Source organism: Pseudomonas sp. R43(2017), from assembly GCF_002112345.1.
Classification (GTDB): Bacteria; Pseudomonadota; Gammaproteobacteria; order Pseudomonadales; family Pseudomonadaceae; genus Aquipseudomonas; species Aquipseudomonas kribbensis.
The window spans coordinates 514,077-555,304 of record NZ_NEHJ01000001.1; the positions used below are offsets into that span (position 1 = coordinate 514,077).

At 58.4% G+C, this 41,228-nt stretch carries 34 protein-coding genes and 1 pseudogene (1 of these 35 only partly in view); 27 read left to right on the forward strand and 8 right to left on the reverse strand.

Annotated features, from left to right (window positions below):
* Nucleotides 1-3,305, reverse strand: the 5' portion of a protein-coding gene (locus CAG02_RS02215) for a response regulator (RefSeq protein ID WP_085709781.1). The gene continues 181 nt to the left of window position 1, outside the view; only the first 3,305 of its 3,486 coding nucleotides appear in the window; it begins with the start codon at nt 3,303-3,305; its stop codon lies beyond the left edge, outside the window.
* A gap of 263 nt (nt 3,306-3,568) precedes the next feature.
* Here CAG02_RS02215 and CAG02_RS02220 point away from each other — a divergent pair, with 263 nt between their 5' ends.
* The 13 genes from CAG02_RS02220 (at nt 3,569) to CAG02_RS02280 (ending at nt 20,566) form a co-directional block, all read left to right on the forward strand.
* A complete protein-coding gene (locus tag CAG02_RS02220; protein WP_085709780.1) occupies nt 3,569-3,934 on the forward strand; it encodes a response regulator in 366 nt (121 codons plus the stop codon).
* A 202-nt stretch (nt 3,935-4,136) separates the two neighbouring features.
* On the forward strand, nt 4,137-8,006 hold the full coding sequence (locus CAG02_RS02225) for a hypothetical protein (protein WP_085709779.1): 3,870 nt from the start codon (nt 4,137-4,139) through the stop codon (nt 8,004-8,006).
* Nucleotides 8,007-8,088: 82 nt separating this feature from the next.
* Nucleotides 8,089-9,378, forward strand: a complete 1,290-nt coding sequence (locus CAG02_RS02230) for a glycosyltransferase (RefSeq protein ID WP_085709778.1) — start codon at nt 8,089-8,091, stop codon at nt 9,376-9,378.
* Between the two features lie 149 nt (nt 9,379-9,527).
* Nucleotides 9,528-10,406 (forward strand): phospholipase, encoded by an 879-nt coding sequence (locus CAG02_RS02235; RefSeq protein ID WP_085709777.1) that lies wholly within the window; start codon nt 9,528-9,530, stop codon nt 10,404-10,406.
* A 52-nt stretch (nt 10,407-10,458) separates the two neighbouring features.
* A complete protein-coding gene (locus tag CAG02_RS02240) occupies nt 10,459-11,364 on the forward strand; it encodes an AraC family transcriptional regulator (RefSeq protein WP_085709776.1) in 906 nt (301 codons plus the stop codon).
* 227 nt (nt 11,365-11,591) lie between these two features.
* Nucleotides 11,592-12,902, forward strand: coding sequence for a sugar ABC transporter substrate-binding protein (locus CAG02_RS02245; RefSeq protein ID WP_085709775.1), 1,311 nt, complete (start codon nt 11,592-11,594; stop codon nt 12,900-12,902).
* A gap of 154 nt (nt 12,903-13,056) precedes the next feature.
* On the forward strand, nt 13,057-13,983 hold the full coding sequence (locus CAG02_RS02250; protein ID WP_085709774.1) for a carbohydrate ABC transporter permease: 927 nt from the start codon (nt 13,057-13,059) through the stop codon (nt 13,981-13,983).
* Between the two features lie 8 nt (nt 13,984-13,991).
* On the forward strand, nt 13,992-14,822 hold the full coding sequence (locus CAG02_RS02255) for a carbohydrate ABC transporter permease (RefSeq protein ID WP_085709773.1): 831 nt from the start codon (nt 13,992-13,994) through the stop codon (nt 14,820-14,822).
* A gap of 23 nt (nt 14,823-14,845) precedes the next feature.
* The gene (locus CAG02_RS02260; protein WP_085709772.1) at nt 14,846-15,949 is read left to right on the forward strand and encodes an ABC transporter ATP-binding protein; all 1,104 of its coding nucleotides are present in this window, start codon (nt 14,846-14,848) and stop codon (nt 15,947-15,949) included.
* A gap of 16 nt (nt 15,950-15,965) precedes the next feature.
* Complete coding sequence (locus CAG02_RS02265) at nt 15,966-17,438, forward strand: mannitol dehydrogenase family protein (protein WP_085709771.1); 1,473 nt, start codon at nt 15,966-15,968, stop codon at nt 17,436-17,438.
* A 14-nt stretch (nt 17,439-17,452) separates the two neighbouring features.
* Nucleotides 17,453-18,949, forward strand: a complete 1,497-nt coding sequence (gene xylB, locus CAG02_RS02270; RefSeq protein ID WP_085709770.1) for a xylulokinase — start codon at nt 17,453-17,455, stop codon at nt 18,947-18,949.
* A gap of 13 nt (nt 18,950-18,962) precedes the next feature.
* Entirely contained in the window at nt 18,963-19,901 is a 939-nt protein-coding gene (locus tag CAG02_RS02275) for a carbohydrate kinase (protein ID WP_085709769.1), read from the forward strand.
* Between the two features lie 44 nt (nt 19,902-19,945).
* Nucleotides 19,946-20,566 (forward strand): hypothetical protein, encoded by a 621-nt coding sequence (locus CAG02_RS02280; RefSeq protein ID WP_085709768.1) that lies wholly within the window; start codon nt 19,946-19,948, stop codon nt 20,564-20,566.
* Between the two features lie 144 nt (nt 20,567-20,710).
* Here CAG02_RS02280 and CAG02_RS02285 read toward each other — a convergent pair whose 3' ends face one another.
* Nucleotides 20,711-22,012 (reverse strand): OprD family porin, encoded by a 1,302-nt coding sequence (locus CAG02_RS02285; RefSeq protein ID WP_085709767.1) that lies wholly within the window; start codon nt 22,010-22,012, stop codon nt 20,711-20,713.
* A gap of 267 nt (nt 22,013-22,279) precedes the next feature.
* Here CAG02_RS02285 and tssI point away from each other — a divergent pair, with 267 nt between their 5' ends.
* The 8 genes from tssI to CAG02_RS02325 all read left to right on the forward strand — a co-directional run bounded on the left by tssI (nt 22,280) and on the right by CAG02_RS02325 (nt 31,621).
* Nucleotides 22,280-24,475, forward strand: a complete 2,196-nt coding sequence (gene tssI, locus CAG02_RS02290; RefSeq protein WP_085709766.1) for a type VI secretion system tip protein VgrG — start codon at nt 22,280-22,282, stop codon at nt 24,473-24,475.
* Nucleotide 24,476: 1 nt separating this feature from the next.
* Complete coding sequence (locus tag CAG02_RS02295) at nt 24,477-25,040, forward strand: transglycosylase SLT domain-containing protein (RefSeq protein WP_085709765.1); 564 nt, start codon at nt 24,477-24,479, stop codon at nt 25,038-25,040.
* Nucleotides 25,037-25,570, forward strand: coding sequence for a hypothetical protein (locus CAG02_RS02300; RefSeq protein ID WP_085709764.1), 534 nt, complete (start codon nt 25,037-25,039; stop codon nt 25,568-25,570). The genes CAG02_RS02295 and CAG02_RS02300 overlap by 4 nt, the downstream gene beginning before the upstream one ends.
* Nucleotides 25,571-25,720: 150 nt before the next feature.
* Nucleotides 25,721-27,814, forward strand: a complete 2,094-nt coding sequence (locus CAG02_RS02305; protein ID WP_085709763.1) for a type VI secretion system tip protein VgrG — start codon at nt 25,721-25,723, stop codon at nt 27,812-27,814.
* A complete protein-coding gene (locus CAG02_RS02310) occupies nt 27,814-28,653 on the forward strand; it encodes a DUF4123 domain-containing protein (protein ID WP_170931556.1) in 840 nt (279 codons plus the stop codon). The genes CAG02_RS02305 and CAG02_RS02310 overlap by 1 nt, the downstream gene beginning before the upstream one ends.
* Before the next feature lie 91 nt (nt 28,654-28,744).
* A complete protein-coding gene (locus tag CAG02_RS02315) occupies nt 28,745-29,236 on the forward strand; it encodes a DUF3304 domain-containing protein (RefSeq protein WP_256576874.1) in 492 nt (163 codons plus the stop codon).
* Nucleotides 29,233-31,056, forward strand: a complete 1,824-nt coding sequence (locus CAG02_RS02320; RefSeq protein WP_085709761.1) for a phospholipase effector Tle1 domain-containing protein — start codon at nt 29,233-29,235, stop codon at nt 31,054-31,056. The genes CAG02_RS02315 and CAG02_RS02320 overlap by 4 nt, the downstream gene beginning before the upstream one ends.
* A gap of 52 nt (nt 31,057-31,108) precedes the next feature.
* A complete protein-coding gene (locus CAG02_RS02325; protein ID WP_256576875.1) occupies nt 31,109-31,621 on the forward strand; it encodes a DUF3304 domain-containing protein in 513 nt (170 codons plus the stop codon).
* A 38-nt stretch (nt 31,622-31,659) separates the two neighbouring features.
* On the opposite strand, the gene CAG02_RS02330 is transcribed toward CAG02_RS02325, so the two are convergent.
* Nucleotides 31,660-31,956, reverse strand: coding sequence for a hypothetical protein (locus tag CAG02_RS02330; protein WP_065257928.1), 297 nt, complete (start codon nt 31,954-31,956; stop codon nt 31,660-31,662).
* Between the two features lie 486 nt (nt 31,957-32,442).
* Here CAG02_RS02330 and CAG02_RS02340 point away from each other — a divergent pair, with 486 nt between their 5' ends.
* Together CAG02_RS02340 and CAG02_RS02345 are read left to right on the forward strand one after the other, a co-directional pair.
* Nucleotides 32,443-32,712: a DUF2790 domain-containing protein gene (locus tag CAG02_RS02340; protein ID WP_085709760.1), complete on the forward strand. Its 270-nt coding sequence runs from the start codon at nt 32,443-32,445 to the stop codon at nt 32,710-32,712.
* Between the two features lie 91 nt (nt 32,713-32,803).
* On the forward strand, nt 32,804-33,202 hold the full coding sequence (locus tag CAG02_RS02345) for a hypothetical protein (RefSeq protein ID WP_085709759.1): 399 nt from the start codon (nt 32,804-32,806) through the stop codon (nt 33,200-33,202).
* Here the strand turns inward: CAG02_RS02345 and CAG02_RS02350 are convergent.
* The gene (locus CAG02_RS02350; protein WP_085709758.1) at nt 33,199-33,468 is read right to left on the reverse strand and encodes a DUF1652 domain-containing protein; all 270 of its coding nucleotides are present in this window, start codon (nt 33,466-33,468) and stop codon (nt 33,199-33,201) included. The genes CAG02_RS02345 and CAG02_RS02350 overlap by 4 nt on opposite strands.
* Before the next feature lie 371 nt (nt 33,469-33,839).
* On the opposite strand from CAG02_RS02350, the gene eco reads away from it, so the two are divergent.
* On the forward strand, nt 33,840-34,325 hold the full coding sequence (gene eco, locus CAG02_RS02355) for a serine protease inhibitor ecotin (RefSeq protein ID WP_085709757.1): 486 nt from the start codon (nt 33,840-33,842) through the stop codon (nt 34,323-34,325).
* A 20-nt stretch (nt 34,326-34,345) separates the two neighbouring features.
* Nucleotides 34,346-34,651, forward strand: a complete 306-nt coding sequence (locus CAG02_RS02360; protein ID WP_085709756.1) for an NIPSNAP family protein — start codon at nt 34,346-34,348, stop codon at nt 34,649-34,651.
* Nucleotides 34,652-34,666: 15 nt separating this feature from the next.
* On the opposite strand, the pseudogene ilvA reads toward CAG02_RS02360, so the two are convergent.
* A pseudogene (gene ilvA / locus CAG02_RS02365) lies at nt 34,667-35,637 on the reverse strand (threonine ammonia-lyase, biosynthetic); the annotation flags it as partial.
* Nucleotides 35,638-35,919: 282 nt separating this feature from the next.
* On the opposite strand from ilvA, the gene CAG02_RS02370 reads away from it, so the two are divergent.
* Nucleotides 35,920-36,258, forward strand: a complete 339-nt coding sequence (locus CAG02_RS02370) for a DUF2834 domain-containing protein (RefSeq protein ID WP_085709754.1) — start codon at nt 35,920-35,922, stop codon at nt 36,256-36,258.
* On the opposite strand, the gene CAG02_RS02375 is transcribed toward CAG02_RS02370, so the two are convergent.
* Nucleotides 36,239-37,162 (reverse strand): magnesium transporter CorA family protein, encoded by a 924-nt coding sequence (locus CAG02_RS02375; RefSeq protein ID WP_085709753.1) that lies wholly within the window; start codon nt 37,160-37,162, stop codon nt 36,239-36,241. The genes CAG02_RS02370 and CAG02_RS02375 overlap by 20 nt on opposite strands.
* A gap of 7 nt (nt 37,163-37,169) precedes the next feature.
* Nucleotides 37,170-38,744 carry a RimK family protein gene (locus CAG02_RS02380; RefSeq protein WP_085709752.1) on the reverse strand — a complete coding sequence of 525 codons (1,575 nt, stop codon included), beginning with the start codon at nt 38,742-38,744 and terminating at the stop codon, nt 37,170-37,172.
* A gap of 92 nt (nt 38,745-38,836) precedes the next feature.
* Between CAG02_RS02380 and rimI the strand changes: the two genes are divergently transcribed.
* The gene (gene rimI, locus CAG02_RS02385) at nt 38,837-39,940 is read left to right on the forward strand and encodes a ribosomal protein S18-alanine N-acetyltransferase (protein WP_085709751.1); all 1,104 of its coding nucleotides are present in this window, start codon (nt 38,837-38,839) and stop codon (nt 39,938-39,940) included.
* Nucleotides 39,941-39,945: 5 nt separating this feature from the next.
* Here rimI and CAG02_RS02390 read toward each other — a convergent pair whose 3' ends face one another.
* On the reverse strand, nt 39,946-41,091 hold the full coding sequence (locus CAG02_RS02390) for a PQQ-dependent sugar dehydrogenase (protein ID WP_085709750.1): 1,146 nt from the start codon (nt 41,089-41,091) through the stop codon (nt 39,946-39,948).
* Nucleotides 41,092-41,228 lie beyond the last annotated feature (137 nt).

Here is a 41,228-nt window from a genome sequence, read left to right on the forward strand (position 1 = left end):
TCCATGGTGGCTTCAAAACCATCCATTTCCGGCATCATCACGTCCATCAGCACCAGATCGATGTCCTCGACTTCTTTCAGTTTTTCAATCGCTTCACGGCCGTTCCGGCCGATCACCACAACTGCACCCTTGGTTTCCAGCGCGCTGGTCAGGGCGAAGATGTTACGCACATCGTCGTCCACCAGCAGCACTTTGCGGCCTTCGAAGACCTTGTCGCGGCTGCGCGCGGTTTTAAGCATCTTCTGCCGTTCATGGGACAACTGCGATTCGACTTTGTGCAGAAAGAGTGTGACCTCGTCCAGCAGGCGTTCCGGCGAGCGTGCGCCCTTGATGATGATCGAGCGCGAATACTTGCGCAGATCGGCCTCTTCATCGCGGGTCAGGTTGCGCCCGGTGTAGACGATGACCGGCGGGAACGAGCAGATGTCTTCGGTGGACATGCGCTTGAGCAGATCGTTGCCGAGCATGTCCGGCAGCTTCAGGTCGATGACCATGCAATCGAAGATCGTCGTGCGCAGCAGCTCCAGCGCATCCTGCGCCAGGCCGACGGCGGTGATTTCAATGTCGTCGTCACCGATCAGGCGGGCGATGCTTTCCCGTTGCAGATCGTCGTCTTCGACCAGCAGCACGCGTTTGACCTTCTGGGTCAGCTTGGCTTCAAGGCGCGCGAACACGTCCTTGAGCTCTTCCCGGGTGGTCGGCTTGACCGCGTATCCGATGGCGCCCATGTGCATGGCGGCCTCGACGCGATCTTCGACCGAAATCACGTGCACCGGGATGTGCCGGGTTTCAGCGTGTTCTTTCAGGCGTTGCAGAACGGTCAGGCCCGAGTGATCCGGCAGGCGCATGTCCAGCAGGATCGCATCCGGAACGAACTCTTTCGCCAGGTCATAACCTTCGTCGGCTCCGTGGGCGACCAGACACTGATAGCCCAGTTCATGGGCCAGGTCGTAGAGGATATGGGCAAAGTTCGGCTCGTCTTCCACCACCAGAATGCAGCGGGTGTCGAACGGGGCCTTGTTGCGGTCGTCGTTGAAGCGCGGGATATCCGCGGAGGCCACCGGCGAAACCGCCACCACCGGCGCGGCAACTGGTGCGGGCGGGGTAAACGTCAGCGGTGCGAACGCCGTTTCACCCTCTTCGCTGTATTGCTGCGGCAATACCAGGGTAAACACACTGCCCTGCCCCGGTGCGCTGCTGACGCTGATCGAACCGCCCAGCAACATCGCCAGATCCCGGGAAATCGAAAGCCCCAGACCGGTGCCGCCGTACTTGCGGTTGGTGGTGCCGTCGGCCTGGCGGAAAGCCTCGAAAATGCTTTCCTGCTGGTCCTGCGCAATCCCGATCCCCGAGTCGCGCACGATAAAGGCAATGCGATCGTCCGGCTGGCCCGCGATGGTCAGGCTGACCGTGCCGTGCTCGGTGAATTTCACGGCGTTGGACAGCAGGTTCTTGATCACCTGCTCCAGACGCTGGCGGTCGGTGAACAGGGTAATCGGCGCATCCGGTTGCAACTCGACGCTGAACGTCAGTTTCTTGTCTGCGGCCAGTGGTTCGAACACGCTGCGCAGACCATCGGCCAGACGCGCCACGCTGGTGTTTTCCGGAACCACTTCAAGTTTGCCGGCTTCCACCTTGGAAATGTCGAGAATGTCGTTGATCAGGTTGAGCAGGTCGTTGCCGGCGGAATAGATCGATTCGGCAAACTTCACCTGCTCGGCGCTGAGATTTTCCTGCGGGTTTTCCGCCAGCAATTTGGCCAGGATCAGCGAACTGTTCAGCGGCGTGCGCAGTTCGTGGGACATGTTGGCGAGGAATTCGGACTTGTACTTGCTCGAACGCTGCAGCTCTTCGGCGCGCTCTTCCAGTTGCACCTGAGCCTGATTCAGTTCGGTGTTCTTCTGGTCCATGGCGTCGCGTTGCTCGGCCAGGGTCTGGGCCTGTTCGGCCAGTTGCTCGTTGGTCTGTTCCAGCTCGACTTGCTGGGTTTCCAGGTGCGCTTGGGATTCCTTGAGAATCCGCGACTGCTCTTCCAGTTCTTCGTTGGCGGTTTTCAGTTCTTCCTGCTGCACCTGCAACTCTTCGTTGAGCTGTTGGGTTTCGGCCAGGACTTCCTGCAGACGCTGACGATAACGCGCCGCTTCGATGGAGGTGCCGATGTTGCCGGCAATCAGCTCCAGCAGCGCCACATCGCGCTCGGTCAGCGGACGCAGGAAACCCAGCTCAATCACACCGTTGACCCGGTCGTCATCGCTGGTCGGCACCACCAGCACACTGTGCGGCAGGCCTTCGCCCAGACCGGAGCTGACCTTGAAGTAATCGGCCGGCACCGAATCGAGGCGAATCAGCCGCGCCTGCTGCGCGGCCTGGCCGACGATGCCTTCGTCGCTATAGAGAGATTGTTCCTGTTGTTCCTGCTCGCGAGAGAAACCGTAAGTCGCCACGCGCTTCAGGCCGCCATGTTCTTCACGCACGTACAACGCCGCGACGGCAGTGCCCAGGTATTGCGCACAAAATTGCAGGATGTTGCGCCCCAACAGATTGAGCGTCAGTTGCCCCAGCACCTGCTCGGCCAGTTCGGTCTGGCCCGTGCGCAGCCAGGCTTGCTGCGAGAGACGTTCAGCACTGGCCAGTTGCGCGGCAAGGTTGGCGCTATAACTGTTGGACAGGCTGACCAGATCGCGCCGGCCAATGTAGGCCAGCAAACCGCTGATGCCGGCGATGAACAACAGATAGAGGCTGATGCTCCAGATCGTGGTCCGGCGCACTTCTTCGTTGCGCGTGGTGCGCAATGTCTGCTCGGTGTCGATCACGTCATCGAATTGCTTGCGGATCTCATCGGTCAGGCGCTTGCCGCGCCCGGCCTTGACCGCAGCCTTGTAGTCGCCGCTGGCGCGCTGCAAGTCGATCATCGATTGCGCGTAGGTCGCCCACTCGGTCTGCAGCGCCTGCAAGCGGCGCAAGCGATCGGTCTGCACCGGGTTGTCGGCAGTCAGTTCAAGCAAGGTATTGAGCGCCACGGCGATGCGAGGCTTGGCCGTTTCATAGGGATCGAGGAAGTGCTCGTCGCCGCTGAGCAGGTAGCCGCGCATGCCGGTTTCCAGATCGACCGTGAGCTTTACCGCTTCGTTGGCGTTATTGATCACCCGGTCGGTGTGCTCCACCCACTGGATGACCGACAGCAAATAAGTGATCAGCGACACGAAGAACACGGCACTGATCGCACCGACGCCCAGTGGCAGCGCGATGTTGCGGGTCAGCAGTTTGCGAAACCGTGATTCATCAACCGAAGACGGAGAGGACATGTGGCAGCCTTGTCGAACTGTTGAAAACCAGGGAGTTTGCCCCAAAACGGCGGCATGGATCCATTTTTCTCACAGTCTTAGCACTGTTTTCCCACATTTGCCTGCGCCGGATCGCCAGCCAACGGTTATCCTTGCCCGCCCGTTTGCGCCTATTCTTTTTTGTATCCATCCGGGAACTTGTGGCCATGCGCCACTTACTCATGCAAGAGCCCGGCAATTTTGATCGACCGGCGCCCCGTCCCCCATTCTTGAGAGCCGCCACTATGTCCACCACCGCGTCCACCATCCTTGTAGTAGAAGACGACACCATCGTGCGCATGCTGATCGTCGACGTGCTGGAGGAACTGGACTTCAAGGTGCTGGAGGCGGACGGCAGCGAACAGGCCCTGGCGATCATCAAGGACGAGAATCAGCACATCGATCTGATGATGACCGACGTCGGGCTGCCGATCATGGATGGCCGTCAACTGGCCACCGAGGCCCGCAACATTCGCCCTTCACTGCCGATTCTGTTTGCCAGCGGATATGCCGAAACCATTGAAGTGCCGGCGGACATGCATGTGATTGGCAAACCGTTCTCGATCGATCAACTGCGTGACAAGGTCAAAGCGGTTATCGGGCAATCCTGAAGCCGGAACTTCAAATCCGGAAATAAGCATGGGCAGACTTTCAATCTGCCCAGACTAACTTTGAAACGACCCACAACTTCCCGGCAGCCACAGAAGCCAATTATTCTGAGGCCGGCCCGAAGTTATCGGTTTATTGAAATATAAACTTTCATTCCAACTTCGAGGAGCCTCGCCCTGCCCACAACTCAAGGAAGACTTGCTCATGCAACCTGCACAGAGCGGAAGCCTGCTGGATATCGATAATGTTGCACTTGATTCCGCGCATTTAACTGAACGCCGAATCGCTGATCAGACAGAACAGTCCAATATTGTTTCAACACTTTCCGACATTGCAGCGAAACGCGAAGATGCCGCCCCTGTAGACCTGCACTTCATCACTGTCTCGCGGGTATCGGACAGTGCCTTTGATAACGCTGTGGAGTTTGCCCGCGTTGCTTTGGCGAAGATGCTGGAGACCGATGATTTTCTGTTTCTTGCGGAAAAACATGCACTACCCGCTGGTGCACCAGTGTGCATCGACAAAAACGCCAGGCTCAACGTACAGATCAATGACGCCTGGCTCGATATCACCCATGACGCGGTGATTACTGCCGACCTGCAAGAAGACATCTTTACATTGGGTGAATGTGCGGAGAAAACCGGTGGCCAAGTGTTCTCCTCAAAGGTGTTCGGCCTTGAACAGTGGCTGAACTTCCATCATTACGCACTGCCCGCCACTGTTGCTGAAGTACGTGAATTGATTGCCTGGCTGGCGTTTCAAATGCCGGACAGCCCGGCGACCGGCGATTATCACGAGCTGTTGATGGCGCCTGCGGACTCGGCATACCACTTGAGCGAGACCGATCGAGCAACGATCAGGCAAATCGCCAGGGACACGACCCGAAACCGCATCAGCCTCCTGCAACATATCGCCACTGCGGAATTCGCCTCGCTCCCGGCCGCGACTCGGCGCGAACAGGCGGCCACTTATCTGGACCACTTTTTGCAGACCCCCGAGGCCGGAGCACTGGGCATTCACCTGCATGACCGCCTCGGATGGCATCTGGAGCAAGACGATCACGACATCGCGGCACGACAGAACAAGTGCCTGGTGGCCACCGCACTGATTCTCGATCTGGGATTCGAGGTCGAGCGGCACGCCAACGTCATTGCCGGTTTTCATCTGTATCACCCTGATAACGCCTCGAAAACTGCCCCTCAGGTGGTTGAAGCACTGGAATGGCAACTGACTCGTGAAGCGCAATTGCCATCGGCTTATGCGCCCCTGGCTGCCCATTTGCTGCTGGCCTGCGCTGCGCCACAACTGCTGATTCAGCAGACGCCCGCCGAGTTGACGATCGGCAAGCCTGGCTGGGTGATCGTGTCCCAGGCGGTCGCACTGGTCGAGCTCACGGCGCCAGGGGCATCGCGCCTGATGACCTACGACCGGATCAAGGCGTTTTCCGAACTGGCGCCTGTCAGTCCCGTCCAGCGAACGCTGCAGGAGTTGGCGACCATCACGCCCATTCTCCAGTGGGCGAGGCTCAACGGGGTCTTGCCCGAGACAAACGGCAGTGATGATGACGTGCACGCATTTACCACCGCCGCCAGCCGTTTCAGCCAGTACGTGGAAGCGTTGAACGAAGTCGAAACAGGCATCGCGATTGTTCCGCCTGATCGACGGCAACTGGCGCTGCAAGAGTTGAAACGGGTCATGCCGGACGGCCGTTACCTTGAACAACAGGTATTCCGGGCCAACTACGATGTTGCGCTTGGCGAGCGCAGTGCACTGGAATGGCTGACTCTTTTTTTCCCCTCCAGCGAGGGAAATGTGAAAGACACTTCTGCAGCAGGCAGATTGCGTGTCTCGATTCTCGACCTTTACATGTCGGGTGATCTGGTCATCAACGGCAAACTCACCGACAAGTTTGTCAGCACCGCAAACTTCAACCCGCCGCAGAATGCTTTTTCTCGACTCGGCGAACTGAAACCGATCGACGCCTTATTTGAAAAATCATTCGACCAATATCATCTGACGCTCAAGAAAATCCAGGCCTCGATTCTCAAAATGGCAGTGTCCAACTTGCCGGAAGCTGACAGGACGATGATCGCCAATGGCTTTATTACGTTATACACCGTCAGGGAATCGGTTAATCCCCTCAACCCGTTTGAAGAAACCCAGCGCCAGCGAAACGCAGCCAAGGGGCGCTACGGCCTTATTATCGGATGCCAGCATGAAAAGGCGTTTCGCTGTTATGAGCTGTTTACTCTCAGAGGATTGTGTCTTGAGCGCCCGGAACTGGCCGACATGTTGCGGTCCAGCGGCACAATGTTCGAAGACGCTTCGCTGGAGTATGACGGCAAGGACACGGACTTCCAGCCAAAGAAACCTGCACAACAATGGCCACTCGACGTTGATGCCTACCTGAAGGGCGATGCACCGAAACCTGGAGCGTCGTCCCGTGTGGTCGTGGAAAAGCTCTGGCGTTTCTTCCTCGTCTCGGATGAAGTTCAGCCAATCCCGCTGTTCTTTTCCCGGGCATACGAGGCCCTGGCCGACGGCGTTCTGGGCAATCACCCGGTAGCGACTCGCGACGAACTCTACTCATCGCTGTACGCACCGACCGAACTGCAAAAAATTCGCGCTAACAACAATCAGATCAATGAGGCCGTTATCAATGTGATCGTGCCGTTCAAGAAATGCATTGAAGACATCCGCTCAGGCGATGCGGAGCGGGTATCCGAAGGCATTGGCGGCTGCATTCTTGATGGCCTGGCTTTGCTGGGGCTGGTGGTCGGCTTTGGTGCCACGGTCGTGGGCATCGTCGGCAAGACAACGTCGACCACCGCCAAGGCATTGAGCATCGCCAAGGCGGGCGTCCACTTGTCGGTATCGCTCTTCAATCCCCTGGATGGTTTACCGGCGCTGGCAGTGCAAGGTGGGCGTCTGGCCAAGCGTGGCGTTCTGCTTTTGAGCAAACACGGGCTCAGTGTGGTGGAAACCGCCACCGGGCAACTGCGCAAACTGACCGGCAGCGCCCAGTCCTACGATTTGATCAAGGCCGCGCAAAAAACCGATTTGTTTCAGGGCACCTGGAAAGCGGCGGACAATCTGGGCGATCCGGTCAACCTTCTGGCGCTGCAGCGAAACAGTGACTGGTATGCGCTGAACCTGAGGGTCGGAGGCGCGTGGGGGCCGAAGTTGAGAAATCTGAAGGTGTCGCCCTTGGCGCCACTTCGGCGGCTTTTCGGTCGTGCGAAGCCTTTCAGTTACACCCAGGGTTATGTGAAAAAAGCGCTGCCGGCTGCCAAATCGAAACTCGCCAACGCAACGTTGATGCTACTGGATAACGACAACGCTGACATGCGAGCCATCCTCAAGCATGTTTTCGGCAATGATTCGGATGAGGTTCTCAGGCATGTGAAGAACAACCTGCAGAACATGCGCAAAGATCTGGACTTCATCACACAGGCAAACATCACTTACGAAAAAGGTTCAGAAGCCCTCGCGGGGTTGCGCCCGGAGGCTTACCGACGCTGGAAGGCCAGCATTCTCGACGGCTCGTACCTGAAGAATCCGCCCGAGCAGTTTCTGGTGATCTATCCCGAAGGGCTGGACGAATTTTACCGTATGACGAAGTACGACGATGGCCGGATCGGCGATGCACTGATTCATGAACTGGCTCACGGCGCGCCGGATACCCTGGACCTTTATTACGGCAAAGTGAAAGGGGGCCACACTGCCCCTTCCGAGTTTGATGTGGCTGGCCTGCTCCAACTGGGCAGCGCCAAGGACACCAAATCGGTCAGCCCCAATAACCTTGCGAACCTGCAGCATACGAGTGCATATGGCGAAGGGCTTGCGTATTTCGATGCCATTTCCGACACCTTGCCTGATCTGGTGCGACGGCATCCGGCACTGCATAACGCGGATTCTTACTCACTGGCCGTTTCCCTGCTCAATCAGGCACGCAATCATCCGGCGGGTTTTTTGCTCAATCTCGACAAAATTCGTCGCGGGGTGAAAAACACCTCGAACCTAGGCTTTATCAAGGGTTCTCTGCGAGTCAATCTGAGCAGCGCATCCTTCTGATAAAAACGCATCACTTGGCGCGCGGGTTATGCTCTAATTCGCGCGTTTTTTATTCCCCTCTTGCCGCCCGGAATCGTTTCTCATGAGTCAGCCCGCAACCAAAGTCCTCGTCATTGGTTACGTGTGGCCGGAACCCCGCTCCTCCGCGGCAAGCGGGCATGTGATGCAGATTCTCGAGACCTTCCTGCAACAAGGCTGGCAAATCACCTTTGCCAGCCCTGCCGGCACTGGTGAGCATCGCGCCGATCTGACTGCATTGGGCATCCGCGAAGTCCCTATCGAACTGAACAACAGCAGTTTCGACACCTTCATCAGCGAACTCGCCCCTGATATCGTGCTGTTCGACCAGTTCATGATCGAAGAGCAATTCGGCTGGCGCGTGGAAAAACACTGCCCTGATGCATTGCGTGTTCTGGAAACTTCGGATCTGCAAAGCCTGCGACATGCCCGGCACCAGCGGTTGAAGGATCGACTCAAGCTCAGTGATGACGCCAACGATTTTGATCAGCTGTTTGCCCCGGCGCTGGTCGAAGAGTTCGAGCTGATGGCTGACACCGACCTGGCCAAACGCGAGATCGCCGCGCTCTACCGCTGCGATCTGAACCTGATGATTTCGCAGGTGGAAATCGAGTTGCTGGTAAAGCAGTTCAAGCTGCCACCCGAGTTGTTGCACTGGTGTCCCTTGATGATCGCCCCCCCGAGCGCACCAGCGAAACCCTTTGAAGAGCGCGTGCATTTCCTCAGTATCGGCAACTTCCGTCACGCGCCGAACTGGGACGCGGTCTTGTGGATGAAAACGACCGTCTGGCCGCTGATCCGCGAACAACTGCCAAAAGCACAATTGCACATCTACGGCGCCTACACGCCGCCCAAGGCTGCAGCCTTGCACAATGCCGCGCAGGGCTTTCACATCATGAACTGGGCGGAAGATGCATTGCAGGTCATGTCCGATGCACGCATCTGCCTGGCGCCTTTGCGTTTCGGCGCCGGCATCAAGGGCAAGTTGATCGACGCCATGCTCTGCGGAACCCCAAGTGTCACCACGCCGATTGGTGCTGAAGGCATGCACACCGATCAGCCATGGCCAGGCGCTGTCTGCCGTACGGCGCAGGATCTGGCCAATGCTGCTGTCGAACTCTACCGCGACGAGGTCCGTTGGCACGCCGCGCAATCTCAAGGGTACACGCTACTCAAGGACATTTATCAGCAGGCCTTACATGGACCGGCGCTGATCAACAAACTGCTGGACTGTCGCGAAAACATTGCCGAGCTAAGAAGGAACAACTTTACCGGCAGCATGTTGCGACATCACTCGCACAAGAGCACGCAATACATGGCGCAGTGGATTGAAGCCAAAAACTCGAACAAATAACTCATCTTTTAAATGTATAAACACAACAACCAACAACTTGCATCAATCGATACATAGTCACACCAAAGCTAAAACACTATAAACATCCTGCCCGCGCCATTCTCGTTATTAAAGAGTGGCGCCACAATCAACTTATGCAGGATGCATGCATGACCGACATCAATAACTACGCCCCCCATAACTGGATGGCGTCGACACCGTCCATTGACTCACTTTCGATATCCGAACTGACGCTGCCGGGAACCCACAACGCCGGCAGCGACTGGCGCGCCAGTTATCCCGTGTTCGGCCCGCCCCGTCATTGGCTGGCCTGTCAGCATGATTCGTTTCACGCCCAACTGCACCATGGTGCGCGGGTGCTGGACATTCGCCTGGTCTACGAAGCAAAAGCAGAGGGCGTCGGCAGATTCCGTGCTCACCATGGCGGGCACCGCAACTCCCGAACCCTGGGCAACCTGATCACCGATGTAGAAAACTTTCTGAAGCAAAACCCGGACGAGTTCATTGTTCTGGACTTTCACAGTCTCGACGGCAACGACTTCGACTATGAATACTTCAATAAAATGTTGACTCATCTGTTCGGTCACCGTTTGATTCCGAGCAGAAACCTGAGCGCCAGTCTCGGGCAACTTAAACACATCAGCAAAGAGCAACGTGTTTTCGTCGCCGCACGCTCACATTGGCAACTTGATCACCATGTGTTCATCGATCAAATCAACCATCAATGGTCGGGCAGCGATCTGACCGGCTCGGCGGAGTTGAAACAGTTCATCGGCAATGTCCTGAAATCCCCACCTGGGTCGTGGAAACCCTGGTCGCTGTCGGCCACCAGTTTCACCGCACTGGGTGGCCCGGTTGATATTCATAGGGAACTGAACGAGTGGTTTGATCCGAACAACAGTGATTGGGCAATGAAGTGCAACGTCATCAACGTCGACTTCATCGAAGAGAGCAGCATCGTGTCGTTCTGCCGTGCCGTGAATCAAACCAAGGCCCACCAGCGCCCTGCTGATCGCCTGCTGGCGTAACGGGCGCACAAAGAGGCATGATCGCCAGGCGATAACAAAAAAGCGCCCGACCATGACCCGAACCGCCCGCGTGACCGACCCCTCTTACGAGCTGATGGATGACCACAACGGGTTGTCCATCATCTATCGCCAGCACGGCTTCCCCTGCCCGCTGGTGCGCTGGCATTTTCACAAGGAATACGAACTGCATTTGATCGTGGCCAGTTCGGGCAAGGTGTTCATCGGCGACTACATCGGCAACTTCTACCCCCAGACGCTGTTCCTCACAGGCCCGAATCTGCCGCACAACTGGATCAGCCAGGTGGCCGAGGACGAAGTGGTCGAGAAGCGCGACATGCTGGTCAACTTCACCGATGAACTGTTCGAAAGCGGTCATCAGGTGTTCGCCGAACTCAAGACCCTGGCGCCGCTGCTTGAGCGTGCGCAGTACGGCATCGAATTCCGCTCACCGCAGACGATTCGTCAGGCCATGACCCTGATGCAACGCATTGCCGATTCAAGCGGCATCACCCGTCTCGGGCACTTTTTCATCCTGATGGAATTGCTGGCGGCCACCGATGACTACCAACTGCTGTCCGGCGCAACCACCCCGCAACTGGCAGACGAACACAACATCGACCGCACCAACCGTGCGGTGGATTACATCTTCGCCCACTACGCCCGCGAACTGCCGCTGGAGGAAGTCGCCGAGCACCTGGGGATGAAGCCGACCTATTTCAGCCGCGTGTTCAAGCAAGCCACGGGGCGCAATTTCATCGAGTTCGTCAATCGCCTGCGCATCAGCAAATCCTGCGAACTGCTGGCGGACGGTGACAAACCGGTGACCGAGGTGTGTTTCGAGTCGGGCTTCAACAACATCTCCAATTTCAATCGACGCTTTCAACAGCTCAAAGGCATGACGCCTTCGCATTACCGGCGGCTGGTGGTGCAGCGCCTGACCGAACAGAACCACGGCTGACTTCCGAAAACCTGTACGGTTTCATCAACCCTGACCTGCTGAAATCCCCTTCCCTGCGTTAATCACTCCAATCCCGAGTGCAAAAAAGTATCGATTCAAGTGCTAGGGATGATTTGTCAGCCCTGCGATTGAAGGCTGTAATCAGTGCACATTCTTCCTGCAGCCGGAAGACACAAAAACAATAACCGTCCTTCTGTCCCCCTCCGGGTGCAGAAAAGGAGTGCACGATGCAACCCACTGCAAAAGCTCTGCTTGCCCTCACCTGCATGACCCTCAGCAGCGTCAGCCTTGGCGCCCAGACCCTGACCATTGCCACCGTCAACAACAGCGACATGATCCGCATGCAAAAGCTCTCGAAAACCTTCGAGACCGAGCACCCGGACATCAAGTTGAACTGGGTCGTGCTGGAAGAAAACGTCCTGCGTCAGCGCCTGACCACCGACATCGCCACCCAGGGCGGGCAGTTCGACGTGTTGACCATCGGCATGTACGAAGCCGCACTCTGGGGCGCCAAAGGCTGGCTGGAGCCGATGAAGGATCTGCCGGCCAGCTACGCCCTCGACGATGTGTTCCCGTCGGTGCGTGAAGGCCTGTCGGTCAAGGGTTCGCTGTACGCCCTGCCGTTCTACGCCGAAAGCTCCATCACCTATTACCGCACCGACCTGTTCAAGGACGCCGGCCTGACCATGCCCGAGCGTCCGACCTGGGAGCAGATCGCCGGCTTCGCCGAAAAGCTCACCAACAAGGACAAGGAACAATACGGCATCTGCTTGCGTGGCAAAGCTGGCTGGGGCGAGAACATGGCGCTGATCACCACCGTGGCCAACGCCTACGGCGCACGCTGGTTCGATGAGCAGTGGAAACCCGAATTCAGTGGCCCGGAATGGAAGAACGCGCTGAACTTCTACGTCGACACCATGAAAAAATCCGGCCCACCGGGCGCATCGAGCAACGGTTTCAACGAGAACCTCGCGCTGTTCAACAGCGGCAAATGCGCGATCTGGGTCGATGCCAGCGTCGCCGGCTCGTTCGTCACCGACAAGACCCAGAGCAAGGTCGCCGATCACGTCGGCTTCACCTACGCGCCACATCAGGTCACCGACAAGGGTTCTGCGTGGCTGTACTCGTGGGCGCTGGCGATTCCGACCAGCTCCAAGGCCAAGGACGCCGCCAAGGAGTTCAGCGCCTGGGCCACCTCCAAGGAGTACGGCGAACTGGTCGCCAAGACCGACGGCATCGCCAACGTACCGCCGGGCACTCGCGCCTCGACCTACAGCGAGGCTTACATGAGCGCAGCGCCGTTTGCCAAGGTGACGCTTGAATCGCTGAAAGCGGCCGACCCGAGCAAACCGACCCTCAAGCCCGTGCCTTACATCGGCATTCAACTGGTGACCATTCCCGAGTTCCAGGGCATCGGCACCCAGGTCGGCAAGCTGTTTTCGGCCGCGCTGATCGGCCAGACCACGGTCGACCAGGCCCTGGCCGCCGCGCAGCAAACCACCGAACGCGAGATGAAGCGCGCGGGTTATCCGAAGTAATCCGCAAAGCTCGCTCCTGCCTCCTGTGGGAGCGGGCTTGCTCGCGAAAGCAATCTGACATTCAACATTGATGTCGACTGAAAGTCCGCTTTCGCGAGCAAGCCCGCTCCCACAGGGGATCTTCATAGGTCTGTATGACTCGGTTGTGATCCTCATGAATACTTCAACTGCCAAAGCCCACATCGACCTGTCGCAACCCCGGCGCAAAAACCGCGTGGCCAATCCCGGCTGGTTTCTGGTCAGCCCTTCGGTAGCCCTGTTGCTGCTGTGGATGATCGTGCCGCTGGGCATGACCGTCTATTTCTCGACGATCCGCTACAACCTGCTCGACCCGGGTATCAACGAGTTCGTCGGGCTGGATAACTTCACCTACTTTCTGACCGATTCGGGCTTCCTGCCCGGCGCCACCAACACCTTGCTGCTGGTGGGCAGTGTGTTGCTGATCAGCGTGGTGTTCGGCGTGTTGATCAGTGCGTTGCTGGAAGCCAGCGAGTTCTTCGGTCGCGGCATCGTGCGGGTGATGCTGATTTCGCCGTTCTTCATCATGCCCACAGTCGGTGCGCTGATCTGGAAAAACCTGATCTTTCACCCGGTCTCCGGGATCCTCGCCTACCTCTGGAAGCTGTTCGGCGCGCAACCGGTGGACTGGCTGGCGCACTACCCGCTGCTGTCGATCATCATCATTGTGTCGTGGCAATGGCTGCCCTTCGCCATCCTGATCCTGATGACCGCCATGCAATCCCTCGACCAGGAACAGAAAGAAGCCGCCCGCCTCGACGGCGCCGGTCCCGTCGCGATCTTCTGGCACCTGACCCTGCCGCATCTGGCGCGACCGATTGCCGTGGTGGTGATGATTGAAACCATCTTCCTGCTGTCGGTGTTCGCCGAAATCTTCACCACCACCAACGGCGGCCCCGGCTACGCGTCGACCAACCTCGCCTACCTGATCTACAACCAGGCGCTGGTGCAGTTCGACGTCGGCATGGCCTCGGCCGGCGGCCTGATCGCCGTGGTCATCGCCAACATCGCCGCGATCATTCTGGTGCGGATGATCGGCAAAAACCTGACTGACAAAGCCTGAGGCCTGCCATGACTCTTCAACAATCCCGCCGGCTGCAAAGCCTGCTGCTCGGCACGCTGGCCTGGGCCATCGCGATCATCATTTTCTTCCCGATCTTCTGGATGGTGCTGACCAGTTTCAAGACCGAAATCGACGCCTTCGCCACGCCGCCGCAGTTGTTCTTCACGCCGACGCTGGAGAACTACCTGCACATCAACGAGCGCAGCGATTACTTCAGTTTCGCCTGGAACTCGGTGGTGATCTCCTTCAGCGCTACCGCCCTGTGCCTGCTGATCGCGGTGCCTGCGGCCTACTCGATGGCGTTCTACGAAACTCAGCGCACCAAGGGCACGCTGCTGTGGATGCTCTCCACCAAAATGCTGCCGCCGGTGGGCGTGCTGATGCCGATCTACCTGCTGGCCAAGAGTTTCGGCCTGCTCGACACGCGCATCGCGCTGATCGTGATCTACACGCTTATCAACCTGCCGATCGTGGTCTGGATGGTTTACACCTATTTCAAGGACATTCCCAAAGACATCCTCGAAGCCGCCCGCCTCGACGGCGCCACCCTCGCTCAGGAAATGCTCCGCGTGCTGCTGCCGATCGCCAAGGGCGGCCTCGCCTCGACGGTGCTGCTGTCGCTGATCCTGTGCTGGAACGAAGCGTTCTGGTCACTGAACCTGACCTCGTCCAAAGCCGCGCCACTGACCGCGCTGATCGCCTCCTACTCAAGCCCCGAAGGCTTGTTCTGGGCCAAGTTGTCGGCCGTCTCGACGCTGGCCTGCGCGCCAATCCTGATCTTCGGCTGGATCAGCCAGAAACAACTGGTGCGCGGCCTGTCGTTCGGCGCCGTCAAATAAGAATTCGCATGAGGAGCGCCACCATGGCCAACCTGAAAATCAAGAATCTGCAAAAAGGCTTCGAAGGTTTTTCCATCATCAAGGGCATCGACCTTGAGGTGAACGACAAGGAATTCGTGGTGTTCGTCGGCCCGTCGGGCTGCGGCAAATCCACCCTGCTGCGACTGATCGCCGGCCTTGAAGAAGTCAGCGGCGGCACCATCGAACTGGACGGGCGCGACATCACCGAAGTCAGCCCGGCCAAGCGTGACCTGGCGATGGTGTTCCAGACCTACGCGCTGTACCCGCACATGACCGTGAAGAAAAACATGTCGTTCGCCCTCGATCTGGCCGGCGTACCGAAAGCCGAAGTCGAGAAGAAAGTCGGCGAAGCGGCGCGCATTCTCGAACTGGGCCCGATGCTGGAGCGTAAGCCAAAGCAGTTGTCCGGCGGCCAGCGTCAGCGCGTGGCCATCGGTCGGGCAATCGTGCGCAACCCGAAAATCTTTCTGTTCGACGAACCACTGTCCAACCTCGACGCCGCCCTGCGGGTGCAAATGCGCCTGGAACTGCTGCGCCTGCACAAGGACCTCAAAGCGACCATGATTTATGTGACCCACGATCAGGTCGAAGCCATGACCATGGCCGACAAGGTGGTGGTGCTCAATGGCGGCAAGATCGAGCAGGTCGGCTCGCCGCTGGAGCTGTATCACAACCCCGCCAACCTGTTCGTCGCCGGGTTCCTCGGCACACCGAAAATGGGCTTCCTCAAGGGCAAGATCGCCCGGATCGACGGCCCGAGCTGCGAAGTCTCGCTGGACGCCGGCACTCGCATCACCCTGCCGTTCAACGCGTCGAACCTGAGCGTCGGCAGCGCCGTGACCCTGGGCATTCGCCCGGAACATCTGGAACTGGCGCAACCGGGCGACTGCACCTTGCAAGTCACCGCCGACGTCAGCGAACGACTGGGCAGCGACACCTTCTGCCACGTCAAGACCAACGCCGGCGAAGCCCTGACCATGCGCGTGCGCGGTGATCTGGCGAGCCGTTATGGCGAACAACTGAACCTGCACCTGGACGCCGCCCACTGCCATCTGTTCGATGCCGACGGCGTGGCGCTGACCCGCCCGTTGCGCGCCGCCGCCTGATTTCGAGACTGATCCGATGAAACTCAACAAGCAAAACCTCAACCGCCTCGCCGCCGAAGTGAAACTGCCGGCCTACAGCCTCAGCGACACCCGCCAGGGCATTGCCCACATCGGCGTCGGCGGCTTCCATCGTGCGCATCAGGCGTATTACACCGACGCGCTGATGAACACCGGCGAAGCGCTGGACTGGGCCATTTGCGGTGTCGGCCTGCGCGCCGAAGACCGCCGCGCCCGGGACGATCTCAAGGAACAGGATTACCTGTTCACCCTGTTCGAATTGGGTGACAGCGACGACACCGAAGTCCGCGTCATCGGCGCGATCCGCGACATGCTGCTGGCCAGCGACAGCGCCCAGGTGCTGATCGACAAACTCGCCGATCCGCAGATCCGCATTGTCTCGCTGACCATCACCGAGGGCGGCTATTGCATCGACGACAGCAACGGCGAGTTCATGGCGCACCTGCCACAGATTCAGCACGACTTGACCTACCCGCAGCAGCCGCAAACCGTGTTCGGTTTCCTTTGCGCGGCGCTGGCCAAGCGACGCAAAGCAGGCATTCCAGCGTTCACCGTGATGTCCTGCGATAACCTGCCGCACAACGGCGCTGTCACCCGCAAGGCACTGCTGGCCTTCACCGCGCTGCTGGACCCTGACCTGCGCGACTGGATCGACGCCAACGTCAGCTTCCCCAACGCCATGGTCGATCGCATCACGCCGATGACCAGCACCGCGCATCGCCTGCAACTGGCGGACAAACACGCCGTCGACGACGCCTGGCCGGTGGTGTGCGAACCGTTTGTGCAGTGGGTGCTGGAAGACAAGTTCGTCAACGGCCGCCCGGCCTGGGAAAAGGTCGGTGTGCAGTTCACCGACGACGTTTCGCCCTACGAAGAGATGAAGATCAAGCTGCTCAACGGCAGTCATCTGGCCCTGACCTATCTGGGCTTTTTGAAGGGCTACCGTTTCGTTCATGAGACCATGAACGACCCGTTGTTCGTGCGTTACATGCGCGCCTACATGGACCTGGACGTGACCCCGCAACTGGCGCCGGTGCCGGGCATCGACCTGACCGAGTACAAGAACACGCTGGTGGCGCGGTTTTCCAATCAGGCGATTGCCGATCAGCTTGAGCGGGTGTGTTCGGATGGTTCGTCGAAGTTTCCCAAGTTCACCATTCCGACGATCAATCGGTTGATTGCCGATGGACGCGAGACCAAGCGTGCGGCGCTGGTGGTGGCGGCCTGGGCGCTTTATCTGAAGGGCGTGGACGAGAATGGCGACATTTACTCGATTCCGGATCCTCGGGCGGCGTTTTGTCAGGCGTTGGTGGCGGAGGATGCGCTGATTACTGAGCGATTGTTGGGGGTTGAGGAGATTTTCGGGGGGGCAATTCCGCGTTCGGCGGAGTTTGTCGCGGCGTTTGAGTGGTGTCTGAACAGCTTGCGTGAAGAAGGTGTGACGCGGACGCTGGAAAGTATTCTGTCCTGACGGGTGAAGCACTCATGACAACCCGACAACTCTTCCTCGGCATCGACTGCGGCACCCAAGGCACCAAAGCCATCATCCTCGACGCCACCAGCGGCCAGGTGCTAGGCCAGGGCGCCGCCGCCCACACGATGATCAGCGGCGCCAATGGCCGCCGCGAGCAGGACACAGCGCAGTGGCTGGAAGCCTTCGCCCTCGCCACCCGGCGTGCGTTGCTGGCGGCAAATGTCGACGGCCAGTCGATCCTCGGCATCGGTGTTTCCGGCCAGCAACACGGTCTGGTGCTGCTCGACGAGCAAGGCCAGGTCCTGCGCCCGGCCAAGCTCTGGTGCGATACCGAAACCACGGCGGAAAACGACCGTCTGCTGACTTGGCTGGGCGGCGAAAAAGGCTCGCTGGAACGCCTCGGCGTGGTGATTGCGCCGGGTTACACCGTGTCCAAACTGTTATGGACCAAAGAACAACACCCCGCCGTATTCTCACGGATCGCCAAAATCCTGCTGCCCCACGACTACCTGAACTTCTGGCTCACCGGCCGAAGCTGCAGCGAATACGGCGACGCATCCGGCACCGGTTACTTCAACGTACGCACCCGCCAATGGGATCTGCAACTGCTGCGCGACATCGACGCCAGTGGCCGCCTGCAAGCGGCGCTGCCAGAGCTGATCGACGCCCATCAAGCGGTCGGTACGATCCTGCCGGCGATTGCCGAACACCTGGGCATTAACCCCAACGCGCTGGTGTCCAGCGGTGGCGGCGACAACATGATGGGCGCCATCGGCACCGCCAATATTCAACCGGGGGCGATCACCATGAGCCTCGGTTCTTCCGGCACGGTGTACGCCTACGCCGAGGCGCCGAAAGTCAGCCCGGATGCTTCGGTCGCGACTTTCTGTTCGTCCAGCGGCGGCTGGCTGCCATTGATCTGCACCATGAACCTGACCAACGCCACCGGGGCGATTCGCGAACTGTTCGATCTCGATCTCGACGCTTTCAATGCCTTGGTTGCCCAGGCCCCGATCGGTGCCGAGGGCGTGAGCATGCTGCCGTTCCTCAACGGCGAACGCGTGCCTCCCCTGCCCCACGCCACCGGCAGCCTGCACGGCCTGACGATCGATAACCTGACGCAAGCCAATCTGTGCCGCGCCGCCGTCGAAGGCACCACCTTCGGCCTGCGTTTCGGACTGGATCTGTTGCGCCAGAATGGTTTACAAAGCCGCAGCATTTGCCTGATCGGCGGCGGCTCGAAAAGTGCGGTGTGGCGGCAGATCGTCGCCGACATCATGAACACCCCGGTGATCTGCACCGAACAAAGCGAAGCCGCCGCCCTCGGTGCGGCGATTCAGGCCGCATGGTGCAAGTCGTGGTCCAACGGCCACGAAGACACCCTGGCCGACCTGTGCGAGCGCTGCGTGAAGCTCGACCTGAACAGTGAAACCCTGCCGGTTGCCACGAATGTCGCGGCTTTCCAGCAGGCCTATGAACGCTATCGACTGCATGTCGCAACCTTATAAAGAGCAAACAACTATGTACCTGGTGTGTGGCGAAGCGCTGTTCGATTTCTTCAGCGAAGACGATGCCGGCGGGCAGGCGTCGAAAGTCAATTTCAAGGCGATTGCCGGTGGCTCGCCGTTCAACGTGGCGGTGGGTTTGCGTCGCCTGGGCGTGGACTCGGCGCTGTTCGCCGGGCTGTCCACCGATTACCTGGGCCGGCGCTTGCAGCAGGTGCTGCAGGACGAAGGCGTACGCCCGGATTACCTGGTGGATTTCGCCGCGCCGACCACGCTGGCGATGGTCGCGGTGGGCGCCAATGGCTCGCCGCATTACAGCTTCCGGGGCGAAGGCTGCGCTGACCGCCAGTTGAGCCTGGCGCATCTGCCGACGCTGGGGCCGGACGTGCGTGGTCTGCACTTCGGCTCGTTCTCGCTGGTGGTGCAACCGGTGGCGGATACCTTGCTTGCGCTGATTAAGCGCGAAAGCGGCAAACGCCTGATCAGCCTCGACCCGAACGTGCGCCTCAATCCCGAACCGAACATCGACCTGTGGCGTGAGCGGATCGCCACGCTGGTCCAGTTGGCGGACCTGATCAAGGTCAGCGACGAGGATTTGAGCCTGCTGTACCCCGAGCAGGATCCGCAGCGCGTCATCGAAGGCTGGCTGCAGCATCGCTGTCAGGTGGTGTTCCTGACCCGTGGCGGTGAAGGCGCGACCGTGTTCAGCCGCGCTCATGGCTCATGGTCGGTGCCGGCAAGCTCGGTGAAGATTGCCGATACCGTCGGCGCGGGCGATACCTTCCAGGCCGCGTTGATCACCTGGCTGACTGAACATGAACTGGATTCGGTGGACGGCGTACAGCATCTGAATCGCGAGCAGATCGACGCCATGCTCAGGTTTGCCGTACAGGCGGCCGCCCTGACGTGCAGCAAGACAGGTCCGGATTTGCCTTATCGCCACCAGTTGACCTGACCGCGTAGACTGGCGCCCTTTTTTGCACGACGGGATGACGGCTTTTGAATTCGGGGCGTACGGTTGGACTGTTGGTATTGGCGGCATTGTTGAGCGGTTGCGGAACATCGCCGCCGCGTTCACCGGAAAACCTCTGCGAGATTTTCCGTGAGAAAAGTGATTGGTACGACGCCGCGCAAGTCACGCAAAAGCGCTGGGGCGTGCCGATCCAGGTGCCGTTCGCGATCATGTATCAGGAGTCCGGCTACCGCTACGACGCCAAGACGCCGCGCAAATACCTGTTGTGGGTGATCCCGTGGGGACGCGTCACGACCGCAGCGGGTTATGCGCAGGCCAAGGATGAAGTCTGGGCCGACTACCAGAAAAGCACCGGCCGCCACGGCGCCGACCGCGAAGACTTCGATGACGCCATCGACTTTGTCGGCTGGTACATGGATAAGACCACGTCGATCAACGGCGTGTACAAGTACGACGCCTACAACCAGTACCTCAACTACCACGAGGGCTGGGGCGGTTTCCGGCAGAAGACCTACGCCAGCAAGGCGTGGCTGCCGCCGGTGGCGCGCAAGGTGCAGAACCGTTCGGACATGTACGGCCAGCAATACGCGGCGTGCAAGGATGATTTGAATCGCGGGTTCTGGAGCCGGTTCTGGCATTGGCTCTGACCCTCGGAGCCCTTAAGGACGCATTCGCGAGCAAGCTCGCTCCCACAGGGATTTAGAGTGACCACAATTTAGTGAGCACCCGGGAAACCTGTGGGAGCGAGCTTGCTCGCGATGGCGTCAGCTCAGACACCGCCGACCTATGGGTTACAACACCGAAAAGTTGTAACTCACGATCAACCGGGTCTCATCCACGTCCCGGGCGAACTTCTCGTAGTTCGTCCGATACGTCGCGTTACGCAGACGCAGGCTGACGTCCTTGAACGTGCCGCTCTGGATCACGTACTTCAACTCGCTGTCGCGTTCCCACTCTTTGCCTTCCTGATCGCTGCCCGGGACCTTGATGTGATCGCCGTTCACGTAACGGGTCAGGAAACTCAGGCCGTTGATACCGATGGCCTTGAAGTCATAGTCGTAACGCAGCTGCCAGGAACGTTCCTGCGCGGCGGCGAAGTCGTTGACCTGCACGTAGTTCACAAGGTACGGGTTGCTGCCATCGAGGTACGGCATCGAGTTGTCGCCGTTCATGCGCTGCCAGCCGGCGCTGAAGGTGTGGCCGCTGATGCCGTAGGACAGCATGCCGCTCAGTGCGCGGTTATCGATGGAACCCGCTTTGGCATCACCGCTATCAGCGCTCTTGAGCAAGCGCAGATCGGCTTTCAACACACCATCGCCCAGCGGCTGGTTGGCCAACAGACCCACGAAGTGCTGACGATAGATGTCTTCCAGTTCGGCGTAGTGGTACTGCGCGGTCAGACGATCGTTGATCTTGTAGTCGAAGCCGTACATGTCGAAATGATCGGCGGTGGTGTTGCACGCATAGCGCTTGTTCTTGCAGTGCACGCGGATGTCCTGGGAATCGGTCGAGTCCCGGGCGGTGTACTTGTCCAGGCGTGCGGCCATGAAGGTCAGGTCCTTCACCTCTTTGGAGGTCAGCATCGCGCCGTTGAACATGGTCGGCAGCAGACGGCCGTCGTTGTACTTGAGCAGCGGCAGATCCGGCAGCAACGCGCCGTATTTCAGCACCGTATCCGAGACTTTCACTTTGGCGGTCAGGCCCATTTTCGCGTACTGGCCTTTCGAACCGCGCGGATTCTCGCCGCTGGACGGCAGCAGGCCGCTGTTGCTGCGGTCGGGGCTGGAATCGAGCTGGAAGCCCGCCATGCCCAGCGCATCGATGCCGAAACCTACGGTGCCTTCGGTGTAACCCGATTGCAGATTGAGAATGAAGCCTTGAGCCGACTCTTCGCGCTTGGACGCGCCTTGATCGCTGGAGGTGTGCCCATCACGGAAATCGCGGTTGAAGTACACCGTACGCGATTCGATCTTCGCCGTGGTGTCTTCGAAGAAACCGCCGGCCTGAGCCTGTGCGGTAAAACCGGCGCACAGCACCAGGGCTCCGAAGCCAAACGACTGGCGCGGGGTGATGAGGGGAAATGGGGGACGCATTGAAAACTCCAACAGAACAACGATTGCGCAGTCGCGCAAACAACCAGAAATAGCTCCCGTCCCGGCACAGTGAAGAGCCGGGAGGAAGTGAACACGCGGGGGTGAGCGCCCATGATGGCAGATGGCTTTGACGTGCTACAGGCGACTTTAGTCTGAAACTGACTGATTGTTCCGACCCGCGTGCGCTCTACAGGATTTTTCGATTGTGCGCTTCTGGCGAATCCCGCTACATTTGCATCCTGCTTATTCACGGATGGAATTCAAAGCATGCTGGACGCTAATGCCATTCACATCAGCTTCTCCATTGAAGGCGCCTCCGCCGACCTGCAAGTCCTCAGCTTCACCGGTCGCGAAGCCCTCAACGAACCGTTCCGTTTCGACATTGAACTGGTCAGCGCCCGTCCTGACCTCAAGCTCGAAGAACTCCTGCACAAGCCCGGCTGCCTGACCTTCGGCGCCACCGGCGAGGGCAAGATTCATGGCTTGGTGTATCGCATCGAACAGGGCGATTCCGGCAAGACCCTGACCCGCTACAGCCTGAGCCTGGTGCCGCAACTGGCCTACCTGCGGCACAACCATGACCAGCAGATTTTCCAGCAACTGACCGTGCCGAAGATCATCGCCCAGGTACTGGAAGATCGCGGCATCCTGGCCGACGCCTACAGCTTCCAGCTCAGCGCCGAGTACCCGGAACGCGAGTACTGCGTGCAGTACGACGAATCCGACCTGCATTTCATCCAGCGCCTGTGCGAAGAGGAAGGTATTCACTTCCACTTCCAGCACAGCAGCAGCGGCCACAAACTGGTGTTCGGCGATGACCAGACCGTGTTCCGCAAACTGAAACCGGTGAACTACCAGCAAGACTCCGGCATGACCGCCGACAAACCGGTGATCAAGCGTTTCAACCTGCGCCTGGAAACCCGCACCAGCCGCGTCAGCCGCCGCGACTACGATTTCGAAAAACCGAAGATCCTGCCTGAAGGCGCGGCCAAATCCGCTTTCATGCCGGACCTCGAGGACTACGACTACCCCGGCCGTTTCACGACTCGCGAACGCGGCAAGTTCCTCTCGACCCGCGCACTCGAACGCCATCGCAGCGACTACAAACTCGCCGAAGGCAAGGGTGACGAGCCGACGCTGACCACGGGCCACTTCCTGACCCTGGCCGAACATCCTCGCGCCGAATGGAACGATATGTGGTTGCTGCTGGAAATCTTCCACGAAGGCAAGCAACCGCAAGTGCTGGGCGAAAACGTCACCAGCGACGTCACCGACAACAAGAGCGATTTCCACCAAGGCTACCGCAACAGCTTCGTGGCCACTCCGTGGGACGCCCACTACCGCCCTGCCCTCGAACACCCGAAACCGAAAGTCCTCGGCAGCCAGACCGCCATCGTCACCGGCCCCGGCGGCGAAGAAATCCACTGCGACCAGTACGGCCGCGTGAAGGTGCAATTCCACTGGGACCGCGACGGCCAGGCCGACGACAAGACCACCTGCTGGCTGCGCGTCGCCAGCGGCTGGGCCGGCGCGGCCTACGGCGGCATCGCCATCCCGCGCATCGGCATGGAAGTGCTGGTGACCTTCCTTGAAGGCGACCCCGACCAGCCGCTGGTGACCGGCTGCCTGTACCACAAGGAAAACGTCGTTCCGTACGATCTGCCGGCGAACAAGACCCGCAGCACCTTCAAGACCCTGAGTTCCCCGGGCGGCAAGGGCTACAACGAGTTCCGCATCGAAGACAAGAAAGGCGTGGAGCAGATCTACATCCACGCCCAGCGCGACTGGGACGAAAACATCGAGCACGACCAGAAGATCCGCGTCGGCAACGAGCGGCACGACACCGTCGAAGCCAACACCCTGAGCGAATTCAAGGTCGAGGAACACCGCATCACCCACCTGGACCGCAAGAGCGAAATGCGCGCCAACGATCACCTGACCGTGGGTGTGACCCAGCACGTGAAGGTCGGCACCGGGCAGTTCGTTGAAGCGGGTACGGAGATTCATTACCACGCTGGCGAGAAAGTGGTGATTGAAGGCGGGATGGAGCTGACGGCGAAGGCTGGCGGCAGTTTCGTCAAGGTGGATGCGGGTGGTGTGACCATCAGTGGTGCAGAGGTGAAGGCCAACAGCGGTGGTGCGCGGGGGGCGGGAACCGGGATCGGGATTCTCACCCCTCTGATTCCTGTGGCAGCCGCCATGGGGAGCATCGGGCAGTTGCTGGAGCGCAAGATCGTCCCCGAGAATTCCGAACATGATCTGGATTTCCTTGTCACCAGTCAGGATACCGGGCGACCGCTCAAGAACTTCCCGTATGTCATCAGGACTGCCTCCGGCAAAAGCATCGTTGGGCGCACCAATGAAGAAGGCAAGACTGCAAAGATTTCGAGCACGGAAGCAGAAATGGCAGTGATCGAAGTCTTTGATGACATTCCACCGATCACCCCAGGATGGGACGACTGAAATGGCCAAGAACAAGCCACTGACCACCGCTCAGAAACCTCTCACTCCGAAAGCGGACACAGCCTCGGCCAAAGTTGCCGTGGAAGACAACAAACGATTGAAGGAAATACGGAAACTGGTTGAAGCCAACAACCAATCGAAAATCGACACCAACACAGTGATTTGCCAGATCTACATGGAGTCGCACTTCGATCCTGAAGCCGGTCGTGGAAAACACTCCGCCCGGGGGCTCATGCAAATGCAGGAACCGGCGGTCAAGCAAGTCTATAAATACCGAAAGAAAAAGGAACTGGGTCGCATGCCAAACCAGGCCCAGACGGATGAGGCGTTCAGCGCCGGAGCGGCTTTTTACGCATCCCCCCTTATCTGGGACGAAGCCCAGAACATCAGGATCGGTACTGAGTACATGCAATACTGGCTGGATATTTCGAGTTCTACCGAGGAGGCGTACATAAAGTACCGCGGCAAATCGAACGGCGTTTACTATCGGAAAATCAGTGAGTGCGCCAGAAAGCTGGACGCCAACCCAAACTCGATGGATGTGCTCAGGGATACATTGAAATGAAAAAGCTGTGGCTCCCTTTCATCCTCGCACTTGCCTGTCATCCCGCTTTTGCAGACGTTAAAAAAGACCTTCTGGACTGTCCACTTTCGGACGGATCGACGGTTTCCCTGCTGTCCACCTCCAGCGAGGACGGACAACGACTTTTCGTCAAGATCAACAACCAGACCGAAACGGCTTTCACCGACATGCCCGATTCGGATTTTGTTGGCGAAGTCGCCCTGACAAAGTGCGCCGGCTCCGGTCTGATCTACGCCCTGAACTATGGATCTCCCTATTTGAAAGGCGCCGTTTTACGCAAGAACCCAGACAGCGGAATCCTGGAGCGCATTGATTTTGCCGAGAAGGCCCTTCCGGTCTTTCTTTACCTGAGTGCTCGACAAATGCGCCTGGTCATCCCCAACGAAGGTTATGAGATCCCTGAAAAATTCATCGTCTACGACTACATCAGCCCAAAAGGCCAGCCGGAAGAACCCGAAGGGATGAACGCGATGCCCGACAAAAAGGGCTTTGAAGTCATCGAGCTGAAATGACCGGACAGTCGCAAAAGCCTCGTATCCATTGGCGAAACCGCCCGTTCTAGGGGAAAACCCTACGCCCCTGACGGGTATTTGCGGGTTGTACGAGCCCGGCTAATCCTGCACCATCCGTCCCTTGCTTATTCAATGGACGGAAAACAAGGCATGCTGGACGCCAATGCTACCCACATTATCCTCACGCTCGAAGGCGCCTCCGCCGACCTGCAAGTCCTCAGCTTCACCGGTCGCGAAGCCCTCAACGAACCGTTCCGTTTCGACATTGAACTGGTCAGCGCCCGTCCTGACCTCAAGCTCGAAGAACTCCTGCACAAGCCCGGCTGCCTGACCTTCGGCGCCACCGGCGAGGGCAAGATCCATGGCCTGGTGTATCGCATCGAGCAGGGCGATTCCGGCAAGACCCTGACCCGCTACAGCCTGAGTCTGGTGCCACAACTGGCCTACCTGCGGCACAACCATGACCAGCAGATCTTCCAGCAACTGACCGTGCCGAAGATCATCGCCCAGGTACTGGAAGATCGCGGCATCCTGGCCGACGCCTACAGCTTCCAGCTCAGCGCCGAGTACCCGGAACGCGAGTACTGCGTGCAGTACGACGAATCCGACCTGCATTTCATCCAGCGCCTGTGCGAAGAGGAAGGCATTCACTTCCACTTCCAGCACAGCAGCAGCGGCCACAAACTGGTGTTCGGCGACGACCAGACCGTGTTCCGCAAACTGAAACCGGTGAACTACCAGCAAGACTCCGGCATGACCGCCGACAAACCGGTGATCAAGCGTTTCAACCTGCGCCTGGAAACCCGCACCAGCCGCGTCAGCCGCCGCGACTACGATTTCGAAAAACCGAAGATCCTGCCTGAAGGCGCGGCCAAATCCGCTTTCATGCCGGACCTCGAGGACTACGACTACCCCGGCCGTTTCACGACTCGCGAACGCGGCAAGTTCCTCTCGACCCGCGCACTCGAACGCCATCGCAGCGACTACAAACTCGCCGAAGGCAAGGGTGACGAGCCGACGCTGACCACGGGCCACTTCCTGACCCTGGCCGAACATCCTCGCGCCGAATGGAACGATATGTGGCTGCTGCTGGAAATCTTCCACGAAGGCAAGCAACCGCAGGTGCTGGGCGAAAACGTCACCAGCGACGTCACCGACAGCAAGAGCGATTTCCACCAAGGCTACCGCAACAGATTCGTCGCCACCCCGTGGGACGCGCACTACCGCCCTGCCCTCGAACACCCGAAACCGAAAGTCCTCGGCAGCCAGACCGCCATCGTCACCGGCCCCGGCGGCGAAGAAATCCACTGCGACCAGTACGGCCGCGTGAAGGTGCAATTCCACTGGGACCGTGAAGGCCTGGCCGACGACAAGACCACCTGCTGGCTGCGCGTCGCCAGCGGCTGGGCCGGCGCGGCCTACGGCGGCATCGCCATCCCACGGATCGGCATGGAAGTGCTGGTGACCTTCCTTGAAGGCGACCCCGACCAGCCGCTGGTGACCGGTTGCCTGTACCACAAGGAAAACGTCGTCCCCTACGACCTGCCGGCAAACAAGACCCGCAGCACCTTCAAGACCCTGAGTTCCCCGGGCGGCAAGGGCTACAACGAGTTCCGCATCGAAGACAAGAAAGGCGTGGAGCAGATCTACATCCACGCCCAGCGCGACTGGGACGAGAACATCGAGCACGACCAGAAGATCCGCGTCGGCAACGAGCGGCACGACACCGTTGAAGCCAATGTTTTAAGTGAATTCAAGGTTGAAGAGCACCGCATAACTCATCTGGATCGTGTCAGTGAGATGCGCGCCAACGATCACCTGACCGTGGGCGTGACTCAGCATGTGAAGGTCGGCACCGGGCAGTTCGTCGAGGCAGGCACGGAGATTCATTACCACGCCGGTGACAAAGTCGTGATCGAAGGCGGAATGGAACTGACGGCCAAGGCCGGGGGGAGTTTCGTCAAGGTGGATGCGGGTGGCGTGACCATCAGTGGCGCGGAAGTGAAGGCCAATACCGGCGGCGCGCCGGGAGTGGGTTCCGGTATCCAGATTCTCGTGCCTTTCATTCCTGGCCTGGCAGCCCTCGACAAGGCCGGACGCTTGATGCAAACCCGGCTGAATCAAAAGATCGAGGCTGAGTCGCTGGCCGTCGTGCCGAAGTTGAAGGCGCCGAAAGGCATCTGCGTTGAATGTCTGAAGAAAGCCATGCGGGAAAAACTGGCCCTGCAATCGGGAGCCAATTGATGACGAAGGACGACGCAGCGAAAGCCTGGGCAGAGGCGCATAAAAACGCACAGTCGCGATTCGCAATCGTTGAAACGGGCCTGCTCGCTGAGCCGGCTCGACAGCAATTCCTCAAATCCGATCCGTCACGCCGCCCCTTGATGCTCCAACCTGAGTTCGCCGAATTGCGCAACTACGGCCCATGGCTCGTGGACGTCAGCGACATGGAATTCGAGGCCTTTCTCGCTCACGAATACTTCGTCGGATGCACCGCCATGGCCAGCTGGATCCGCACCGACTGCCCCGCCGACAAACTCGCGGCGCACCTGAGCGACGCGTTGCTGGCAAAAAATGAAGCCGACGAAGTCCTGATGATCCGCAGCTACGCCCCAGAAGTGCTGCCGATGCTCCACGCTCGCGATGATCTGTCCTGGCATGCGTGGCTTTTCGGCCCACTGCAGGAATGGTGGGTGCCAGAGGCGGAGGATGAGTGGCAATGCTTCAAAGGGCTCAATCTGGAACAACCGGGCAAGTACCAACCGATTTTCCTGGACGCCAGGTTATGGAAGGAGATGGAGGTCGACCCCCTACCCTACAACCTGACCACCGAACTGGAAAAAGACGCGCCGGAGGTATTCACCAGTAGCTGTCACGGCGATCGGTTGAACCAGGTGAAGCAGGCGCTGGACGCAGGGCGCGCAGAAGGCTTGTCGGACCCGGAAGACGTCAGCCTGTTTGCCAGCCTGCAATTGATGGATCCCGAGTTCCCGGCGAATTGGCCGATGTGGGAAAAGGCCAAAGAGCGGGCTGTTGGGGAGAAGTTGCCGCTTGGGGTTGTGATGAGGGAGTTGTCGGAGTGAGTTTCGGGATAGATATACAAGTCAGTTTTCCATTTTTGCCCGAGATGCATTCGACTGTTTTAGAAGTGTTGCAAGATAAGGAACTCAAGTAATGACCGTGGCTATGAACCTGAAGCGGCAAAAAATCTGGCGCCGCCGCAACCTTGTCATTGGGGTGCTTGTTTTACTCCTGCCTTTCCTGGGTTCGTACCTTTACAACCAGTTTCGTACGCCTGGGGCGATGTTGACGTCTGCAAACTATATGGACCGTCCGATTTTTAGTTTTTGGGCAAATGACTTTTGGGGTGGAAACTTGATGGCGATGGGAGGCGGCGGAATTATGTGCTGCACCCGATTTGAAGGGAAAACCATTAAAATAAAATGGATTCTGGACATGACCCGTCAGCAGCAATTGAGTGGTGCAGTAGAAGAGCATCACGAGATTGAACTTCCACTGCCTAAGCGTGGGTCAACTGATCAATACCTTCACGTTCAATTCGAACCGGGCAACAAAGTTAGGCTGGGATGGAGTCCCGACCTCACGAGACCGTTCCCCTCTCCATTTGCCAAGCAAGAATCTACTGAACAAGGACGTATCCCATGAGTACACCTCAGCATCTAGATCGTGCAGAAGCTATCAGCACAAAAACGAACTCATGCACCTCTGCCGAGAAAAATCCTGTTCTGCCTTGTGAGGCGGCGCTGCGAGTCGGATTCTTCTTCGATGGTTTTGGCCGAAACATGAAGAGCGATTTGCAAGAGGATCGACTCAGTAATGTTGCCAGACTATTCATGGCGTACCCGGATGCTGACCTATCCAATGCATCAGATCCATTTACGGGTAACAAACGATTTTACTTGTCGGGTTTGGCCACTGAGTTTGATAAAACACTTGGTGGTGGAGAGTCCGTAAGCGGCGCAGGTATCGATGGTGCAGCAAGCAGGGCGAAAGACAGCATAGTAAAATCTCCTGAAGGCACTATTTCGAATAGCCCACTTGATTCCGCAAAAGATGTCATCACCGGCAAAAAGTGGTGGGAAAGCATCCTTAACAATATAAAGCCTGGAAACATAATCACCTCAGCAATAAAAGCAGCAGCGCCAGCATCTCTGGACATGTTTGGCTTTACTCGTGACAACGAACTAATAACAAATTTTTTCAAAACAGGAGTCGATACGCGTTTGGAAGCGGCCGTTAGCGCCTTGGAGAAGGCATTAGAAGACGCCAACAAGAACAGCAAGGCTCCGGTAAAAAAAATATCCGTGTCAATATTTGGATTCGACTTCGGCGCAAGCCTTGCAAGAGCATTTGCTCATAAAATCTATGAAGAATGCGATCCGGCCACCACAATATTTAAGAAAACAAATATTGAAATTACGTTCATGGGCCTTTTTGATGCGGTAGATCGTAGTGGAGATGATTCAATTATTTTTGAATATCTGCTGCCTTTTTCGAACAAAGTCGATGACGGTGAGTGCCTTCCTGGTCCTGTAAAAAACGCATTGCATTTGATTGCAGCACATGAGTGCCAGGAGTCTCGCCGATCTCGATTGATTGGCACCGGCCCATCGACGCCTCGCTGGGAAGAGCGCCTCGTACCCGGAACCAGTTATGACGTGGGAGGAGGCTTAGCTAAAACTGATGCGCCTCATAGTCGTGAACTCCACATGGTCAGTTTGCATGAAATGTATAACGCTGCTTTTCGTGCAGGCGTTCCGCTTTACCCCATGCAAACACTGCCTGACAAAGCAGTCTTGGTATCGAAATACTTCCAGTTGAATGACCACATCAACGGTGCAAGCGCTATTGAAGTAAGTAAAAAATACCTTAGCCTTGCAGGCAATCAGAAGGTATCTCCCGAAGCATTCCTGGCGCACCGACGTCTGTATATTCAGAGGCTGCGGGGACTATGGGAGATCTATCGAGAACAGAATAAGGCGTATGACGAACAGGATGACCGTCTCGCACGTCCAATCCTTGGAAAACAAGGATCGATGGCTAAATTTTTTGGCATGGGAAATGAAACAGCCTCCCAGGCTGCCAAGCGAGATCAGGCGATCAAGCAGAACCAACAAGACAAGACTGCCTTACGCAATGACCTTGGATGGCTTGAAGATGTGGATCGTGAGGCATGGCGACTCAACACGGCTTTTGCTTCCGCGCCCGTTAAAGCCCTATTGAAGGAATGGTTCAATCCTGAAGTGAAAAGTTTGAACTTCGATATCGAGGACTTGCTTGAGTTTTACGTTAATGATCGTTACATGATCCAGCAGATGCCACCGAGCCAAAATCCTCCGCTACCCAAATACTTTCGCGTGCGAGACCTCGACATGCCGAGCCTGAACAAGACCAAAGGCATGGCACCGGACTATCTGGAACAGACGATGCGTAAGCCATCGACGAGATCGTCAGGCGCGACCTGAAGCAAGGAAAAATCTACAGCGAGGCTCAAGACGAAAACCTCGACAGACGAAATTGGATTTCATTGACTTGATAGATATTTCTGCCGATGCGCGCCGCCGACGGACTTGGCGGCGAAGAAAAATAGCGTTGGGTGTGTTGGCTTTGCTGCTTACCTATGCCGCTCCGAAAATCATTGGCCTGCTCCGGACGCCCGGCGTCATGCTGACTTCGGAGAACTACACAGATCGACCGATTTTCAGCTTCTGGGTAAATGATTTTTGGGGCGGAAATCTATTCGCAATGAGTAGCGGCGGGATTACGTGCTGCCAAAAAATTGTAGGAAAAACGGTTCGTGTTTCTTGGATCGTTAGTGTGACAGGCGAACAGGCCAGACAAGGAATGAGGCGAGAAGAGCATGAGGCAGTATTGCCTCTACCGCCCCAAAAACGTACAGATCGTTATCTGCATGTACGCTTCCTGCCGGAATATATCGTCGAGTTGAAATGGAGCCCCAACTTGATCAGCCCGTTTGATCCAGTTCCTGATGAAGAGCCAAACGCCTCTAACAGCATCACGGGCAGATAATGCTTCTGCCCGTGAAAACCAGGCCGTTTTTCAAATCATCAAACCGGCGCCTGCCAGTTCAACATCCGTTGCTGCGCAACCTGCAGCAAATCATTGCCATCCTGTGCCAGCAGGTACAACGCATGGGTGATGTGGGGAATGTCCTGGACATCGGCGTGTTTGAAGCACAGGCAATGCAGGGTTTCGAGCAGGTCGGCGGCGGCGCGTACGCGCTGGACGGCGGCTTCGAAGATGTCTTGGGGATTGGCTTCGGTGTCGATGACCAGCGGTGCGCTGTCGGTGACGCCGCTGTTGAGCGGGAGATAACGGGCGGAGCTTAGTTTCAGTATTGGCATTGGGATTACTCGATAGGCTTCAATGACCCGCCGACACCGTGACCAAACGATGGGAGGCGGACTGTATGCAAGGCTTGGTCAACTGAGAAACCCGATCAGCTCGCCCGAAGGCGCCCCTGCACACAGCCGCCACAGCAATGTACTCCGAAGACACGAATGTCCGCGGCGCGAATGATGGCACAAGATGTGTCGAGTTATCAGGCGACCAAACCTGAGCCGCTGATTTTGCAGCGACACCAAAACCATAACCGCCCCGCTCCAGCCGCCGGAAGCAGACAAGGCACCGGTTCCTGTAGGAAGGCGCCGAGAATCCCCCGAGAAACAATCCCCCGTCAGACAGCCGGCATTCAGCCGGGTTAACCCTCGCTTAACGCCGTGGTCAAAGACTCTAGTCATCCGCACGCTCTCAGCCGATGCTGACGCCCAGTGCGGCAGGTCTGGCGTGTTTCACGCCGGGCTTTCTTTCCGTCGCACGGGAGTTTCTCCATGAACATTCGTCCGTTCCTGCTCACCACCGTCCTCGCCTGCACCGCGTTTGCCGGGCTGGCCCAGGCCAATGACACCACAACCACTTCCAAAGCCGTGCCCTACCAGTACGGCATGCCGCTGCATGTGGCGAAGGTGGTTTCGATGACCGAGCAGCCAACACGGGTTTGCAAAGTCATTGATGCCGACATGAAGTACATCGATACGTCAGGCAAACCCGAGGAAATCACGTACCGGAAAATGTCTGACGCCTGCGACTTCCAGAACTGACAGAAAGCTCTGATTTGCGGCTTTGCGGTAGGCGGGCAAGGGTCCCGAAGGTTATGCTCGGGGCCCCTCCTCACTGCCGCAAGGATTCGCCATGCAGTTGTCGTTTCGCACGTTGTCGACCATCACCTTTTCCCTGTGTTTTCTGCTGGCGCTGGCCTGGGGCCTCGTGCCGCAAATACTGCTTTCGATCTGGAGCATCGAATACTCCGAGGCAGCAGGATTTGTCGCACGACGCATGGCGGTGCTGTTCGCAGCGTTGGGGGTGATGTTCTATCTGGTGCGCAACGCGCCGGTGTCGATCGCGCGCAATGCAATGAACAACGGTTTTATCGTCGGCTGTTTTGGTCTGGCGGTGCTGGGGTTTGCTGAATGGCTCAACGGCCATGCCGGCCCCGGGATTCTGCTCGCGGTGCTGGTCGAGTTCGCGCTGGGCCTTGGTTTCGTGCAGGCCCGGCGCGTGACGGTCGAACTGGGTGAAACGGTCGGTTAAACGACTTTGGATCGCGGCACTGAATGATGGGTCGCCGTGTGTTGCGCGAGATTGGAGCGCAAACCGGCGATCAGGCCGTTGATTTCACGACAGCTGTTCAGGTGACTGGCATCGATGCCACTGACCAGCAGATCGACCTGATCGGTACGGTGATCGCCATAAACCTTGACGGTCATCGACAGATCCGGGGATAGCGTGCACTGGCAGCGTTTCGGCAGAAAGCTGCTTTCAATGATATTGCGTAGTTCCAAGGCAGACAGAAACATGGCGAACCCTCTCCTTACTGTGAGACTGCCAATCAAGTATTCACATTGACCGTTGCCACTGTTCCCGGCGGGTGTATCCCCGCTGAATCCCTGGGTATGGCAAGCGGTTGTACTGCGAAATGCCCATTGGAGTGTAGGCGCACAAACTCGGTGCGCCGCACCAAATCAACGCATAAAACGTGCCTTTCATCGGGTTGCTTTCATCTTCTGCCAAATCAATGACTTGGCGAAAACGCAGGCAACTGGCCAGTTGCAAAATGCAAGATCCGATCGTGCAGGCACTGCAATTTGCATGCGGCTGGCGGTTTGCATTCATCGTCCATGACAGTAAGAATGCCCGTCTACCAACGTACACCCGCCAGGAGGCTTCAATGGGAAATTTCACTGTTTACGCGACGGTCGGCCTGATGCTCGCGAGCGTCGCCACCCTCACCCACGCCGCCAAACTCGAAGACACGGCGCCCTACCCCAAAGCCGAAGCGGGCTTCACCCGGCAGGTCATTCACCTGCCGCAACAGGCTCAGGAAGACAACTTCAAAGTCGAAATCCTTGCCGGCAAGACCCTTGAAGTGGACTGCAACCGCCAGCGCCTGGGCGGCACCCTCGAAGAGAAAAACCTCGAAGGCTGGGGCTATCCGTTCTACCGCCTCGAGAAAGTCAGCGGCCCGATGAGCACGATGATGGCCTGCCCACCGGGCACTCAGAAAAAGCGCGCGTTCGTCCCGGTGATCGGTGACGGCTTCACCGTGCGCTACAACAGCAAACTGCCGATCGTGGTTTACGCACCGGCGGACGTCGAGGTGCGTTATCGCATCTGGTCGGCTTCGGACAAAGTCGGCACTGCCATCCCCGAGTAACTCGCCAAGGAGCAGCGGCATTGATTACCTGCCACGTCAGATACGTGATTGATCCCTACCAGCTCGACGCCTTCGAAGCCTATGCCAAGACGTGGCTGGGCATCGTCGAACGGCTGGGCGGGACGCATCACGGCTATTTTCTGCCCTCGGAAGGCGCGAGCAACATCGCTTACTGCCTGTTCAGTTTTCCGTCGCTGGCGGATTACGAAAGCTATCGCCACATTGCACTGACCGACCCGGAAAGCACCGCGTTGGTGGCGGACCTGATGGAGAAGAAGTTCATCATCAGCTACGAGCGCAGCTTCCTGCGCCCGCTGCTGCCCTGAACATCCTCAGGCCACGTCGCCGGCCGCAGCGCGCTCGGCGACGTGGCGCAAGCTGTCAAAGTTGATATTGGCGCCGGAATCGATGGCGATCAGCGTCTGATTCCGTGCGCCGGTCTGCGCCACGTATTTTTTGATGCCCGCAACCGCCAACGCGCCGGAAGGCTCGGTGATCGAGCGGGTATCGTCGTAGATATTCTTGATCGCCGCGCAGAGTTCGTCATTGCTGACGGTGATCACTTCATCCACGCAGAAGCGGCAAACCTCAAAGCCATAGGCGCCGATCTGCGCCACTGCCACGCCATCGGCGAAGGTACCGACACTGGGCAGCAACACTCGCTCATCCGCTTGCAACGCAGCCTTCAGGCAGGCCGAGTGCTCCGACTCCACGCCGATGATCCGCACCTCCGGCCGCAGGTATTTCACATACGCAGCGATGCCCGCGATCAACCCGCCGCCACCCACCGGAACGAAGATCGCGTCCAGTGCGCCCTGATGCTCGCGCAGAATCTCCATTGCAACCGTGCCCTGGCCGGCGATCACATCGGGATCGTCGAACGGCGAGACGAACGTTCGACCGGTCTGCTCCGCCAGTTGCAGCGCATGGGCCAGGGCGAACGGAAAACTTTCGCCATGCAGCAGCGCTTCAGCTCCACGACTACTGACACCCAGTACTTTCAACTCAGGCGTGGTCGCCGGCATCACGATCGTCGCCGCAATGCCCAGCTCACGGGCTGCCAGCGCCACGCCTTGAGCGTGATTGCCCGCCGACGCCGTAATAACCCCGCGCGCCTTCTGCTCGTCGCTCAATTGCACCAGTTTGTTGTAGGCGCCGCGGATCTTGAAGGAGAACGTCGGTTGCAGGTCTTCGCGCTTGAGCAGGATCCGGTTGCCCAGCGCTTCGGACAGAGCCGGCGCAGATTGCAGCGGCGTGCGCACCGCCAGTTCATACACCGGCGCGGCGAGGATTTTTTTTACGTATTGCTCAAGCAAGGCTTGCTGGTCGGGGCTGTGGCGCATGATCGTCTCCTGACTTTTTATTCAAAACCCCGGAGACAGAAAATGAAAACCCGCCTCTAGGGCGGGTTGGGTGCTGCAGTCGTGAGCTAGCCCGCCAAATGAGGAATGGCGGTAATAATGCTTGGCTGGTAGCGCAATACGGTGGAAGTCATGGCCCCGAAATTAGCCCGGGCGTTGCTGGCAAGTCAATGGCGATTTTTGCGTTGGGTCTGTAGGCTGGCCTTTCGCTCATCTGACCAAGGAAGGAATACATGATGTCCATCGCCCTGCCCCTCACCGCTTTGATCGCCTTCAGTGGCTACACCGTTAGCGTGATGCTGCAAGCCGAGCAATCACTGATCGATTTCGGCATCAGTCTGATGTCGCGGCCAGACACCGCACAGGTGGTGATCGATCTTTATCTGCTGGCGACCCTGGCCGGCATCTGGATGTACAAGGATGCGCGCAAGCGCGGGCAATCGGGTTGGTCGGTGGTGCCGTATCTGTTGCTGACGGCGGTGTTTGTTTCGGTCGGGCCGCTGTTGTACCTGGTGGTCCGGGGCCTGCAGGATCGCAAACGCCCGGCCGCCGTCACTTCGCCAGACGCCTGAGCCCGAACAGCATCCCGCCCGCCCCCAGCAGCATCGCCGCCAGGAACAACGGGTACGACACCCACCACGGCGTACCAGCGGTCATCATGCTGAATTCCGACATGCCGCCAATGCTCGCAATCAGGTTGAGCGGCAGGAACACCACGTTGATCAGCGTCAGCTTGCGCAGCAGGTTGTTCATGCTGTTGTTCATCAGGTTGCCCCGGGCGTCGATCAGCCCGGAGAACACCGTCGAATAGATTTCCGCCTGCTTGTAGCACTGATTGTTTTCGATGATCAGGTCGTCGATCAGGCCAATGGCTTCGCTGCCGAAATGTTGTTTCTCGGCGTGGTTGCGCAGCCGCGTCAGTACCGCGCCGTTGCTGTGCAGCGCATTGATGTAATAGATCAGGCTTTCGCTGAGGTTGAACATCTGTACCAGATGCTGGTTCTGCATCGAGGCGTTGAATTTCTGCTGCAACTCCCGGGCAACCAGTTTGATCACCTTCAGGTGCCCGAGGTAGTGATGGATGTTGTTGAACAGCAGGTCCAGCAACACATCCAGCGGCGCTTTGAGTGGCCGGCCCGTGCCGAGACCGTGCAGCGGCGTGTCGTCGGTAGCGATCACCAGCAACTGGCCCGGCGAAAACAGCAAACCGCAGGACGACACTTCGAACGCCAGACTGCCGCCGCCGGAGTAGTTCTCGGGGCGTTTCCAGATCAGGAACAGATGATCGGGATGGAATTCAATCCGCGACACCTCGTCCGGGTCCAGCGCCGAGGCCAGAGCATGCTCATCCAGTTTGAAGTGACTGTGGAGCAGGTCGCGTTCAGCCGCGTCGGGGTCGCTGAACAGCATCACCTCGGCGTCCAGCCGCTCGACCCGCTGCAAGGCGCCGTGGCTCAGTGCAAAGCTGTTGATCATCGAGCGGTCACCAGGCCTGGCCGCGACGTTTGAGTTCCAGGCGCCTCACGAACTCCTCCAGCACCAGCGAATACAGATCGTCCTGCAAATAGGCATCTTCGATGCCGGCGTCGAGGTTCGGGTTGTCGTTGACCTCGATGACCACCACTTTGTCGCCGGCCTGTTTCAGGTCGACGCCATACAGGCCGTCGCCGATCAGGTTGGCAGTCTTCACCGCCAGTTCCACCACCGCACGTGGCGCTTCGTGGATCGCCAGCGTGCGGCATTCGCCGTTGACGTCCTGGCCCTTGGCCTTGTGGTTGTAGATCTGCCAATGGCCCTTGGACATGAAGTACTGGCAGGCAAAGATCGGTTTGCGGTTGAGCACGCCGATACGCCAGTCGTACTCGGTGTAGAAAAACTCCTGGGCCAGCAACAGCACCGAGTGTTCGAACAGTTCGGCGGTGGCTTCCAGCAGGGCTTGCTGGCTTTCAACCTTGATCACGCCCCGGGAGAAGCAACCATCAGGAATTTTCAGCACCAACGGAAATCCAAGACGCTCGCCGACCCGCTCGAAGTCTTCCGGTCGTTCCTTGTAGAGAATTTCCGTAGCGGGCATGCCCAGTTGATGGCTGTTGAGCAGGTCCGTGAGATAGACCTTGTTCGTGCAGCGCAGGATCGACGTCGGGTCGTCCATCACCACCAGCCCTTCGCTTTCGGCTTTCTTGGCGAAACGATAGGTGTGGTTGTCGACGCTGGTGGTCTCACGAATCAGCAGACCGTCGTACTCGGCCAGCCTCGCGTAGTCCTTGCGCTCGATCAGTTCGACATCGATGCCCATGCCTTTGCCGACGCGCACGAAATTCTCCAGCGCCCGAGCGTTCGACGGCGGCAACGCTTCCTGCGGATCGTGCAGGATCGCCAGGTCATATCGCGCCACTTGCGGCGAACGCGGTACACGCCAGACCTTGCGGCTGAAACCGTCCAGCGCATTGGCGAACTGATCTTCCTGATCATCGCGCAATTTGTGCAAGGCACCAGACTTGATACCTTCGATGTGCCAACCGTTAGTTCGACGAAACTCAACTAACAGGATCGGGCACGGAAACACTTCAAACAATTGACGGGCCAGATCCTGCAACGGCTCGATATGCGTTCTGCCGAAATAAAGTGTCAGCGTGAAACCTTCGGTATCGCTGTAGAGATGATGGCTGAGGGCCTTTTCCAGGGTTTTATCCAGGTCATCCAGCGCCAGACCGTAAAGGGATTTGCGGGTCAGTTCGCTGATGGTGCGCACCGACGGAATTACCTTGTGCCCCCTGGCTTCTGCCAGCAGCGAGCAGTAATAGCCGTGGCCCAGATACTTGTAACTGCGGCACAGGTTGATCACCTGCACCCGTTTTCCCGGCTCGCTGTCGGGCGGTTGTTCGAGGTATTCCTGGGCCGTCAGGATGTCTTCGCTGGGAAAGTACGAGGCCCAGTCTTCCTTGCGTTCGACGATAATCAATACTTGACTGGAAGTTCGGACTTGCGGTTTTAAATAAGTTGCCGGTGGCAAACTTTGACTGGATACTTCGCGCCAATGACCCTGTACCGCTGACATAGAAATTGATCCGTTGGAGAACAAGACCTTTTCTATTAAGCACGAACTTTTTCGAAAGTCCCGTTTCGTTACGCAACTTTTACGGCGGTCATATGAACACTGTTTTTCGCTTGGCGACAGTTGATGATTTAGCGGCGCTGCTGGCACTGGAAATGCACTGCTTCACCACGGACCGGCTCACCCGCCGCAGCTTTCAGTGGATGATTACCCGGGCCAACGGCCAGTTGCTGGTGGCCGAGCGCGAGGGTCAGCTGCTGGGTTATGCGCTGGTGCTGTTCCATCGCGGCACATCGCTTGCGCGGTTGTATTCCATCGCCATTTCTCCCGAAGCCCGGGGCGGTGGCCTGGGCAAACAGTTGCTGCAACGTATCGAAGCCTGCGCCCTGGAGCATGACTGCGCTTACCTGCGGCTGGAGGTACGCACTGACAACCCGGCCGCCATCTCTTTGTACGAACGTAGCGGCTATCGGCGCTTTGCATTGATTCACGACTATTACGAGGATCACGCGGACGCCTTGCGTCTGGAAAAGCGCATCCTGCAGCACCACGATTCGCGCAGCACCAAGGTGCCCTACTACCGGCAAACCACCGATTTCACCTGTGGTCCGGCGTGCCTGTTGATGGCCATGGGCGCCTTGCAGGCTGATCGCCTGCTGGAGCGCCGCGAAGAACTGCAGCTCTGGCGCGAAGCAACCACCGTGTTCATGACCGCCGGCCACGGCGGTTGCAGCCCTCAAGGCCTGGCGTTGGCCGCATGGCGCCGGGGGTTTCACGTGCGCTTGCAACTGAGCATGACCGGGCCGCTGTTTCTCGACGGCGTGCGCGACGCGCATAAAAAAGACGTCATGCGCCTGGTGCACGACGAGTTCATGGCACAACTGGACGACACCGACGTCGATCAAATCATCGGCACGACGCTGGATCTACCCCGACTGCTCAGCGCCGGCGGACAACCTTTGGTGCTGATCAGCAGCTATCGTCTGACCCGCTCCAAATCCCCGCACTGGGTGATCGTCACCGATTGCGACGAAGACTTCGTCTACCTGCATGACCCGGATGTCGATCACAGCCAGCATCGCCAGCCCATGGACTGCCAGCATGTGCCGGTCAGCCATGGGGAGTTCGAGAAGATGTGCCGGTTTGGACGTGGCAAGTTGCGGGCTGCGGTGGTGCTCTACGCCCGCTCACCCGCATGAAGCGTTCATTTGAGTCCGACCTTGTACAGCGCACCGTCGGACTCGTCCGTCAGCAGATACAGATAGCCGTCCGGCCCTTGGCGCACATCACGGATACGTTGCTTCAGATCGCCCAGCAGGCGTTCTTCATGCACCACCTTGTCACCGTCGAATTGCAGACGAATCAGTTCCTGAGTGACCAGCGCCCCGATGAACACGTTGTGCTGCCAGGGTTTGAAACGGTCGCCATCGTAGAACGCCATGCCGGTGACACCCGGTGATTTTTCCCAGACATGGTGCGGGGCGACAGTGCCTTCGACGGTTTTGCCCTGGGCTTCAGGGATGGGCTGCATCGAGTAGTTGATGCCGTGGGTTGCATGCGGCCAGCCGTAGTTCTTGCCGCGCTCGATGATGTTCACCTCATCGCCACCGCGCGGGCCATGTTCGTTCTCCCACAAAGTGCCGGTCCATGGATTGAGTGCTGCGCCCTGCGGGTTGCGATGGCCATAGGACCAGATTTCCGGGCGCACACCGGACTGACCGACAAACGGGTTGTCATCCGGCACCTTGCCGTCGGGGTAAATGCGCACGACCTTGCCTTGCAGCTTGTCCAGATCCTGTGCGGTGGGACGGTCGTTGTTTTCGCCGAGGGTGATGAACAGATAGCCGTCACGATCGAATACCAGCCGCGAGCCGAAGTGATTGCCAACCGACAGTTTCGGTTCCTGACGGAAAATCACGTTGAAGTCCTTCAGGGTTTTCAGGTCATCCGACAGGCGCCCGCGCCCTACCGCCGTCCCGGCCTTGTCACCGGCACCACCACCCTCAGCGTAAGACAGGTACACCAGCCGATCCTGTTTGAAGTCCGGCGACAGCACCACATCCAGCAACCCGCCCTGCCCCTTGGCCCAGACCTTGGGAACGCCATCGATCGGCGCCGACAACGTGCCGTCAGCCCCCACCACCCGCAGATTGCCCGGACGCTCGGTCACCAGCATGCCCTGACGATCCGGCAGGAACGCGAGCGCCCATGGGTGCGCAAGCCCCTGGGTAATCGTCGTGACTTCAAGGGTGCCCTGCTCGCTTTGCAATTGCTTGGGGGCGGCGGCGTATGCCGGGCTGCAGATAACAGCGCCGGCGCACAGGCCGGCTAAAAGGGTTTTACGCAACATGCACGATTCCTTTTGTTCGTTTGAAGGGCTGACAGAAGCGGCTCTGCCATTCAACGGTTGCTGTCGCCGTCACGGGCTGGAGGATTGAGAATGAAGGTCGGTGGCTTGCTCGGGACCGAGCGCAGCGGCTGGCCATT

Bases quoted from the DNA above. Each gene is read 5' to 3' on its own strand.
- CAG02_RS02220 (WP_085709780.1), top strand. From the start codon at position 3,569: ATGTCCACCACCGCGTCCACCATCCTTGTAGTAGAAGACGACACCATC.
- CAG02_RS02225 (WP_085709779.1), top strand. From the start codon at position 4,137: ATGCAACCTGCACAGAGCGGAAGCCTGCTGGATATCGATAATGTTGCA.
- CAG02_RS02230 (WP_085709778.1), top strand. From the start codon at position 8,089: ATGAGTCAGCCCGCAACCAAAGTCCTCGTCATTGGTTACGTGTGGCCG.
- CAG02_RS02235 (WP_085709777.1), top strand. From the start codon at position 9,528: ATGACCGACATCAATAACTACGCCCCCCATAACTGGATGGCGTCGACA.
- CAG02_RS02240 (WP_085709776.1), top strand. From the start codon at position 10,459: ATGACCCGAACCGCCCGCGTGACCGACCCCTCTTACGAGCTGATGGAT.
- CAG02_RS02245 (WP_085709775.1), top strand. From the start codon at position 11,592: ATGCAACCCACTGCAAAAGCTCTGCTTGCCCTCACCTGCATGACCCTC.
- CAG02_RS02250 (WP_085709774.1), top strand. From the start codon at position 13,057: ATGAATACTTCAACTGCCAAAGCCCACATCGACCTGTCGCAACCCCGG.
- CAG02_RS02255 (WP_085709773.1), top strand. From the start codon at position 13,992: ATGACTCTTCAACAATCCCGCCGGCTGCAAAGCCTGCTGCTCGGCACG.
- CAG02_RS02260 (WP_085709772.1), top strand. From the start codon at position 14,846: ATGGCCAACCTGAAAATCAAGAATCTGCAAAAAGGCTTCGAAGGTTTT.
- CAG02_RS02265 (WP_085709771.1), top strand. From the start codon at position 15,966: ATGAAACTCAACAAGCAAAACCTCAACCGCCTCGCCGCCGAAGTGAAA.
- xylB (WP_085709770.1), top strand. From the start codon at position 17,453: ATGACAACCCGACAACTCTTCCTCGGCATCGACTGCGGCACCCAAGGC.
- CAG02_RS02275 (WP_085709769.1), top strand. From the start codon at position 18,963: ATGTACCTGGTGTGTGGCGAAGCGCTGTTCGATTTCTTCAGCGAAGAC.
- CAG02_RS02285 (WP_085709767.1), bottom strand. From the start codon at position 22,012: ATGCGTCCCCCATTTCCCCTCATCACCCCGCGCCAGTCGTTTGGCTTC.
- tssI (WP_085709766.1), top strand. From the start codon at position 22,280: ATGCTGGACGCTAATGCCATTCACATCAGCTTCTCCATTGAAGGCGCC.
- CAG02_RS02295 (WP_085709765.1), top strand. From the start codon at position 24,477: ATGGCCAAGAACAAGCCACTGACCACCGCTCAGAAACCTCTCACTCCG.
- CAG02_RS02300 (WP_085709764.1), top strand. From the start codon at position 25,037: ATGAAAAAGCTGTGGCTCCCTTTCATCCTCGCACTTGCCTGTCATCCC.
- CAG02_RS02305 (WP_085709763.1), top strand. From the start codon at position 25,721: ATGCTGGACGCCAATGCTACCCACATTATCCTCACGCTCGAAGGCGCC.
- CAG02_RS02310 (WP_170931556.1), top strand. From the start codon at position 27,814: ATGACGAAGGACGACGCAGCGAAAGCCTGGGCAGAGGCGCATAAAAAC.
- CAG02_RS02315 (WP_256576874.1), top strand. From the start codon at position 28,745: ATGACCGTGGCTATGAACCTGAAGCGGCAAAAAATCTGGCGCCGCCGC.
- CAG02_RS02320 (WP_085709761.1), top strand. From the start codon at position 29,233: ATGAGTACACCTCAGCATCTAGATCGTGCAGAAGCTATCAGCACAAAA.
- CAG02_RS02330 (WP_065257928.1), bottom strand. From the start codon at position 31,956: ATGCCAATACTGAAACTAAGCTCCGCCCGTTATCTCCCGCTCAACAGC.
- CAG02_RS02340 (WP_085709760.1), top strand. From the start codon at position 32,443: ATGAACATTCGTCCGTTCCTGCTCACCACCGTCCTCGCCTGCACCGCG.
- CAG02_RS02345 (WP_085709759.1), top strand. From the start codon at position 32,804: ATGCAGTTGTCGTTTCGCACGTTGTCGACCATCACCTTTTCCCTGTGT.
- CAG02_RS02350 (WP_085709758.1), bottom strand. From the start codon at position 33,468: ATGTTTCTGTCTGCCTTGGAACTACGCAATATCATTGAAAGCAGCTTT.
- eco (WP_085709757.1), top strand. From the start codon at position 33,840: ATGGGAAATTTCACTGTTTACGCGACGGTCGGCCTGATGCTCGCGAGC.
- CAG02_RS02370 (WP_085709754.1), top strand. From the start codon at position 35,920: ATGATGTCCATCGCCCTGCCCCTCACCGCTTTGATCGCCTTCAGTGGC.
- CAG02_RS02375 (WP_085709753.1), bottom strand. From the start codon at position 37,162: ATGATCAACAGCTTTGCACTGAGCCACGGCGCCTTGCAGCGGGTCGAG.
- CAG02_RS02380 (WP_085709752.1), bottom strand. From the start codon at position 38,744: ATGTCAGCGGTACAGGGTCATTGGCGCGAAGTATCCAGTCAAAGTTTG.
- rimI (WP_085709751.1), top strand. From the start codon at position 38,837: ATGAACACTGTTTTTCGCTTGGCGACAGTTGATGATTTAGCGGCGCTG.
- CAG02_RS02390 (WP_085709750.1), bottom strand. From the start codon at position 41,091: ATGTTGCGTAAAACCCTTTTAGCCGGCCTGTGCGCCGGCGCTGTTATC.